The sequence below is a fragment of the Thiomonas sp. X19 genome, from assembly GCF_900089495.1.
GTDB lineage: Bacteria > Pseudomonadota > Gammaproteobacteria > Burkholderiales > Burkholderiaceae_C > Thiomonas_A.
This window is the reverse complement of the sequence record NZ_LT605203.1, coordinates 4,433,944-4,488,939: the sequence shown is the minus strand read 5'-3', so window position 1 is coordinate 4,488,939 and position 54,996 is coordinate 4,433,944. Positions and strand designations below refer to the sequence as shown.

The following is a 54,996-nucleotide window of genomic DNA, read 5'->3' as shown; positions in this document are numbered from 1 at the left end:
CTGGCGCTCTACTGGTTCGACCGCGACAAGCGCCGCATCGCCCGCGCCCTGCGCACCACCCATGCCGGCGGCGTGACGGTGAACGATGTGCTCATGCACGTGGCGCAGGACGATCTACCCTTCGGCGGCGTCGGCCATTCCGGCATGGGCCATTACCACGGCCGCTGGGGCTTCGACACCCTCAGCAAACTCAAGCCAGTGCTGCGCCAGCCGCGCCTGGCCGGCACCGCGCTGATCCGCCCGCCGTATGGCAAAACCTTCACGCGCCTGATGGCGCTGATGAAGCGCTGATCCGTGGCCGATGAAATGGCCGATGCAGCACGCTTGAATTCCGGCGCAGACTCAACACAACCCCGCATGAACCTCCATCCATGACCGCCCGCTGGCTGCGTGATCTCCTGCTTGCGCAGCTCGCCGCGCTGCTGGTTCTGGTGGGGTGTTGGCTTGGTTCGGACACCCCGGGCTTGCGCTGCTGCTGGTCCCGCTCGGCCTGCCCGCCGCCGCCGGCTACCTGCCGCACACCGCGGCCTGCAATGTCCTGCCGCAGGCCGGTATGCCCGCCACGAGGCGCCAGCTTGCCCCGCCACGGCCCTCTGGCGTGTCTGGCTGGTGGAGACGGGCTTGCAAATGCGCGCCTTCATCTGGCTGCAGCCCTGGCGTGAACAGGCTTGGCCCGACTGGCTGGGAGCGGCCCTTCGTTTCCTTGAGAGCGCCCCCATCAGTCCGCAAGCGGACTCCCCCCGAGGGGGTCAAGAAAACTCGGGAGCGGCCCTTCGCTTCCTTGAGAGGCGCCAGCATCCGGCGCGATGTCGTGCTCGCCCGGCAGCACCGTGCCGGGGGCAATGTCGGGCTGGGACGCGGCCCGCAAGTACAGCGGCGTGAAATCCGGCGCGGTGGCGTCGAACAACTGCGCGAAGCTGTCGATGACGAAATACGTGGCCTGGTAGTCGTCGATGCGATAGCGGCTGCGCAACAGCCGCGGCACATCGAACGGCAGGCGCCGTGGCTTCGGGCTGTGCAGGCTGTACTCCACCTCGCCGCCCGACGACAAAATGCCCGCGCCGTAAATGCGCAGACCCTGCGCCGAGCGCATCAGGCCGAACTCCACCGTGTACCAATACAGCCGCGCGAGGTATTGCAAGGCGTGCAAGCCCTCGGCCTTGAGACCGCCGGCGCCGAAGGCCTGCATGTAGTCGGCGAAGGCCGGCTCGAACAGCAGCGGCACATGGCCGAACAGGTCGTGAAACAAGTCGGGCTCGACGATGTAGTCGAACTCCTCGGGCTTGCGCAGCCACACCGTCACCGGGAAACGCCGGCTGCTGAGCAGACGGAAAAACGCATGCTCGGGAATCAGCCCGGGAACCGCCACGATCTCCCAGCCCGTGGCTGCGCGCAGTCGCAGGGTGATGTCGGCAAACCGCGGAATGCCGTCGGCCGCGGCCAGATGCCCGAGGGCGTGCAAAAACTCCTCGCAAGCTCGTCCAGGCACCAGCGCCATCTGCCGCGCGTAAAGCCGCGCGAACAGCGCATGCTCGGCCGGCGTGTAGCGCTCCCAGTGCTGATCGCAGGTGTAGTCCGCATGGGCCTGGGCATAGTCGCCCCGCGGCGTGATGCTGGCCTCGCCATAGATCACGGGCGTGGCTGCGGCTGCGACTTGGTCACGCGCTGACGAGGTTTTCATGCTGATTCACACCTTCAGCCGAGCCATTTGTCGACCACGGTTTTGAATTCGCCGGAGCGAATTTCGAGGTTCAACCATTGGTCGACGAAGTCCTGAAAGGGAAGATCGTTGCCTGCAATCAGGTAGGCCTTCTCGCCATAGGTGAGCGGATGGTTGGGGTTGACAGGGCACAACTGCGGATGCAGTTTGTGTTGCAACAGGGTCTCGGTTCCATCCGTCACCATCACATCGGCCTTGCCATCGACGAGTTGCTGAAAGATGGTGGTGTTGTCCGGATAGACGATGACCTCGGCGTGCTGCAAATGGTCTTTGGCGAACTGAAAGTTGGTTCCACCCGGATTCACGATCACGCGCACATCGGGTTGGTCGATCTGCTGCAGGGTCTGGTACTTGTCCGCGTCGGCGCAGCGCGCAATCGGCGTCTTGCCGTCCACCATGTAGTGCGTGCTGAAGGCCGCCACTTTCTGCCGCGCCAGGGTGACCGAGATGCCACCCATCGCGATGTCGCATTTGCCGGCGGTGAAATCCTGCATCAGTGTTGGCCAGGTGGTCTTGACGAAATCAACCTTGACCCCCAAAGCCTTGGCCAGCAGATGCGCCTGATCGATGTCGATGCCGACGTAGCTTCCATCCGGCTGCAGGTCGGTAAAAGGGCGATAGTCGCCGGTGGTGCACACGCGCAGCACCCCGCTTTTCTCGACGCGGCTCAGAGTGGAACTGGTGGAGCTGGGTTCGGCAGCGGCGGCTGTCAACGCGGTGAACGCGAGTCCAGCAGCCAAGGCGGCCGCCACCCTGGCGGCAAGGCGCCGCCAGGTTTCGATCTTCGCCATGCATGTCTCCTTGTTGTTTGCCGTTGATGTTTTGGCGAATTGATTATGCGGCACTTGGCAGCACGCCACGCCGCATCTGGTCGAGTTCGATGCTCTCGAACAGGGCCTTGAAGTTGCCTTCGCCGAAGCCCTGATCGCCCTTGCGCTGGATGATCTCGAAAAAGATCGGGCCGATCACGGTCTGGGTGAAGATTTGCAGCAGCAGGCGCTTGTCGGGCTGCGTGGTGCCGTCGAGCAGGATGCGGTCGGCGCGCAGGCGGTCGACGCGCTCGCCGTGGCCGGGCAGGCGCTTGTCGAGCAGTTCGTAATAGGTGTCGGGGGTGTCGAGGAACTGCACGCCGGCGGCACGCAGGCCTTCCACCGTGGCGTAGATGTCGTCGCTGGCCAGGGCGATGTGCTGGATGCCCTCGCCGTGATAGAGGTCCAGATACTCCTGGATCTGGCCGGCCTTCTCCTGGCCTTCCTCGTTGATGGGGATGCGGATCTTGCCGCAGGGGCTGGTCATGGCCTTGCTTTTCACGCCGGTGACCCGGCCCTCGATGTCGAAGTAGCGAATCTCGCGGAAGTTGAACAGGCGCGTGTAGAAGTCGGCCCATTCGCCCATGCGGCCGCGGTGCACGTTGTGGGTCAGGTGATCGATCTCGATCAGCCCCGCGCCAGCGTGTTCGGCCGAGGCGCCATCCAGTGGCACGAAGTCCACGTCGTAGATGGAAATATCGCCAATGCCGCCCTGGCGTCCGTCCTTGCCGCGCCAGCGGTCGACGAAGTAAATGACGCTGTCGCCGATGCCTTTGATGGCCGGGATGTTCAACTCCATCGGCCCGCTGTGGGCGTCGAAGCCCCAGGCGCCAAGGTCCAGTGCGCGCTTGTAGGCGGCGGCTGCGTCGTCCACGCGAAAGGCGATGGCGCAGATGCTCGGCCCGTGCAAGCGGGCGAAGCGCTGGGCGAAGGAATCAGGCTCGGCGTTGACGATGAAGTTGATGCCGCCCTGGCGCCACAACGTGACGTTTTTGTGCCGGTGGCGGGCGATGGCCTTGAAGCCGAGTTGGGCGAACAGCGCGCCTAGCTTTTCGGGCTCGGGCGCGGTGTATTCGACGAACTCGAAGCCGTCGGTACCCATCGGGTTGCTTGCAGTCGCAGCGGTCATGCGAATCTCCGTGAATCCGTTTGTTTTGTGCTATGCACTGTAAGCTGGCCCAGGCGCATTTTTCTGGCGTTCTTTGGCTTATTCTGGCGAATATGCGCGAATAATCTGCGCGTTAACCACAAAGCACACATGCATCATGCAAGCCACCAGCCTGGATACCCTCGACCGTATCGATCGCAACCTGCTCAATCTGCTGCAGCGGGACGCGCGTTTGACGCAGGAGCAGTTGGCCGAACAGGTCGGGCTGTCTGCGTCGGCGGTGCAGCGCCGCGTCAGGCGCATGGAGCAAACGGGCATCATCCAGGGCTACCACGCCGCGGTGGATGCGCGCAGGCTGGGCCTGGATCTGAGCGCCATGCTCAGCGTGCGCCTGGAAAAGCACCGCGCCGAAAGCCAGCGCGCGCCGCTGGAAAGCTTCCGTGCCGCGGTGGAAACCTGGCCCGAGGTGGTGGAATGCCTGGCGCTGACCGGGGAGATGGACTACCTGCTGCGGGTGCATGTGCAGGACATGGAGCATTACGCCCATTTCGTGCTGCAGACCCTGCTCAAGCACGAGAGCGTGGAAGACGTGAAGTCCAGCTTCGTGCTGGCCCAGATCAAGCCCTATGCAGGCATTGCCCTTTAGAACAACCCTGAAAGAGGCTCTGGCTTCAAGCCGGCTGCGGGCGATGCAGGCCGAGCTTGATGGCGAAGTCGATCTGGCCCGTGGCGTTTTCCACCCATTCGTCCAGATGACTGAACACGCTGTGGTGCGGCACCTTGAGGCAGGCCTCGGTTTCGCTGCCGGCCACATGCACCTCCATGCCGGCGCGGCGGGCGATGCGCATCATCGCCGCGTTCTGCGTCAGGCATTGCATGGTGAGGGTTTCGATGCCGCGGTTGCGTGCGAACATCGCCGCGCGTTGAAACAAGCGCGTGCCGATGCCCTTGCCACGTCCGCTTTGCAGCACCGACACGCCGATCTCGGCCTGGGAGGGCCGCGCCGGGTCGCAGGAAATGGCAATGTGCGCCACCGCGATCAGTTCCAGCTTGCGGCTGGAGACGCCGAAGATTTCATCGCGAACGAAATCGATGCGGTCGATGTAGGCGCAAATTTGCGTGTCGCTCGCGGCGTAGCCGAAGCGCAGATAGCGATCGTCCTCTCCCAGCGCCAGGAAATGCGCCCGCAGTTCAGCCAAGTGCTCCATGCCAATTGCACGGATGGGAACCGTCGCTTGGCCTTGCTGGTTGAAATACGGCAGAACCTGCACATCGGCATCAGGCGGCAAGTCGGGTTGCGCCAAAGGGACCTGCTCATGGATGGGCATCATGCGTTCGCTTCGGTGATGCGAAGCCTCGATATGTTGCAATGCACCAAATATAGGCTTGTTACGGCGGAATGCAAGTCCGAGGGCTATGCACGAGCGGGCGTCCTCGGATGGTCGCCGTTCCGCCAATCGACGCTTCTCAGGGGCTTGCCGCTGCTCCGCCCCGTCTGCTTCGGCCATTTCCCCTCTGCCATGCTCCTTTCCACCGCACCGACCGCAGTTCCCGCCCGGGTGATGTTGCGCGCCAAAAAATTCACCGCGCCACACTCACCGGGGCCGATCTGCGCGACAAGGGCTCTTGCGGCATCGACCAGGCGCTGCTGGACGCCTGCGACATCATCCCCGGCGAGCAGATCGAGATTTACAACGTGACCAACGGCGCACGCCTGAGCGCCTACGCCATCGCCGAGGCCGCCGGCAGCGGGCGCATCATTGAGTGGCTCGGCGGCGCGCCACGCCGCCATTGGCGACCTGCTCATCATCATTTGCACCTACGGCCCGCTGGACGACGCCACGGCGCGTATCTTCCGCCCGCGCATCGCCCTGCTGGATGCGCGCAACGGCATTGCCTCCATGAAGACCTGAATACCGCTGCGGCAGCGACCAGCCGCCGGCGCAGGCAACGCCAGCGTCAGTTCCCCCCTGGGCAGCGGTTTCCAGCTTAGAATACGCAGTTCCGGTTTTTTCGGCCGCCGGAGCCATGGCCCCAGGGCCATGCCGCACGACCCGCAGAATTCACGCAGAATCCGCCCTCTCCGGAATCCGCCAGTGCAGCATGGATCAGTTCCCAAGAAACCCGAAGACCCTGTGAGAGAGCCTGCCGCAGCATCCGAGCAGGACAAAAGCGCCACAACCCAGTGAATGAACCCACATCCATGAAAACCTTCAGCGCCAAACCGGCCGAAGTGACGCATGAGTGGTTTGTGATTGACGCGACGGACAAAGTCCTCGGCCGTGTCGCCAGCGAAGTGGCACGTCGTCTTCGCGGCAAGCACAAACCCATTTATACGCCTCACGTCGACACCGGCGACTTCATCATCGTCGTCAACACCGCCAAGTTGCGCGTCACCGGCAACAAAGCGGAAGACAAGATTTATTACCGCCACACCGGTTACCCCGGCGGCATCTACGCCACTCGCTTCAAGGACATGCAGGCCAAGCACCCCGGCCGCGCCCTGCAGTTGGCGGTCAAGGGCATGCTGCCCAAGGGCCCGCTGGGCTATGCCATGATCAAGAAACTCAAGGTCTATGCCGAGGCGGAACATCCGCACACCGCGCAGCAGCCCAAGAGCCTGGACCTTTAAGGAGCGGCCATGATTGGAGATTGGAATTACGGCACCGGCCGCCGCAAGAGTTCTGTGGCCCGCGTGTTCATGAAAAAAGGCAACGGCAACATCACCGTGAACGGCCTGGCGCTGCAAGAGTATTTCGGTCGCCAGACCTCCATCATGGTGGTCAAGCAGCCGCTGGTGCTGACGCAAAACGAAGCGCTGTTCGACATCAAGGTGAATGTGCGCGGTGGCGGCGAGTCCGGCCAGGCCGGCGCGGTGCGCCACGGCATCACCCGCGCGCTGATCGACTACGACGCGGCGCTCAAGTCGGCCCTGTCGAACGCCGGTTTCGTCACCCGCGACGCCCGCGAGGTGGAGCGCAAGAAAGTTGGCCTGCACGGCGCGCGTCGTCGCAAGCAGTTCTCCAAGCGCTAAGCAGCAAGCCCGGAACGATCGAGGCGCCAAGTTTCATCGCCTCGATCCAGAAAAGCCCGTCCATGAGACGGGCTTTTTCATGCTTGCCATGTTTTCGTTCCGGCCGCGAGCGAACCCAAGAACTTGAATCGTCCGGCGCCGAGTGAATTCCACAAACCTGGCAGCACACAGATTTGAGCCCGGTGCGGCGTCCGCCGCCGCCCATTACCATGACAGCCCTCGACATGTGGAGGTGATGGGATGGGCGCGGTGCGGATCGGAATCGTTGGCGGCACGGGCTACACGGGTGTGGAATTGCTGCGCCTGCTGCTGCGCCACCCGCAAGCCGAGCTGCTCGCCATCACCTCGCGCAAGGAAGCCGGCCAGCCCGTGGCCGACATGTTCCCCAGCCTGCGCGGCCATACCGATCTGCGCTTTTCAACTCCCGACGAGGCACCGCTGGCGCAGTGCGACCTGGTGTTCTTCGCCACCCCGCACGGCGTGGCCATGAACCAGGCGCACAGCCTGCTGGGCGCCGGGGTGCGCATCATCGATCTGGCAGCCGACTTCCGCCTGCGTGACACCGCCGCGTTCGAACATTGGTACGGCATGCCGCACGCTTGCCCGGATTTGCTGGCCGAAGCCGTTTACGGCCTGCCCGAACTCAACCGCGATGCCATCCGCAAGGCGCGCATCGTCGCCAACCCGGGTTGCTACCCCACCACGGCGCAGATCGGCTTCGCCCCGCTGTTGCGCACGGCGGGGCTGGTGGACGGCGCGCACCTCATCGCCAATTGCGCGTCAGGCGTCTCGGGCGCTGGGCGCAAGGCGGAACTGGGCAACTTGTTCGCCGAGGCCGCCGACAATTTCAGGGCCTATGGGGTGAAGGGCCATCGCCACGGGCCGGAAATCAATCAGGAACTGCGCCGCATCGCCGGCCTGGCCGACGCCGACGCCAGCCTGAACTGCCTGTTCGTGCCGCACCTGGTGCCGATGATTCGCGGCATGCACAGCACCCTGTATGCGCGCCTCACGCCCGAAGGGCAAAAGCTCGATTTGCAGGATTTGTACACGCGCTTTTACGCGAACGAGCCCTTCGTCGACGTGCTCCCCGCAGGAAGCGCGCCAGATACCCGCAGCGTGCGTGGTGCCAATGTGTTGCGCCTGGCGGTGCACAAACCCACGCCCGACACCGCCATGCTGCTGGTGACGCAAGACAATCTCACCAAGGGCGCCTCGGGCCAGGCGGTGCAAAACATGAACCTGATGTTCGGCCTGGCCGAGACCACGGGGCTGGATGGACTCGCGCTTCTGCCCTGAAGCGCCCCGAGGCCTGCGGCGGGTTTTCACACCACCCACGCTGGCTCGGGCAGTCGCGGCCTAAAATAAGAACGTATCCAGGAGAAAACCATGAGCGCAGTCATGCAAGACAGCATTGCCCCTTCAACCGCTGCGGCCGAGATGCCCAGCCCGCTGCTGTTCACCGACAGCGCCGCGGCCAAGGTCAAGGAACTGATCGACGAGGAAGGCAACGCAGACCTCAAGCTGCGCGTGTTCGTGCAGGGCGGCGGCTGCTCCGGCTTCCAGTACGGCTTCACCTTCGACGAAGCGGTGAACGACGACGATCTGCAATTGGCCAAAAACGGCGTCACCCTGCTGATCGATGCGGTGAGCCTGCAATACCTCACCGGCGCCGAGATCGACTACAAGGAAGGTTTGGAAGGCGCGCAGTTCGTCATCAAGAACCCCAACGCGACCACCACCTGCGGTTGCGGCTCGTCGTTCTCGACCTGAGTCCAGAGTTTTTTCCTTGTGCGCTTTGTGCGCTGAAAAGCCGCCTTCGGGCGGCTTTTTCGTCGGCGCCGTGTTTGCGCTGCTGCGAAAGCTTGGCGCTCAGGCCGGGTAGATGGCGCCGAGAACCCGCAACCCGCGCGCGCCGGTGACCTCGGGCACATTACCCGGCAGCCCGGCCAAGGTTTGCGCAGCGAGCCAGGCGAAGGCCGCCGCTTCGACCTGCTGCGGCGGCAGGCCGCGTGTGGAAGACGCCAGCACGTCGACCCCAGGAAGCCGGGCGCGCAGCCGGCGCATGAGGTCGGCGTTGAAGGCGCCGCCGCCACACACCAGCAGGGTCTTGGCCGCAGGCAGATGACGGTGCAGGGCTTGCGCTGCGCTTTGCGCCGTGAGTTCGGCCAGCGTGGCCTGCACGTCGCGTGGCGCGGCGGCGTGCTCGGCCATGGGCGCGGCGTGCATGGCCTGCTCCAGCCATTGCAACTGGAAATGGTCGCGCCCGGTGCTTTTCGGTGGCGCGGCCTGGAAATGCGCGTCGGCCAGCAAGGCCTGCAGCAGGCCCGGCAACACCGCTCCGCCGGCTGCCCAGGTGCCGTTGGCGTCGTAGTCCAGGCCCAGGTGGCGCAGCGCCCAGGCGTCGAGCAGGGCGTTGGCGGGGCCGCTGTCGAAGCCGGTCGTGTGACCCTCGGTGTCGATCAAGGTGAGGTTGGCGATGCCGCCGAGATTGAGCACGGCCAGGGCTTCCTCCGGCTGCCAGAACACGGCACGGTGGAAGGCCGGCACCAAGGGCGCGCCCTGGCCACCTGCGGCCATGTCGCGGCTGCGAAAGTCGGCCACCACGGCGATGCCGCAGCGCTCGGCCAGCAGCGCCGGGGCGTTGATCTGCACGGTGTAGCCGCAGTCGGGCCGGTGGCGCACGGTCTGGCCGTGGGCGCCGATGGCGGCAATCTGCGCCGCCTGCAGGCCGGTGGCCTGCAGCAAGTCGGCCACCACCTCGGCATACAGCGTGCTGAGCTGGACGGCGGCAAGATGGGTGCGGTGGATTTCGTCCACGCCCGCTTGATTCAGCGCGGCAAGCTCGGTGCGCAAGGCCGCTGGGAAAGGGCGGTGAGCATGGCCGAGCACGCGCAGCGGCGACGCGGCGACCTGCGCGGCGTGTTGCGGAACGGGCACCGCCTGGGCGGCCGGGGCAGCCTCAACCTTGGGCAGTTGCAGCACCACGCCATCGACCCCGTCGAGCGAGGTACCCGACATCAGGCCAATGGTGAACTGCATGAGTTGCGTGAGCTGCGAGCCGCGGGCTGGGCCATGCAAGCGGCGTCCCTGGGGTGGTTGCGGGCGCTGCGGCCGAATGTGCTCAGTCGGCCTGCGTCGAGGGCACGAGTTTCGTGGCACTGGCCAGACGCGAGCCCGAGCCCGCCGCCTGCGCGAGCTGGGTGCTGAGCAAGGCGGTGGCGGCCATGAAGCTGGCGCGCTCGCCACTCGGCAAAGCCTGGCTGGGTGGCACGTATTGCGCCATTTTCAGGGGGTCGACCACCTGGCCCTTGACTTGGAATTCGAAGTGCAGATGCGCTCCGGTGGACCAGCCGGTGTTGCCCGATTTGGCGATGATCTGGCCGGCCGTGACCTGCTGGCCGGCGTGCACATCGAGCTTGCTGAGGTGGGCGTACACCGTCTCGAAACCACCGGGATGGTCGATTTTCACGATATTGCCGTAGCCCGTTTCCTGCCCCGCCTTGACCACGCGGCCGTCGGCCACCGTGCGCACCGGGGTGCCGACGGCGGCTTGAAAATCGACCCCTTCATGCAGCTGCATGCGCTTGACCACGGGGTCGAAACGCATGCCGAAGCGGGAGGTGATTTTCGCCCCTGGCATGGGCGAGGGGAGGAACACGCGGTTGAGGCTGTGGCCCTGCGGGGTGTAATAGGACGCCAGCCCGGGCGCGCCGCGCGGTGCGAACCACAGCGCCTGCACGCTCTTGCCGCGGCTGGTGATTTCGGCGGCGAGCACTCGACCGGTACGCACCGGACGGCCATCCACCGTGAGCATTTCGTAGACCACGGCGAAGCGGTCGCCGCGACGCAGATCGCGCTTGAGGTTGAGGCGGTCGGCAAAGATGCGTCCGAGCTGCGCCATCACGGTGGAAGGCAGGTCGGCGCTTTGCGCAGCGCTGGCCAGCGTGCCGCGTATTTCGCCTGCGGCCACGCGGGTCTGGGTCCGCAGGGCCAACGGCGTGAGGGTCTTGGACCAGCCGTCGGCTGAAGGCAACAGGGTCAGCCGCTGCCAAACGGCGTCGGCCGGGGCGGCCGAATCAGCCTGCACCCCTTTGGGGGACGCCTTGGTAGACGGCGCGTCTGCCGCTGTTCGTTGCGGCGGCGCCAAGGCTAGATTGCCCTGCAGTTGGCGAAGCTGCCCGGCGCTGTCGACCTGGGCTGAAATTTCGGCGCCGGTATTGCTCAGCACCAGGCTGCGCATCTGGCTGTCGGCGCTGAGTTGGCGCAAGGTGGCCGGGTCGGTCACGCCCAGGCGTTTGAGCAGGGTCTGCACCGTATCGCTGCGGTTGGCTTGGGTCGTGCGGTAGAGCACGACCGGCTGATCGTCCAGCGCCTGCGCCTGAGACGCGGCATCGGTCTGCAGGGCGATGGTCAGGGTGGTTTGCGGGCTGAGCGCCGGGTCGGGTGTGCCGGGAGCGATGGCGTAGGCAGCGATGCCGCTGCCCATCAGCGCCAGGCCCACGGCCAGCGCCACGCGCCGGGGATGGGCCTGCAAGACATCGCGCGCAGCGCGGCTGGATTGGGCGAGTTCCGCGCGCATGGCGTGCAAGCGAGCACGGAACGTCTGCGGGGACGGCAGGCGAGTCATCGGCTTCACCCCTGTTGCTGGCTGGTGCCGCGCGCGCCTGGCGTGCCCGAGGCATTCACGCTGGCCACCTCAGGCCCGGGAACCAGGGCCAGCATCTGCCGCGGTGTGGCGGTCTGGGCGAAGAATTCGGTGCGCAAGGCGGCGGGAACCGGCGTGCCCTTGGGCGAGTAATGCGCAATGGTCAGCGGATTGACCGGGGTGCCGTTGACGAAAAACTGGAAATAGAGGTGCGGCCCGGTGGACCAGCCGGTGTTGCCCGACAGCGCCACCACTTCGCCCTGCTTCACCTGCTCGCCCACATGCACCTCGAACTTGCTCAGATGCGAGTAGATGGTGGCGAACCCGTCGGGATGCACCACCTTCACATACTTGCCGTAGCCCGTACCCCAGCCGGCGTAGACCACGCGGCCGTCGGCAATGGTTTTCACCGGCGTGCCCACCGGAATGGCCAGGTCGATGCCCTTGTGGAATTCCGGCTTGTGGAAGATGGGGCTGATGCGCCAGCCGTAAGGCGAGGTCAGGCGGTCATACGGCAGTGGCGACAGCAGAAAAGCGCGCGCCAGACTGCCCCCCTTGGGGTTGTAGTAACCGGCGGCCTGCGGGCGACCGGGCGGGTTGAACCACACGGCGGAATGCACATGCCCCTGGTTGATGATTTCGGCCGAGACGATGCGCCCCACGCGCAGCACCTGCCCCTGGGCTTCATACACGCGGTAGGCCACGGTGAAGCGGTCGCCCGGGCGCAGGTCGCGCCGGAAGTTCACCTCTCCGGCGAACAGGTTCACCATTTGCGTGGCGACGGAATCGGGCATGTCGGCGGCGTCGGCCGCGGCGAAGAGGGTGCTCTGGACCATGCCGGTGGCCATGCGCAACTGCGCCTGCGCGGTGTGTTGCGTGACCTCGCTCTGGAAAACGCCGTCCGGCTGCGACACCAGCGTCAGCAGGCGCCAGGGCTGCTCCGCTGGCTGAGCCGGCGCCAAGTTTGCGCTGTGGGCAGCAGGGGATTGGCCCTTCGCCGTCAGCGCCTTGGCCACCTGCGGCAGACGCGCCTGCAAGCGCACCAGTTCGCCCAGGCTGTTCACCTGGGCCGTGACCACATGTCCCGGCTCTCCGAGCAGGGCGTGCAGTTCGGCATTGGCGGCAAGCTGGCGCAGCTGGGCCGGGTCCGTGACCTGCAGGCGGCGCAGCAGCGATTCCACGGTGTCGCCAGCCTGGACATAGGCCGTGGCGTAAACCGATTGGGGCTGGTCTTCGAGCGCCTGCGCCTGCGGCGTGAGGTCGAGCGACAGCGGCACGGTCAACGTGGTGGCGGGCGGCAACTGGGGCTGGGGGCCGTATTCGGCCAGGCCGAACGCGGTGGCGCTGGTCAGGAGCAGGACTGATCCCACGGCGGCGGTGACGCGTCCAGGGTGACCTTCGACCGCTTCACGCAGCTGAAGCACGCCAGCGCGTAGCTGGGCCGATGTTTTCGCGATAAAACTCATGCGCACTCCTTGAATGTCGAGTGGCGGAACAACCGGTCGGCATCAGCCAACCAGGGCGAAGGGGGTGGAGCGCACCGCGCCATGAAACGGCGGACGATGCCGGACGACTGCCGGTTCAAGCCGTTCTCCGCCGCAGCGGGTGGAGCAGGCCGCCAGATGCGGCTCCAATACACTGCAAGGCCTGCGCGATGTTGCGTGTGCTCACGAGAGCCAAGCTGCAGGGCGGCGCCGAGTTTAACAGCCGTTTCACGCGAAAATCCACATAAGTCCATGGCTGATTCCTTTGCTCACAAACCTGACGCCCCACAGGGCGCCTCCCCGTCCCGCCCCACCACTCGCGCATCTCTGGCGCCGCCTTTGAACCCGGCACAGGCCCAGGCGGTGCGACAAGCCCTGGCCGTGACCAAACGCGGCTGCGCCGAACTGCTGGTGGAAGCCGACTGGGTCGCCAAGCTCAATCGCAGCGCCGCCACCGGTCAGCCGCTGCGCATCAAGCTCGGTCTCGACCCCACGGCGCCGGACATCCACATCGGCCACACCGTCGTTCTCAACAAGCTTCGGCAGTTGCAAGATCTGGGCCATACGGTCATTTTTCTGATCGGCGATTTCACCTCGCGCATCGGCGACCCGTCCGGGCGCAACGCCACGCGCCCGCCGCTGACCATCGAGCAGATCAAGATCAACGCCGAAACCTATTACGCCCAGGCCAGCCTGGTGCTCGACCCCCAGAAAACCGAGGTTCGCTACAACTCCGAGTGGAGCGAACCGCTGGGAGCCGACGGCATGATTCGCCTCGCCGCCAAGTACACCCTGGCGCGGATGCTGGAACGCGACGACTTCACCCAGCGCCACAAGGCGGGCATACCCATCGCCATGCACGAACTGCTCTACCCATTGATGCAGGGTTACGACTCGGTCGCGCTCAAAAGTGATCTGGAACTCGGCGGCACCGACCAGAAGTTCAACCTGCTGGTCGGACGCGAGTTGCAAAAGGAATACGGCCAGGAGCCGCAATGCATCCTGACCATGCCGCTGCTGGAGGGGCTGGACGGCGTGGAGAAGATGTCCAAGTCAAAAGGGAATTACATCGGCATTCAGGAGCCGCCCGCGACCATGTTCGCCAAGCTGCTGTCCATCAGCGACGTGCTGATGTGGCGCTATTTCGAGCTGCTGTCGTTCCGGCCGTTGGAGGAGATCGCCGCGCTCGAGGCCGAGGTGGACGCCGGTCGTAACCCGAAAGACGCCAAGGTGATGCTCGCACGCGAGATCGTCGCCCGCTTCCACAGCGTCGCGGCTGCCGACGCCGCGCAGGCCGACTTCGAGTTGCGCGCCCGCGGCGGCGTGCCGGACGACATTCCCGAATTGCAGCTCAGCCTGCCCGCAGACGGCCTGAGCCTGCCAGCCGCGCTGAAACAGGCCGGGCTGGTGCCCTCCACCGCCGAGGCCCTGCGCATGATCGAGCAGCGCGGCGTGCGCGTGGACGGTGCCGTAGCCGAAGACCGCGCGCTGAAACTTGGTGCCGGCACCGTGGTGCTGCAGGTGGGCAAACGCAAATTTGCGCGGGTGACGCTGGGCTGAACAACACCGGGTAGCGAGCTGAGCAGCCTGCCAGCCTGCGGCAAGGTGAGACGTTTTTGGTCTGCGGGTGACGCGAACCGTCACCCGCAAGGGTGTTCAGGCGCGCTTGACCAGCCGGATCAGGAACAGCAGCACGATGGCACCCAAGGTGGCGACGATGAGGCTGGGGAGGATGCCGCCGCCGGGGAACAAGCCCAGCAGGCGGAAGAGAAAGCCGCCGAGGAAGGCGCCAACGACGCCGACCACCAAGTCGCCCAGGAGGCCAAAGCCGCTGCCTTTGGTGATTTTTCCTGCCAACCAGCCGGCGATGATGCCGATGATGAGAAAACCGATCAAGCTCATGGTGTTTCCTTTGGGTCAGGTGCAGCTTGCCGCAGGGAAATTCCCCGGACTGATTCGGCGCAGCCTAGAGGCTGTGGCAGTGAACCGCAAGCATGATCACAGCATCGTCCCCGCCACCTGGCTCAAGGCCCGTTCCGCCAGGCGGGCATAGAGCGCGGCGCCGAGCGGCAGCACCGCGTCGTTGAAATCGTAGCGCGGGGTGTGCAGGAAGCCGCCGGCCTCGCAGCCCTGGCCCAGCCGCAGGTAGGCGCCAGGCCGGGCCTGCAGCATGAAGGCGAAGTCTTCGGCGCCCATGCTGGGTGGCAGGTCGCGCACCACGGCGGCGTCGCCCACCAACTCGGCGGCCACTTCGGCGGCGTAATGCGCGACTTGCGGCGTGTTGATGGTGGCGGGGTAGATGCGTTCGTAGTGCAACTCGGCACTGGCGCCGAAGGCCTGCGCGACTGATTGCACGATGCGGCCGAGGCGCTTTTCCACCAGCGCCTGCACCTCGGCGCGAAAGGTGCGTACCGTGCCCACCAGAGTGACCTGGCGCGGAATCACGCTCATGGCGGACAGGTCGCCGCCCTGCATGGCGCAGATGCTGACCACGGCTTCGTCGAGCGGGTTGACGTTGCGGGCGACGATGCTCTGCACCGCGGTGATGATGTGGGCCGACACCAGCACCGGGTCGATGGTCATATAGGGGTGCGCGCCGTGCCCGCCTTCGGCGGTGACCTTGATGGTGATGCGGTCGGCCGCCGCCATCATCGGGCCGGGTGTGAGGCCAATGCGCCCGGGTGGCAAGGCCGGCCAGTTGTGCATGCTGAACACCCAGTCGGTCGGGAAGCGCTCGAACAGGCCGTCGTCCATCATCGCCTTGGCCCCACCCAGGCCCTCCTCGCCGGGCTGGAAGATGCAGTGCACGGTGCCGGCGAAGTTGCGCGTGGCGGCCAGGTAGCGGGCCGCGCCCAGCAGCATGGCGGTGTGGCCGTCGTGGCCGCAGGCGTGCATCACCCCACCCTTGCTGGAGCGCCAGGGAAAGTCGTTGTCTTCCTTGATGGGCAGGGCGTCCATGTCGGCCCGCAGGCCGACGGCGCGCACGCAGGACTCGGCGGCTGCGCCCTCGGGTACATCCGGGCAGGGTTTCGCGTCCAGGCGCCCCCGGATCACGCCGACCACTCCAGTGCGGCCGATGCCGGCGTGGACCTCGTCCGCGCCATAGCGGCTCAGTTCAGTCGCGACGAATTGCGCCGTGCGATGCTCCGCGAAACCGAGTTCAGGATGGGCATGCAGGTCACGTCGGACGCGCGTGAGCTCAGCGTGGTAGTTGCTGATGTGCTGGATGGGGCCGGTGAGATTCCACATGGCGAGTAAAAAAAAGGGCCGGTCCTCGACCGGCTCTTTTCATTGAAGCACTGTGCCCGCCTCACCGCAAACCCCGCTCGCCCATAGCTGCATTGGCGCAACAGGTTTGCTGCGTGAGCGGCGCGAAGCGGATCACTTCTTCCCGTACTGCGCCACCAGATAGGCGATGATGGCTTTCTGGTCCTCCTCCTTGATCGGGGCGCCCATGACTTTGACCATCTTGTTCATCGTGGCGGTCCAGCCCTTTTCATCGAGGAAGGGCGAATTCATCCGGATGTAGTCCAAGCTGTGGCACATCACGCAATTGGCGGCCACCAGGTCCTTGCCGGCGCCGGGGGCGAGTTGCACGCGCGATTCGTCGGCCGCGGCCGCGCCGAGGCAGGCCAGCAGCAGGCCGGGAACGGCAATCATGTGTCGGAGTTTCATCGCTTCATTCCTCAGGCAATGTGCAGGTCGACCTTCTGCACCACGTTGTGGTTGTAGCCGGCAGGGTTCCAGATCAGGCTGAAGGTCTGGGTGCTGCCGGCCGCGTTGGTGGCGCGCGCCATCACGCTGGCCGCCCCTTTTTTGCGCGGGGTGTAGGGATAGCTGAACTGGCGCCAGGAGTATTTGCCCAGGTCCTGCCCGAGCCGGGCGTCGCGCCAGCTGCGGCCGCCGTCTTCCGACACCTCCACCAGCACGATGCCGCGGCCGTCGTCCCACGCGATGCCCTTGAGCTCGTGCGTGCGTCCGGCGGCCAGCTTCGCCCCGGGCTGGATGTTGGTGAACAGGGAATTGACCACGATGCTGGTGATCGGGGTGTTGCTGCCGCCCGGGCTTTCCTGCGAGACGAAACGATCGATGGCCGGGAATTTGCCCAGCGGCACGCGGTAGGCCGGGTTCATCCAGAACCCGCTCCACGGTTTGGAGACGACCTGGATTTCATCGATCATCTTGACCCAGTAAGTTGCCGTCCAGCCCGGCACCACCAGGCGCAGCGGATAGCCGTTGTACACCGGCAGGGGCTGGCCGTTCATCTCCCAGGCCAGGATGGTGTTGTCGTCCAGCGCCTTCCATACCGGCAGGCTCTTGATGAAGTCCGGCGTCTTGTCCAGCGAGCCCTTGTCGGCGCCGTTCAAGGACACTTCGATGGCCTCCTTCTTCACTCCAGCCTTGGCCAGCACGTCCTTCAGGCGCACCCCCTTCCAGCGCGCATTGCCCATGGCGCCGTAACTCCATTCCACACCTGGCACATGGGGCTCGAAAAAGCCGCGCCGGTTGCCCGAACACAGGCACAGCGCGGCCAGTTCGACCTGTTCGAACTGGGTTTTCAAATCCTGCATGGAAAACTCCACCGGGGTATTCGCGGCATCCCCGCCAATCTTGAGTTTCCAGCTGTTCTCGTCCGGAGCCTGGGGTATGTCGGCCAGATGCCAGCGCACGAAAAAGGCATCATTCGGCGTCAGGGCCTCGTTGAAATACTCCACCGGCGTTTCATAATTGGCGGGCCGATAGGTGCGCTTGATCAGCGGCCTCTTGCCGGGCAAGGCGTGCAGAACGGATTCCGCCACGTCACCGCTCGGGAGCTGGGGGGTTGGGATATCGAACAGACCGGCCGCCTGGGCCCAGGCTGGTAGCGTCAGGCCGGCACCCGCCGCACCGGCCGCCTTGAGAAAATCTCGGCGTTGTTTCATCGCTTTCCTCGGGGTTTATTGATCACAGTGATTTAAGCCATCAGCAGAAAATACAAACCAGAGTATGCGGAAGCCCTTCCGGTGTATTTGGTTACCGATTGTCGAATACTGAAACAGTTGATCGGATTCCTGAATCCGTGAGCTCGGGCATGCGGAATTTTCATAAGTTGTTGATGCATAATGGTTTATTCGATAAAATGACCCCTTTGTCTTCTCACCCAGCGGGTGAACGTTCCGGGGTATGGCATGGGGTTTGGATTTCGCGTCAAGCAACTCGACTATGACCTGACGCCGGTGGCCGGTCTGGCCCTTGTCGGTCATCACCTCAAGCGCCTCGATCCTCTGTTCAAACGCCTGGATGCCCAGTGGCCTTGCCGCGGCGGACTGCCGCCCAGCACACTGATGCGCAGCTATGTTGGCTTGCTCGCGCAGAGCAAGAGCGACTTCGATGCCATCGAAGGCTTTCGAGGCGATCGTTTCTTCCAGGAGGCGCTGGGTCTGGTGGGTGTGCCGTCCTCGCCCACCCTGCGCCAGCGCCTGGATGCGCAGGCCGCCCTGTGGTTTGACTTCACCTCCCAGGCGATTGAAGCGCTGCTGCGCAAGAGCCAACCGGACTATGGTCTTTTGCCTTGCGGTCATGTGCCGCTGGACATCGACACCTTCGCGATGGACAACTCGGGCACAGCCAAGGATGGGGTGAGCCGCACCTACGCGGGGGTCGATGGCTACTGCCCGCTGGCGGCCTACCTGGGCACGCATGGGTTTTGCCTGGAGTTCGCCCTACGTCCGGGCGCGCAGCACTCGGCTTCGGAGACGACCTACAACCTCGAGACGGCCGTGCCCATGGCGCAGCGCCTGTCGACCGCAGGCCCCAAGGCGCCGATTCTCGTGCGCATGGATGCGGGGTTTTGCTCGGCCGCCTTGATGGCCGACATGCAGCGCTGCAACAGGCCAGGACTGCCCCGGGTCGATGTTCTGATCAAGTGGAATCCCCGCAAGACCGATCCTCTGGAGGTCTTGCGACGGCAGGAACTGGAAGGGGGTTTGTTGTGGCAGCATCCGCGCGCAGGCAAGCGCGTGGCGGTTTGGGAGGTGGCCGTGCAGGTCGAAGGCATCGCCCATCGCCTGCGCCGCATTGTGCGCATCACGGAGCGCACCGTCGATGCCCGTGGCCAGCAGTTTTTGGTCCCCGAGATCATCTTGGAGGGCTGGACGACAAGCTTGCCCAAGGCCATCAGCGCCGAGGCGATCATCGACCTGTACGCCGGGCACGCTACGCACGAGCAGTTCCATGCGGAATTCAAAACCGACATGGATCTGGAGCGACTGCCCTCGGGGAAGTTCGACACGAACGATCTTGTCTGCCAGCTTGCGGCCCTGACGATGAACGTGCTGCGCCTCATGGGGCAGCAAGGGCTGCTGGGGCCGCATGCACCGGTGCGCCATGCGGCCAGGCGACGGCGTCTGAAGACTGTGATCCAGGAACTTGTCATCCGCGCAGTGCGTATTTCAGCCCATCGTGGACGGCATTTCAGGCTGATCGTGGACGCGATTTCAGCGTGATCGTGGACGGCGTTTCAGACTGATCGTGGACGCTGTTTCAGCGTGATCGTGGACGATCGGGGGCGTGCAAGTGATCCCTTGACCGGGCCTAGGCTGGTCGCTTTTTTCGAGCGACGCCGATGCCCACAACAAGAATCACGATGCGCCAGATCCGAGAGGCATTACGCCTGCACCTGCAGGCTGGGTTGACCTACAGCGAGGTGGCCCGCGCGCTCAAGATGTCCAAGAGCGTGGTGGGCAAGTACGTGTCGCTGGCCCGCGTGGCCGGGGTGGACTGGGCAGTGGCCCAGACGCTGACCGACGCCGAACTGGAGGGGCGCCTGTTTCGCCCGCCGGTGCCGCGCGCCAGCTATCAGCTCACCCCCGATTTCGCCGCCATCCACCAAGAGATCAAGCGCCCTGGCGTGACGCTTCTGCTGCTGTGGGAGGAGTACGCCCAGGGCAATGCGCTGGCCTACAAGTACACGAGCTTTTGCATCAAGTACCGCGAGTGGGCCCAGAGCCTCAAGCGCTCGATGCGCCAGGTACATGTGGCCGGCGAGAAGCTGTTCGTCGACTACGCCGGGCAGACGGTGCCGATCATCGACGCGACCACCGGCGAGATCAGCGCCGCACAGATCTTCGTGGCCACGCTGGGGGCGTCGAGCTACACCTACGCCTGCGCCACGCCGCGCCAGACCACCGCCGACTGGATCGGCGCTCAGGTTCAGGCGCTGGAGTTCTTCGGCGGCGTGCCGCGGCTGATCGTGCCCGACCAGGCGCGCGCCCTGATCAAGCACCCCGACAACTACGACCCGCTGCCCAACCGCACCTACGAGGAGTTCGCCAACCATTACGGCTGCGCGCTGCTGGCCGCGCGCCCGGCACATCCGAGGGATAAGCCCAAGGTCGAGGGTGCGGTGTTGCTGGTGGAGCGCTGGATTCTGGCGCGGCTGCGCAACCGCCGCTTCTTCAGCCTGGTCGAACTCAATGCGGCGATCGCCGAACTCATTGCCGATCTGAACCTGCGCCCGTTCCAGAAGCTTCCCGGCTGCCGGCGCGAGGCCTTCCTGGCGCTCGACGCCCCCGCGCTCTCGCCGCTGCCGGCCACGCGCTATGCGATTGGCAGTTGGAAGCAGGCCAAGGTCAACGTCGACTATCACGTTGAGTTCGAGGGCCATTACTACAGCGTGCCGCACCGACTGGTCGGCGGCGCGGTCGAGATGCGCATGGGCGCCGGGCTGCTGGAGATCTTCCACGCCAACCAGCGCGTGGCCTGCCATGCCCTGGACACCCGCCGCGGCCACCACACCACCATCCCTGAGCACATGCCAGCGTCGCACCGCGCGCACCTGGAATGGACCCCGGCCAAGCTCATCGCCTGGGGGCGGCGCATCGGCGTGGCCGCCGCCGGCGTCGTGACCTGGCAGCTCGAGCACCGCCCGCATCCCGAGCAGGGCTACCGCGCCTGCCTGGGGCTGCAGCGCCTGGCGCGCGAGTACACGCCGGCGCGCCTGGAAGCCGCCTGCACCAGGGCGCTGGCGATCCGCTCGCCGACCTACCGCAGCGTGGCCTCGATCCTCAAGAGCGGGCTCGATCGCCAGCACGCCTCGCCCCCCACCGCGGCGTCCACCGCCTTGCCCGAGCACGAGAACGTGCGCGGCGCCGATTACTACCACCACTGACGGAGAGGAACGATGTTGAATGAACACACCCTGAACCAACTGCGCGAGCTGCGCCTGGACGGCATGGTCCACGCCTTGACGGACCAGGCCAGCAGCACGGCGGCGGCCGCGCTGGGCTTCGACGAGAGGCTCACGCTGCTCGTGCAGAGCGAGATCGCCTGGCGTGACGACCGCCGCATGCAGCGCCTGCTCAAGGCCGCCAAGCTCAAGGTCGGCGCCGCCTGCGTGGAGGACATCAACTGGCGTGCCAGCCGCGGCCTGGATCGCCATCTCATCGCCAACCTGGCCGGCGGCGACTGGTTGCGCCACGCGCAGAACCTGCTCATCACCGGCGCCACCGGTTGCGGCAAGACTTGGCTGGGCTGCGCCCTGGCGCATCAGGCCGCGCGCTCGGGCTTCGCGGTGCTGTACACGCGCGCCGCGCGCCTGTTCGACGAACTGCAGGTCGCCCACGGCGACGGCAGCTACGCGCGCCGCATGACGCAACTGGCCAAGCTCGACCTGCTGCTGATCGACTCATGTTGAGTCGTTGGTTATGTGAAGCTACGGGACGCGACGCATGTCCCGCCTCACCGACGGTGACGATGAACTCAACATAACCGTGGTGTAGGCCTACCTTGACCGTCCCTTTGACGGCCATGGAGGTCACCATGCTTGAGCAGATCTTCCCGAAGTACCACCGGCGCTATGTTGCGTCGCCGTTTGGCGATGAGTTGGAGTTGTTCGCGGGATGGTTGGCCGACACTGGCTACCGTCACGATGTGGTCCAGTGCCATGTCCGCAGGCTGCGACAGATTCTGGAACTGGGGGACGAACCTCTGGCTTCAATGTTGGCCCGCGCCGATTTGGATCGGGTCTTCGCTACCGCACCGGGCGGAGTATTGTTCGCCGCCACACGGCGTGCGTTCGCGCGATGTCTGGCAGATCAAGGCAGGTGGCGGCCGGAGACCGACGCCCGGCCGCATGCCCAGGTTCTCGATGCCTATCGTGACCACCTCAATGCCGTTCGCGGGTTGAGTCCACCGACGGTGGCGCAACACGTCTCGACGGTTGCGGCCTTCCTCGAAGAGACTCTGTCAGCCGGTTTGGATGTCAGCGATCTGACGCGAGAGCAGATCGAGCGCCACGTGGTCGCAACCGGCAAGCGCATCAGCCGCCAGAGCCTGCAGCAATGGGTCGCTCGCCTGCGCTCGTTTTTTCGGTTCTGTCACATGCGGGGCCTGTTGACCGTACGCCTGGATGCCATCGACTCGCCGCGCGTGTATCGCGGCGAATTACCGCCAAGAGCGATCCCGTGGGCGACCATGCAGGCACTGCTGCATTCAATCGACCGCAAGCAGTCAACGGGCTGGCGCGACTACACGATCCTATATTTGATGGCGCACTACGGCTTGCGTCCATGCGAAGTCGCCTCGCTTCGCATGGACGCCATCGACTGGCAAGCGAAGACTCTGCGTGTCGAGCAGCGCAAGACTCGATCGGTCTTGCTGCTGCCGCTGGCCGATAGGACCCTGGGCGTCATCAAGCGCTATCTGAAGGCCGGCAGAACCGGCAGCGCCCGGCCGGAGCTGTTTCTGCGGGCTCGCGGCCCCTCAGGCGCGATCAAGCACACCGCCGTGTGCAATCTCTACCAGACCCGTGCTGCGCGCAGTGGGCTGGCGTTGCAGGGAACCTCGGCGTACTGCTTGCGCCACAGCTTCGCGATGCGTCTGCTGCAACGAGGTGTTGGCATCAAGGCCATTGGCGACGTCCTCGGTCATCGCGGCCTGGAGAGCACATGCGTCTACCTTCGCCTGCAGTTGGACGCGCTGCGTGATGTGGCATTGCCTGTTCCACAGGCCCAAGCGGTGTAGGGGGCGGCCATGTCATCAACAACATCAAGCAATGCGTTTGGTCGGAGCATCGCCGACTATCTGGAACGCCAGAGGGCGTTGGGGCGGGCCTACGTCGCCGAAGAAAACATCCTGCATTCGCTGCGCGACTTTATCTGCGCAACCGGCGAACGCGATGTGACTCTCCACTTGTTCGAGCGATGGTGTGCATTGCATGAAGGCCTGACCGGCAATGTGCGCCGCAACCGGCAGCGCATCGCTCGCAACTGGTGCCTGTATCGCCAGCGCAGCGAGCCATCATGCTTTGTTCCCGATCCGAACCGGTTCCCGAGGCCGCATCCTCACAAGGCGCCCGTCATCATCGCCCCGGCGGCGGTCGGCCGCATGCTGGCCGCAGCGCAGGCGGTCAGGCCGACCCCGGACTCGGCGTTGCGACCGGACGTTCTGCGGCTGGCCACAGTGCTCTTGTACACAGCCGGACTGCGTCGCGGTGAGCTGCTTCGCCTTCAACTCGGCGACGTCAACGCATTGGACGCGGTGCTGCGTGTTCGGGAGTCCAAGTTCCACAAGTCCCGGTGGGTGCCGCTATCCAAGGATGCAGGGGCAGAGCTGCGCGTGTACCTCCTACGTCGCCAACATCAATGGGGCGAGTCAGCGCCGACGCAGCCCTTGCTGTGCCACGGCACACGGCATTGCCATGGCTACACGGGCACCGGCCTGAGCACCGGGTTGCAGGAATTGGTCGAGTCGGCGAACGTCCGAGGGTGGGATGGGCGGCGACCTCGCGTGCACGACTTCCGCCACAGCTTTGCTGTCCAGTGTCTGTTGCGCTGGTACCGCCAGGGTGCTGACGTGCAGTCGAACCTGCCCAAGCTCGCGATGTACATGGGCCACGTCTCGATCGTGTCTACGGCGTACTACCTGCGCTGGATACCCGAGCTCGCGCAGGCGGCCAGCGATCGCTTCGAGGCCGCCTTCGGCAGCTTGGTATCGGGCGGGGTGGCGTGATGGAAGCCTTCCACCAGAACAACCTCGGGCGAGCGCTCGTGCGCTTCTTCCAGGACTATCTGCCCAACCAGCGAGGGATAAGCACCCATACGATCCGAAGCTATCGCGACGCCATCGTGCTCTTCCTGAGGTTCGCCTCGCAGGACGCCGGACGCGGAGTCGAACGTCTGGAGATCAACGATCTCCGGTCCGAACGCGTCACTCAGTTCTTGTCCAGCCTGGAGGACCGCCGTGGTAACGGCATCGCCACGCGCAATGCCCGGCTCGCCGCCCTGCATACCCTGGCACGGTTCCTCGCCACCGAGCATCCGCAGCACATGGGCACACTGCAGGAGTTGCTGGCTGTGCCCTTCAAGCGCGGCGCCAAGACCGCGCCGATTGAGTATCTGGAGCATGATGAGGTTCGCGAATTGCTCAACGCGATTGATCGGTCGGATGATCGTGGACGGCGCGACTATGCACTGTTCGCGCTGATGTTCAACACCGGTGCACGCGTTCAGGAGATCCTTGACCTTAGGGCGCGTGACGTTCGTCTGGATGCCCCGGCGCAGGTACGATTGACTGGCAAGGGAAACAAGATCCGGGTGTGCCCAATCTGGGCGACCACCGCCAGCCTTTTACGTCCGCTGTGTACGGCACGCGAGGGGGACGCGAACGATCTTCCGCTGTTTATCAACCAACGCGGCCAACCGCTCACGCGATTCGGCGTTCGTTACCTCCTACAGCGCTACCTGACCGATGCAGCGTCCAAGTCCGCAACTCTGGCGGGCAAGTCGATTCATCCGCACTCGATCCGCCATACCACTGCGATTCATTTGCTCAAGGCTGGCGTCGACTTCGCCAGCATCAGCCAGTGGCTCGGGCACGCAAGCCTGAACACCACGATGGTGTATGCGCGCGCTGACTTGGACCTCAAGCGACAGGCGCTGCTTCAGGTGTTCCCAGACGCGCTGGCCCCGCCGAAGGCCGGCAACCTGGCGCTCGGCGGCGTCAACTTGGTGGATTGGCTTCGCCGGCTCTGACTGTTATGTGGAGTTCGCGGCGGTGCATGACCCTCCGAGGTTGGTCGCGGACTCCACATAACCAACGACTCAACATGAGTCGAGGATGACGAGGTCCATGCGCAGCAGGCTGGTGGCGATGCGCCCGGCCCTGCCTTGGGCCTTCTCCTGCTCCAGTGCGTTGACCAGATCGACCGTGGAGTAGAACCGCACCCGCTTGCCGTGCCGGGTGATGCCCGAGACGCCCATGGCCGTGGCCAGATGGGTCTTTCCAGTGCCAGGCGAAGCAGTCACATACTGCCCGCGAACAGCTCGTCGAGCTGGCTCGCATCAACTATCCGTTCCATCCCCGGACGGGTCATGAAGTTGAGGTGCTCGGCCGAGTCAGGCATGGAACCGAAGACTTCCTGATTGTCCGTCAGCCCGACGGCACGAGGGCGCATCTACCGCAGTGGATGACACTACCTGCGGCCGGCGATGTGCCCACGCACTGGCCTCCGCGGATGTTGCTGCGCTGCCTGCTTGCGCTGCGAGGCGAACTCGACGCAGTCCTATGTTCATCGACCATTTCCCAGGCACACGGAGGCGTCGATGAAGCCAACCCCGCCGCGAGCGATCCCGCTCGTGCAAGCCGACCTGTTCGACGCCGCAACGGCGCCAGCACCACTGACGCGATTGCAGCAGCGTCACGACGACCTCGTCGAACTGCTGAGCCAACTCCTGTGGCAGGTGGCAAGTCAGTCCGACGTCGTTGAACACATGGAGGATGACGATGAACAAGATCAACCCTGAGCACTTGGCGCGTGGCGCCTACGTGTACGTGCGCCAGTCCACAGCCGATCAGTTGCGCCACAACCATGAGAGTCGCCGGCGCCAATACGCCCTGGCCGATCGGGCACGCGCGCTCGGTTGGACCGAGGTCGTGGTCATCGACGACGACCTCGGTGTGTCCGCCGGCGGCGTCGCACGGCCAGGCTTTGAGCGACTGCTGGCGGCGATCTGCAGCGGCCAGGTCGGCGCCGTGGTGTCCATTGAGGCATCGCGCCTGGCACGCAACGGTCGCGACTGGCACACGCTGCTGGAATTCTGCGCACTGGTGGGCAGCCTCATCGTCGACGAAGACGGCATTTATGATCCACGCAGCGTCAACGACCGGTTGCTGCTGGGCATGAAGGGCACGATGTCGGAGATGGAGTTGTCCCTCCTTCGCCAACGATCCGTCGAAGCCCTCAAGCTCAAGGCGGCGCGGGGTGATCTGCACACGACGGTGGCGATCGGCTATGTGCGCAGCGAGGGCGACCGGATTGAACGCGACGCCGATCTGCGCATCCGCGAAGCGATCGCGGCCGTGTTCCGTCGATTCGCACAGGCCGGCAGCGTGCGCCAGGCGCTGCTGTGGTTCCGACAAGAGCGCATTGATCTGCCCTCGGCGGTCTACGAGAACGGCCGGCGCTGCGTGATCTGGCGTCTGCCGGTCTATAACGCGGTGCTCAAGATTCTCACCAATCCCGTCTATGCCGGCGCCTATGCGTTTGGCCGCACCGAGACACGCGTCCGGATCGAAGCCGGCCGCAAGCGCGTCGTGCACGGCCATCGTCGTGCCCAGGAGCACTGGCAGGTCTTGATCCAGGAGCACCACGAGGGGTACATTGATTGGCCGACCTATGAGCACAACCAGCGCGTGATCGCCGACAACACCAACATGCGCGGCAGCATGGCGCGCGGCGCACCCCGGCGCGGAGAGGCATTGCTGGCCGGGTTGCTGCGATGCGCGCACTGTGGTCGCAAGCTGCACGTCGCCTACAGCGGCAGCGACGGCACCATCGCCCGCTATCACTGCAAGGGGGCCGCGATCAATCATGGCGCGGTGCCTGGATGCATTTCTTTCGGCTCGCTGCGCGTGGACGAGGCCGTCTCCGGCGAAGTGCTGAGCGTGCTGCTGCCGCTTGGGGTGCAGGCCGCACTGCGTGCCATCGAGCACCATGCCAACGATGAGCACGCGACGCGGCGCCAGCTCGAACTCGCGTTGGAGCAGGCGCGCTTTGAGGCGGCGCGTGCGCAGCGGCAGTTCGACGCCGTTGACCCCGGCAATCGACTGGTGGCCGCCGAACTTGAGCGGCGCTGGAACGAGCGCCTCTCCGAGGTTACCCGGCGCGAGGCGGAGATCAAGACGCTGCAGACCGTGACCGAATGGAGCCTGACGCCACAGCAGCGCGACGACCTCATGGCCCTGGGCACCGACTTGCCGCGGGTGTGGTCCCATCCTTCGGCCAGCAACGCCGTGCGCAAGCGCATCCTGCGCTGCGTGATCAGGGAGATCGTGGCGCGCGTGGACGAGGCGCGCATCGAACTCGTCATGCATTGGCAGGGAGGCGACCACACCGAATTGAGCGTGGTGAAGAACCGCACGGGACAGCACCGCTGGACCACCGATGTTGGGGTCCAGGTTCTGATCGTGCAGCTCGCACGCCAGTTGGGTGACGCTGGCATCGCCTCGTTGCTGAATCGTCTCGGCCACCGGACTGGCAAAGGGCATACCTGGACGGAAATGCGGGTGCGTTCGTTCCGCGGCGACCACCACATTGCGGTCTACCAAAATGGAGAGCGCGAAGCGCGTGGTGAGTTGACTCTGGAGCAAGCCGCTGAAGCGCTCGGGACGAGCAAGATGACGGTGCTGCGCATGATCAGCGTCGCTACACTTCCCGCCACGCAGGCCTGCAAGGGCGCGCCTTGGGCCATCAAGGCCGCCGATTTACAGCGTCCCGAGGTCCGCGCATCGGTCTCATCGCCTGGCGTGCGTCCGCTCCCAGACGATCCTCGACAGATTTCTCTTGAACTTCAATAACGTGGTGAGGTGAGCATCATGTCGCGTGATCGGGCCCGCCCACCAGCACCACGTTGTGCGCCTCCTCAGTGAAGGCCGTGGTGGCCAGAGTCTCCACTAGCTTGCGGTCCACCGGCGAGACCTCGAAGTCAAAGCCCGCCATGTCGCGGTGCACCGGGAACTTCGCCGCGTGCATCTGGTGACTGACCGAGCGCATCGCACGATCGGTGCCTTCGGCCTGCAACAGATGCTCGATCAGCCAGCGTGAGGACTCGATGCCCACACCGCCTGCCTCGCCGCCGCCTTGCTCGACCAGATCGGCCCAGGCGCCGGCCATGCCGTGCAGGCGCAGCTGTTTGAGCTCGACCGTCACGTCACGCTGCGTCATGGCCGGCCCCCTCGGTGGTGTCGATGGCGACGTCCGCAGTGGCGGGCTCGGCGCCGCCCGTACGCAGGCTGTCATAGCGCGCTGTGTTGGCCCGCGGCGGTGTCGACGCCTGCAACGGCGTGGCCGCCGTCGGCGGCACCGGCACCGCGTTCAACCGCCCGAGCACATTGACCACATGCTCCACGCTGACTTTGCCCGGCGGCCCGGTCTCCAGTGCCAACTCCACCGCCACCAGCACCGCGTCCAGCCCGGCACTGAGCACGATGGCCAGCACCTGCGCCATCACACGGTCGCCGCCCGGGTTGCGCAGCCGCTGCAGAGGCTCGGGCATGTCGGCAAACGGCGCGCCGTTCCTCAGTGCGCCGGGCTTCCTCTGCAGCAGCGGGATGTAGTGCTGCCAGTCATACCGGGTCTCGCCAGCATTGCTCAGCCGGTCGTGGCGCGCCACGATCCTGTCGTCGGCCACGACCACCACGCTGGCCGGGTACAGCCGCGTGCTGACCAGCTTGCCGAACAGCTCGCACGGCACCGAGTAGCGGTTGCGCGCCACCGACACCAGACAGGTGCTGGAGACCCGCGCGGGTTTCTCGACGTAGCCATCGAACGGCACCGGCATGGGCATGAGGTGCGCGCGCTCGTGTTCGAGCATCTCGGCCACGCTGAACTGGGTGTGCTCGGGGTGGCGCACCTCGTCCCACAACGCGCGGCAGCGCTGGCCCAGCCAGGCGTTGAGTTCGCTGAAGCTGCCGAACTTGATCTTGGCCGCGCAGGTCCAGATGCGCCGACGGCTGTCCTGCACGTTCTTCTCCACCACCCCTTTCTCCCAGCCACTGGCCACGTTGCAGAAGTCCGGGTCGTACAGGTAGTGCGCGCACATGGTGGCAAAGCGCTCGTTGACGATGCGTCCCTTGCCTTTCTTGACCTTGTCAACGGCCGTCTTCATGTTGTCATAGATGCCCCGGCGCGCCACGCCGCCGAGCGCCGCGAACGACCGGGTGTGGGCATCGAACAGCATCTCGTGGCCCTGGCTGGGGTAGGCCACCAGCCAGAAGGCCCGACTGGCGCACAGCTTCATGTGGGAGACCTGCACCCGGTAGTAGATGCCGCCAATCACCATGCCTTCCTCGCTCCAGTCGAACTGGAAGGCTTCGCCCAGCTCGAAGGCCAGCGGCACAAAAGCGTTGACCGCAGACCCCTGGCCTTCGCCCTGGCGCCACGCCCGGATGAAGTCGGTCACCCGCGTGTAGCCACCCTCATAGCCCGCGCGCCTGATCTCGGCGTACAGCGCTTTGGCCGTGCGCCGCTCGTGTTTGGGCCGCCGCGCGTCGGCCTTCAACGCTTGCCTGAGCGCGTCGTGGAACGCCGTGAGCTTGTTGGGCTGCTCTCCGCGCCGGTACTTCGGTGGGCCGTCCACCTCGCCGTGCAACCACTTCGCAACCGTGTTGCGCGAGAGCCCTGTCATGCGCGCAATCTCGCGCTCCGATTTGTTCTTCCGGGCATGCAAATGCCGGATCCTGCCAATCATGTCCATGGTGATCACTCCTGGTCCTCTGCTGCTCAAAAAAGCAGCAGAGTAGGTCGTTCACCTGGCTCAGTTTTGGGTCGGCACTACCCTCATAAGTGGCTCAGTTTTCGGTCGGCGCCAACAGGCGACGCCCTTCGCGTGCGGCATCGTCGCGCTCGAATATGCACCGGCACGAGAGTAACGACAAGGACAGCAAGATGCCCGCATGGAGACTGGAAGAGTGCCCCGTGGAAGATCGCCTCTCCGACGACATTCTCGGCCAAGCACGCACTCACTGGATCAGCGAAGCCGGTGGGTTGACGCAGTTTGGGGCGTGCATTGAGATCTTGATGCCTGGCTCCCGTTCTTCGCTCAAGCACTGGCACAGTGCCGAGGACGAACTCGTCTTCGTGCTTGAAGGTGAGGTATCGCTGATCGAGGGAGAGACTGAGACCGTGCTTCACGCGGGGGACGCGGCGACATTTCGCGCTGGCGAATCTGTAGGGCACTGTCTGGTCAATCGCAGCGATACACCGACGCGTTGCTTGGTGGTTGGGACTCGCGCAAAGGTAGATCGCATGACGTATCCAGATCACGGCCGGATTTGTCTTCGCGATCGTTCGGAGCCTGACGACCTCTGGTTCGATCTTCGTGGTCAACCCGCCAGCAACCCCTATGACGAGCCCCACCGCTAGCTAGAGGCAATACATGAACTACATCGACTGCTACCTGACCCCGGTACCATGCGCCCATCGGGCGCGGTACGAGGCACTCGCACAGATCTCAGCAGAGGTGGTACGCGAGCACGGCGCGCTGCGCGTGGTCGAGAGCTGGTTGGACGAAGCAGGGCCGGAGGCCGCGACGTATCACGGGGCGACGGTTCGACTGTCGTCGGAGTGTTATCCCAGCTTTCGTGCTGCTGCTGGCGCGAAACCGGATGAAGCCGTAGCGCTGTCCTGGGTCGAGTGGCCGGACAAGCGTAGCCGCGATGAAGGCATGGCCAAGGTGACCGCCGACCCACGCATGCAGTTCGACGATCAGCCCCCGGTCTTTGATGGCACGCGCCTGATCGCCGGGGGGTTCCTGCCGATGCTGGACTGCTCGTATGGGGCTTGATCTGCACGCTTCGCACCGCGTCGGGCGGCTGCCGTATGCTCATCGATATCTGGGGATGCCAGCATGAACGCCACCGGCATGGCGCATGCGGCCACGCCCTCATTCTGGGCCGATCTGCGCGCCGCGCTGCGCGGCAGCAACGCCGATTACACGCGCATTCCGTTGAAGCGCGCAGTGTTCCTGCTCGCCATCCCGATGATGCTGGAGCTGGTGTTCGAATCGACCTTCGCGGTCGTCGACATCTTCTTCGTCGCCAAGCTCGGTGCGTCGGTGGTGGCCACGGTCGGGCTGACTGAGACTTACCTCTTCCTTCTGTACTCGATCGCGATGGGGCTGGCGATGGCGGTCACCGCCATCGTCGCGCGGCGCGTGGGCGAACAGCGCGGCGAGGAGGCAGCGCTGTCGGCAGTGCAGGCCGTCGTTGTTGCGGTGGCGGTGTCACTGCCCTTTGCGGTGATCGGCATCGTCTGGGCGCAGGATCTGCTGCGCCTGATGGGCGCGGATGCCTGGGCCATAGAACACGGCTACCGCTACACGCAATGGATGCTCGGCGGCAACGCGGTCATCCTGCTGCTGTTCGTCATCAACGCGATCTTCCGTGGCGCGGGCGACGCGGCAGCGGCGATGCGGGTGCTGTGGGTGGCGAACGCGCTCAACATCGTGCTCGACCCCCTGCTCATCTTCGGCTGGGGGCCGATTCCCGCCATGAGCATCGAGGGGGCGGCGATCGCAACAAATCTCGGGCGCGGCGCGGGCGTGCTGATGCAGCTCTGGATTCTCGCGCGCGGCAGTGAGCACCTGCGCGTGCTGCGCCGCCACCTGCGGCTAGACCTGGGTACGCTGGCGCAGATCGTGCACACCTCGCTCGGCGGCATCGGCCAGATGATCGTCGCGATGACCGCGTGGGTCTTCCTCATGCGCATCCTCGCCAGCGTTTCGACCGAGGCCGTGGCGGGCGCGACCATCGCCATGCGGGTGATGATGTTCACCCTGATGCCGGCCTGGGGCATGTCCAACGCCGCCGCAACGCTCGTCGGCCAGAACCTCGGCGCGGGCGAACCGGGCCGCGCTGAGGCGGCGGTGTGGCGCATCGGCTGGATGAACATGGCGTTCACGCTCGTGGTCTCGGTCGCCTTCTTCGTCTGGCACGACGCGATCATCGGCCTCTTCACCGATGACGCCACCGTCATCGCCATCGGCGGCGAATGGCTCTCGATCCTCGCGTATTCCTACTTCGTCTACGGCTGGTGGATGGTCGCGGTGCAGGCCTTCAACGGCGCGGGCGACACGATGACGCCGACCTGGATCAACCTCGTATTCTTCTGGCTGATCCAGATTCCGCTCGCCTGGGCGCTCGCGCTGCCGCTGGGGATGGCGCATTCGGGCGTGTTCTGGGGCGTGTTCGTCTCCGAGACCGCAGTCGGCGTGTTCACGCTGTGGCTGTTCTCGCGCGGGCGGTGGAAGGCGGCGAAGGTGTGAGCCACATATTGACGATGAACTGGAGCGACGCCCAGTATCGGGCAGGTTGGGACGAATGGCAGCCTGATGTCGAGGGGACGATGCTGTTCGAGCTTGAAGACCTCGTCATCCATGCCAGCGTAGAGTCTGGGTTTGCGTATGACCTCCTGCAGTGTGGTGGCACCCTATCGAATGGAAAGCCATTTCGTGACATGGTTCGCGCCGCGTTCTGCCTGATCAAATCCGGCTCGGACTGGAAGATCGTGCATCAGCACATGTCTAAACCGATGGGCGGTTGAATGCAGACCCGGCATCCAAGGGGCTGAACCGATGTCTGCAAACATGCTGTCCCCGCGCCTGCAGGCCATACTCGACACGCTGCCACTCGCGCCCGGCATGCGTGTGCTCGAAATCGGCTGCGGCCCGGGGGCGCTCGCACGGGCCATGGCCGAGCGTGTGGTGCTGGGGCAGGTGCTGGGCATCGACCGTTCGGCATGTGCGATAGCTCAAGCGGTGGCGGCCTCGGACGCAGCGATCGCCGCCGGACACCTCGCCTTCCGGCAGGTAGCGGCGGAAGACTTCGTGCTGGCACCCGGCGAAGCGCCGTTCGATCTCATCGTCGCGGTGCGCGTAGGCGCATTCGACGGCCGTCATCCCGAGGCTGGCGCGCGTGGGTGGCCGCGCGTTGCGGCCGCACTGGCACCGGGCGGTCGCTTCGTCGTCGATGGCATGACGTACAAGCGCGACGCTGATACGCCATCGGGATGGGAGCAGGAATGATCGGCGCGCAACGCGATGAGAATCCGCAAGTAGCGGCCACGTCCATTCGGCGGCAGCCGCTGGCCGCGTTGCGCCCGTTCGTCGCCTACCTGTGGGCAAGCGCGACAACGAATGCCTCGTGCACAAGCGCGATCCGTCGAGAGCACTTGCTGCCAAGCGGCGCGACGCATCTGGTGTTCCGTCTTGGCACCGAGCCGCTCTGGATCTCGGATTCGTCCGCCCAGCCACCGCAGCGCTTGACCGGCGCGCTGATCGGCGGTGTGCGCACACGGTTCTACGTCCGTGAATCGGCCGTGCTTTCCGCGTCGGTGGGCGCGGTTCTGCGGTCGGGCGCAGCGCGCAGTCTCTTCGGCGTGGCCGCGCACGAACTCGCCGGGCGGCATACCTGCCTGAACGAACTCTGGGGTAGTGACGCCGACAACTTGCACGAACGTCTCGTGCTCGCACCGACCGCACAGGCGCGCTTGCACATTCTCGAAGTCGCGCTGCTTGCGCGCCTGCCGCCTGTGCACGCGCTGCATCCCGGCATTGCCGCTGCGCTGGCGATTTTGCCGACGTTCGCCAGCGTCCACGCGGCGGTTGCGGCAAGCGGGATGAGCCATCGCCAGTTCATCGAGCGTTTCCGCGAGTCGGTGGGCATCGCGCCGAAAGCCTGTCTGCGCGTACTGCGCCTTCACGCAGCGGCGCGGGCGCTGCGTGAAGGCGGAACGCCCCTGGCAGCCGTGGCGGCCGACGCGGGGTTCAGCGACCAGTCGCACCTGACGCGCGAGTTCGTCGAACTGACGGGTCTCACGCCGCTGGCCTACTGGCACCAGGCGGGCGGCGATGGTCTGCACGTGTCGGTGCCCGTGGACGAACCGCGTGCGCGCTACCGCAAAAATCTTCAAGACGCGCGCCGATTCGATGGGTACGCTGAGAGTCGGTTCATGCAACAGGAGTCCGGTCGTGACGATTGAAGAAGTGTTCCCCTATCTGTGCGTCTCGGATGCCGACGCCGCCGCCACGTTCTACCAGCGCGCATTCGGCGCGACCGAGTTGTTCCGCCTGGTCGAACCCGAAGGTCGCATCGGACACCTCGAACTCGATTTCGGCGGAACGGTGATCATGTTCAGCGAGGCTTTTCCGGAGTTCGGCATCGAATGTCCACCGCCCACCGGCGCGGTTTCGCACCGGCTGCATCTGCACGTCGACGACGCCGACGCGGTGATTGTACAGGCGGTGAGCGCCGGCGCCACGCTGGAGCGGGCGGCGCAGGATCAGTTCTACGGCGAGCGATCCGGCGTGGTGCGCGACCCCTTCGGCCACCGCTGGCTGATCGGCCATGCCATCGAGAAGGTGGAGCCGCAGGAAATGCAGCGGCGCTACACGGCGCTGCTGTCGAAGGACTGAGATTGGGAGCAAGCATCGACTTGGGCAATGATCGGCTCTGCCACGCGACCGATCTGGCCGCGTTCATCCAGGCACGCCGTGGCGAACAGGAGCGTCCGTATGTCGTGGCGCTGGACGGCTGCAGCGGCGTCGGCAAATCTACGCTGGCGCGCCGACTGGCCAGCCTGCTCGACGCCGTGGTGATCGAAGGTGACGACTTTTACGCCGGTGGTGTGCATCTGCGTGACGACACGCCCGCCGAACGCGTCGGCGCGTGCCTCGATTGGCGGCGGCAGCGTGAGGTGCTCATCAATCTGCACGAGGGTCAGGTCGCCCGCCACCATGCTTTCGACTGGGATGCCTTCGACGGCTCGCTGTGCGCCGCCGAAGCGCTGATCGCGCCCGCGCCCGTCGTCATCCTCGAAGGCGTCTACAGCGCGCGCCCGGAACTGTCTGATCTGGTCGATCTACGCGTATTCGTCAATCTTAACGACGTCGTGCGTCTGCGACGGTTGCAAGCCCGGGATGGCGGTATCGGCGCTTGGGAGCAGCAATGGATCGACGCCGAGGCGCACTATTTCGAGCACGTCCTGGCGGGCCTACCATTCGATCTGATCATCACAGGTGATGAGTCAGGTGATGCAGCCAGCGAGAGAAGCGCATCCACCCGGTGATGGCGCTCATGGAGGGCATGCAGCGCCGATCAAGGCCTGCGTGCAAGCAATTGTCTGTATCACTGCCGCAGTATCTTCTCCATTGCCTTGCCCTTGGCCAATTCGTCGATCAGCTTGTCGAGCTGACGAATCTTCTTCATCAGCGGGTCTTCGACGGTTTCCACGCGCACGCCACACACCACGCCCTGGATGAGCGCCGCATTTGGATGCATGGCCGGGGCTTCGGCAAAGAAGGTCTCGACGTCGCATTCGCGTTCGATTTGCCTGTGCAGCGACTCGGGCGTGTAGCCGGTCAGCCAGCAGATGATCCGGTCGGCTTCGGCCTGGGTGCGCGCTTTGCGCTCGGCTTTCTGGACAAGGGCCGGATAGAGCCTGGCGAAAGACATCCTGAAGATTCGGTGCTCACTCATTTTCGATCCTCTTCCTTCTGATAGTGCGGCATCTTGCCAGTCCTTGTCCACGTTGCCGGAAACGAAGCGCACTGTTGCCCCGGAACTCTGTTTCCGGCCAATGAATCCAATCGTGCCCTCAAACCCGCGGAGTCATGCATGCCACATCCGATCTTCACGCAACAAATCGACACGCTGATCCGCCTGCGCTACCCGGCGATGCTCGGTATGACGGACAGGCAGTTTGACGAAACGCTGGCACCGCTCGGGCAATTGATCCCGCCGGACAGGCCTGAACCCGATGCTGCGCAGGGGCGTGTGCCGTTCGTGCTTGTGATCAACACGCCCGCGACTTCGTCGGCGCAAATGCTCGATCTGGTGAAACGTCAGGGCAAGCAGGCCATCGAGAAGCTGTACCCGAAGACCCTGAACGACTTTTCCACTATTGCCGGAGCAGGCGTGCCGGAGGGGGATGCCTACCTTCTCCGGGACATCGACCGTGGCGACGCGACCCGAAACGTTACCCCCGACGCGGCCTACGCGTTGATCGCCGATGCTGGGCGAAGTCCAGTGACGATTCACGAAGGCATCGCGCTGCTGACCCACTATCCCTGACTTCCTGCAACCGAACCACTGCTTCTCGATGCTTGCCTCGCGATGCGGCGACAAGCGGGTGCCTGCGCTCTGGCTGAGCGAGTCCAGACCCAAGCTCGGCTGGTGCTGGGCAGGCAATCCGCACACCTGGCTGGGCTCGGCGTCCTGCGCGAATCGTGTCGGCGTGGTCCGACTGGGTAAAGAAGATGAGCAGCAGGTTGCGTGAGACGGCCTCCGTGTGTAGTGGCGTGTGATCGACGTCGGTCGCCTCCGCTACAGAAGTTGCCAGGGACAACCGCCGCCATCTAACCCATTGATTTTCCTAGATGCGACATCGCGCACGCTCGCGAAACCACCAGAGAAAAGTAAGCGTAGAGAGGCGTTGGCAGGGGTGGAAACGCCGGGTTCGAAGTGGTGACGCTCGCGAGGCAACGCCCGAAATCCTCGCCAACACTGATATGGTCGCTCTTGTCAATAGGCGCAGGGCTTCGATGTGGATCCAGTGGCACGGGGTGATGCGGCACAAGTCTGCTGCTGCGACGATGGATCAGACTGATATTCGTGGGTTGATTACCACCGTGCATCGATCCGTCATGGAAGCTGCCTCGCTCTAGGAGGCTGTCGGACTTGAACCCGAGCGAATCCGATTGATCAGTGCGACGCGTTTTTTTTGACAGCGGCGCGCTGATCGAACGCTCTCGATGGTTGGCGAGACACTGTGAGGGCACATGGGGCGGCCTGGGGACTCGGTTTTGGCGTGGTCGGGGCGCACTATTGCCCTCACGCGGCTCGCAGGACGTGCATGCGCTTGATGTTCCAAGCCATGGTCACCAAGCTCCATTCGCCTTGTGCCTTGGCCAGCCCGCGCATGCTCATCTGGCGCCAACCCATCACTTGCTTGATGATGCCGAACACCGGCTCCACTGTCTGCTTGCGCAGGCCGTACAGGGCTCGGCCTGCTTGCGTGCCCAGGCGGTGTGCCATCTGCACGAGCGGATCCGTCGTCTGGGGCTCGGGCACATCGGGTGCAAAGCGCCCCATCACCGGCGTGTGATGCGACTCCCGCTTGAGCGCCAGCAGCGGCTCGATACCCGCGTCGTTGCACGCGATCACGTTGGCTTGGCTGAAGAAGCCGTTGTCCGTGATGAGCGTGTGCACCTCGCCCAGCACCGCGGGTAACGCTTGGATCTGCTGCAGCGTAGGCACAACTTCGCGCTTGTCGTTGGATGCCTGGCTCACATGCTGGGTGATCACCATCATCGTCGCGATGTCCACGCCGGCTTGTGCGTTGTAGCTTTGCTCGAAGCCCCCACCCGACACGGGCATGATGCGCGACTCTTCATCCGTGAGGTTGACCTGATCGCTGCTCCGGGGGCCGGCCTCTGGCGGCTCAGGGTCCTTGCCGCGCGGCTTCTTGCCCGCCTCGCGCTGGGCTTGGCGCTTGGCGGTCTTGGCCTCGTACTCCTGCTGCTCGACCTGATGGCGTTCGCTGGCGCGCTGCTCGATCTTGGCCTTGGCCTGCGCGATTGCGCTCAAGCGATCTGCACGCAGGGCGATCTCCGCCGGCACATCCATGCCGTCGGGTACCGTCGCGCGGTCGCTGTTCTCTGCCAGCGCCAGCAGCGTTTGTACTTCCTGGCGCAGCTGCGCCTCGATCTTGTTGGCATGAGCCCACGACAAGGCCTTGTGCTTGCTGGCGTTGGCGTCGATCTTGGTGCCATCCAGCGCGATGTGTCCGAGCTTGAGCAGCTTCATCTCGCGCGCCAGAACCAGCACCTGCACGAACAGTGCCTCCACCTCCTTCAAGAAGCGGCGGCGGAACGTCGCCAGCGTGTCGTGATCGGGGTGGGTATTGGCCGCAACAAAGCGGAACGCCACCGAGTCGTAGGTCGCCCGCTCGATCTTGCGGCTGGAGTGCACGCCGTTGGCGTAGCCGTAGATCAGCAGGCCCAGCAGCACCGCCGGATGGTGCGCCGCCGAGCCCCGGCCTGCGTACTGTCGGGCCAGATCGCCCAGATCAAGCTGCTCGATGACTTCGACCACGAAGCGCGCCAAGTGATCAGTGGGCAGCCATTCGTCCACCGACGGTGGCAACAGATATGCGGTGTCTCGGTCAACAGGGACGAAGCGGCTCATCGGCTCGGGCTCTCGGTTGTGCAGCAGCAATTGTCTCGGATAGCGTCTTCATCCGGAAGACCGCAAAGTCCGACAGTCTCCTAGTGGCGCAGGTTGCCCCGAAGGGTTCTGTGGATAGTGTTGGTGAGGGTTTTTCCTATCGTGATCGTGCCGCATCACCTCGTGCCACTGGGCTGGATCTATCGTGCCTCAGGGGTTGGCGCCGCCTGCTGTGCAATGGCCCAGACGAATCCGGCCAACTCCCGCGCCACCGCCACGCAGACCTTGTTGGCCTGCACGCCCCGACTCGACAGTTGCGCAAATCGCGAGCACAGGCGGACCTGGGCCTTCCAGGCGTGGGTGCGGATGCCCGGCGAGAGCGCCTTGCTACGGTCACGCAACTCGTTGCTTATGCGTGCCGGGAATCGATAGTTCCATGCTGCCTCGGTCAGCAAGCGCCGCGCGTGAGCATTGCCGGTCTTGGTGATCGAGCCGCGCCGCACACTGTTGCCGCTGGAATGCTCCGAAGGCACGAGTCCAAGGTAGCCCATGAGCTGGCGCGCCGTGCCGAAGCGGCTGATGTCTCCGACCTCGCACACCAGGCCGATGGCGCTGACGGTGTCGATGCCGCGCAGCGCCCGCAGCGCCGCCACGACCGGCTCGAAGCGCCAGCCTTGGACTATCTGCTGCAGCGCAGCCGTCAACCGCTGCACTCGCTCCTCGGTCGCTTGCACGGCCAGTTGGTATTCCGTCAGCGCGATCTGATCTGCAGGGTGAGCAAAGTGCTGATCGGCGATCCAGCGCTGATGCATCTTGGTCCAGGACGTCTTGCCGGCATAGCGGCGGTCCTGGCGCAGCAGGAACGCTTTGAGCTGTTGACGCACCTTCAGGCGCAGGTTGACCGCGTCCTCGCGTGCCCGCCAGAGATTGCGCATCGCTTCGTGGGCCTCGTCGGGCACCCAGATGGCCTTGAGCTCGCCGGCGCGCGACAGCTCGGCCAGCCGGGCGCAATCGCGCCGATCAGTCTTGATTCGTTCGCCTGCTCGCCGCGGTATCAACGAGGGTGCAATGATCTCGCAGCGATAGCCGCGCCGAGTCAGCTCTCGATGCAGCCCGTAGCCGGTGGGCCCGGCCTCGTAGACCACGCTCACCTGCCGCGCCGGACCGTACTTGCGCAGCGTCTTGAGAACCCCCTGCACGTCGGGCCCGAGGGTGCCCACGAAACGGCTCGGCTCTCGCCCGGCTTCGCACACAGCAACCGCGATGCTGTCCTTGTGCGCATCCAGACCAACGAAGAACTTGATACTCTCGTCCATGGCTCGTCTCCATACGGTTTGCGGCTGGGGAAACCCGCCGCATGTGGCTCGGCACACTCTCAGAGTGCGCAATCCACGATACCGGAGACGGGCCTTCCTTCGCCTATAGAGCGACCATCATGTCTCGTGCCTGTGTCTGCAGTTCATCTGGGGGTGCGCGCTTTGTGGGTTCGCGCGCACTCAGACCGCTGCGGCGAGTTGTTTTTCCATCGCCAGTTCCTCGCGCAGACCATCCAGATCACGGCCGACGCTGGCCACCGCGAGCACACGGCCCCCAGCGATGAAGCGGCACAGATAGTCGCCCCGCTGCGGGTCGCCGGATTCGTCGAGTGTGTCCCAGCTCTCGGCGTGGCCGACGTAGGACACAGTCATGTCGCCATGCTGACTCCAGAAAAACGGCACTTGCTGGTAAGCCTCGTCGAAGCCGAGCATATTGCGCGCCACGAGCCGCCCTTGGGCCTGCGCCACGGCCCAGTGCTCGATGCGCACGGCGCCCGCCACCCCGAACGGGTCGGGGAAGCGTGCGACGTCGCCGGCGGCCCACACCCCAGGCGCGCTGGTTCGCAGTCGCGCATCGACGACGATGCCGCGATCGACCACCAACGCCGCTTCGCGCGCCAGTTCGTCGGCTGGCTGCACGCCCACGCCCATCACCACCAGGTCGGCTGGTACTCGGGTGCCGTCGTCGAGTTCCACAGTGTCGGCGTGGATGGCCACCGGTTTGCACCCCAGGTGCAGGTGGGTTCCCATGTCGCGGTGCTTGGCGGCGACGGCGGCAGCCAGTCGCGGCCCGAACACCCGCGCCAGCGGCGCGGATTCGGGCGCGATGACCTGCACCTGCGCCCCGCGCTCGCGCAAGGCGGCGGCCACCTCCAGGCCGATGAAACTCGCGCCGATCACCGCCACTTTTTTTGCGCCGGCTTGCACTGCTTCAATGATCGCCTGGCAATGGTGCAGGCTGCGCAGCAAGTACACATGCGGCAACCGGGCGCCGGGGATGTCTAGCCGCCGCGGGACGGCCCCGGTGGCCAGCAGCAGAGCGTCGAATGCGAAGCTCTCACCATTTGCGCAGCCCACGCGGCGCCGCGACAGGTCAAGCTCGGTGGCGCGGCTGTGCAGGCGCAGGTCGATGCGCTGTTGCGCCCAGTAATCGTTTGCGCGCAGCCAAAGCCAGTCCTCGGGAGCCTTGCCGGCGAGATAGTCCTTGGACAGATTGGGCCGATCCACCGGCGCTGCGGAATCGGCCGCCAGCAGAGTGATGCTGCCGTCGAAGCCGAATTCGCGCAGCGCACTGGCTGCCGCTTCACCCGCCGCGCCGCCGCCGGCGATGACCACGCTGCCGGGGCTGCGCGGCGGCCTTGGCGGGGCCCGCGGTACGCGCTTGGCTCCAACGCGCACGATGCCGTTTTCGCGGTTCACATCCCAGCAATCGAGCGGCGCCAGCGCCGGCGGCGCGCGCACTGCTCCGCCGGCCAGGTCGAAACAGGCGTGATGCCAGGGACAGCGCACGGTGCCGTCGGCCACGAGCCCTTCGGCCAGCGGCCCACCGTAGTGTGTGCACGTGGCGGCCAGCGCATGCACCGCATCGCCTTGGCGCACCAGCATCACCGCCTGGCCGCCGATATGACCAAGCAGCGGTCGGCCGTCGGTGAGTTCGCTTGCGGCTACGCCTTGGGTCAGATCCGGGCCCGGGGGAAGATCGTCCTTGTTCACGCCTGCTACCTCCACTGTCTCGCTTGGCGCAGGCCTTGCGGTCAGCATGGCTCCTACGCCGTTTCAGCGTAGCGTGTGATGACGTGTTTTCGCGTTTTCACTACTTTCGGCATGGGTATTTCTGGAGCGTGGCCGCTGCGGACTTGAAGTGGTAAATTTAGACCCACATTAAGTTCAGCCCGGCCCGGCTTTGCGCGCCTTGCCGACCCAAGGCCCGGCAACGACCACACCATGACGACCGCCCATCTCCTCGAAGCCCAATTCGCCCAGCGCAACGATCTGCTGGTCGCGCAAGCCTGCGAAACCATGCACGCCGCCTACGCCAAGAGCTGGATCACGCACCGCGACGGCAACGTCTCGGTGCGTGACGCGCGTGGCGACGGCTTCTGGATTTCGCAAAGCGGCGTGGTCAAGGCACGGCTGCAGCCGGCGCAGATGCTGCATGTCGGCGCGGCCCAAATCGCGCAAGGGCTGACGCCCGCGGGAGCGTCAGGCGAATACGGCTTGCACCTGCGCTTGCAGGCGATGCAGCGCGCCGGGGACGGCGCCGTGTTGCACCTGCATCCCACCTACATCGTCGCGGCGATGGTCGCAGGTTTCGATTTGCACGAACTCTCCGAGGCTTTCCCGGAAGTCACGCGCTACACCCGGGTCGGCCGCAACGTGGCGGCGCTGCCGGCCACCAGCGAGGAACTCGCCGTGGCATGCGCCGAAGCTTTCGATCCGCAGTTCGGCTTGACGCCGCATATCGTCGGCCTCGACCGGCACGGCGTGGTGGCCATCGGCCGCTCGCCTTGGGATGCGTTCGAGCATGTCGAGCGACTGGAGCATGTGTGCCAGATGGTGCTGGCGTCCGGCGTGACGACAGGCGTGTCCGTTCTCGCACGCGCCGCGGCGGCGCAAGCGGCCTGACGCGAACCCAGCCCCAAGCCCGAGGAGACGTTTCGATGAGTAAAAGCAACCAGGCGCTCGACGCTTTTCTCGAACGCGATTACGCGGCCGGTTTCAGCTCGCCGATCGAGTCCGACCTCGCCCCGAAGGGTTTGAATGAAGACATCATCCGGCTCATCTCCAAGAAAAAGAGCGAGCCCGATTTCCTGCTGCAGTGGCGGCTGAAGGCGTACCGGCATTGGCTCACCATGACCGAGCCGACCTGGGCCAAGATCCACCATCCGCCGATCGACTACCAGGACATCCACTATTACGCCGCGCCGAAACGCACCAATGTGCCCAAGAGCATCGACGAGGTCGATCCCGAACTGCTGCGGGTGTACGAAAAACTCGGCATCCCGCTGCACGAACGGGCGGCGCTGGCCGGTGTGGCGGTGGACGCGGTGTTCGACTCGGTGTCGGTGGCCACGACCTTCAAGGACAAACTGGCCAAGCACGGCGTCGTCTTCTGCTCGTTTTCCGACGCGGTGCAAAACCACCCCGAGCTGGTGCGGGCCTATCTCGGATCGGTGGTTCCGCCGGGCGACAATTTTTTCGCCGCGCTCAACGCCGCGGTGTTCACCGACGGCAGCTTCGTCTACATCCCCAAGGGCGTGCGTTGCCCGATGGAGCTTTCCACCTACTTCCGCATCAACGCCAAGGACAGCGGCCAGTTCGAGCGCACGCTGATCATCGCCGACGAGGGCGCGCAGGTCTCGTACCTGGAGGGCTGCACCGCGCCGCGACGCGACGAAAACCAGTTGCACGCGGCGGTGGTGGAAATCATCGCCCTCGACGACGCGCGGGTGAAATATTCGACGGTACAGAACTGGTACCCCGGCGACAAGGACGGCAAGGGCGGCATCTACAACTTCGTCACCAAGCGCGGCGAGTGCCGCGGCGCTGGCTCGCGTATTTCCTGGACCCAAGTGGAAACGGGATCTGCGATCACCTGGAAATATCCGAGTGTGCTGCTGCGCGGGGATGATTCGGTCGGCGAGTTCTATTCGGTGGCGCTGACCAACCATTTTCAGCAGGCCGACACCGGCACGAAGATGATCCACATCGGCCGCAACACCCGCAGCACCATCGTCTCCAAAGGCATTTCCGCCGGCCGCGGCAGCAACACCTACCGCGGCTTGGTGAAGGTGCTTCCCAAGGCGGAAGGTGCGCGCAACTACACGCAGTGCGACTCGCTGCTGATCGGCAGCCGCTGCGGCGCGCACACGTTTCCGTACATCGAAGTGCGCAACCCCAGCGCCCAGGTCGAACACGAGGCGACGACTTCGCGCGTCGGCGAAGATCAGCTCTTCTACTGCATGCAGCGCGGCATCTCCGCCGAGGACGCGGTGGCGATGATCGTCAACGGCTTCGCCCGCGAAGTGGTCAGGCAGTTGCCGATGGAATTCGCCGTCGAGGCGCAAAAGCTGCTCGGCGTCAGCCTCGAAGGCAGCGTGGGCTGAACGACGCGACAACGGAGGACGAACATGCCGACCCCAATGCAAATCCAGGCGCGAACAATACTTGAAACGCAAGCCGCACAGCCGCTGTTGCAGGTGCGCGGCCTGCAGGCGGAAATCGACGGCAAACTTGTGCTTGCCGGTGTCGATCTGGACATCGCCGCCGGCGAGGTCGTCGCCATCATGGGCCCCAACGGCTCGGGCAAGAGCACGCTGGCGCAGGTGCTCGCCGGACGCGACCTGTATCACGTCAGCGGCGGATCAGCGCGCTTCGACGGCATGGATCTGCTCACCATGCCGCCCGAGGAACGCGCGCGCGCCGGGCTGTTCCTCGCCTTTCAGTACCCGGTGGAGATTCCCGGCGTGTCCAACGTTTACCTGCTGAAGGCCGCGCTCAACGCCCAGCGCAAACATCAGGGCCTGCCCGAACTCGACGCGATGGAGTTTCTGCAAAAAGTCAAAGCGCTGATGCGCGAACTCGGCATGGATGAGAAATTCCTCCAGCGCGGCGTCAACGAAGGTTTTTCCGGCGGCGAGAAAAAGCGCAACGAAATGCTGCAGATGGCCTTGCTGCAGCCGCGTCTGGCCATTCTCGACGAAACCGATTCGGGTCTGGATGTGGACGCGCTCAAGGCCGTGGCGCAGGGCGTCAACACCATGCGCGCCGCCGAGCGCGCCTTCGTGCTGATCACCCACTACGAACGCCTGCTCGATCACATCGTCCCCGACCGCGTGCACGTGCTTTGGCAAGGGCGCATCGTCACCTCGGGCGGGCCGGAGCTGGCGCGGCGCATCGAGCGCGAGGGCTATGCCTGGTTGCAACAAGGCGTGGCCGCGCCCAGTGCGCAGGAGGTCTGAGCATGGGAGCGCTCGAAGCTTTCATCCAGGCGTTCGACGCGGTCGACGCCGACGCTCCGGCCGAGCCCGCCGGCGTCGCGCAATCGCGTCGCGACGCCCTTGAGGCATTGCTGCGCAGCGGCCTGCCGACGCGTCACTGCGAGGACTGGAAGTACACCAGCCTGCGCCTGCTCGACGCCCTCGATGTCTCCACCACAATGTCTTCCGCGCCGCTCGCCGTCGATGCGCTGCGGGAAGCTGGTGCCTTGCTCGTCGGCGGCTGTCTGCGTCTGGCCTTCGTCGATGGCCACTTCGACGTGGCCCTTTCGCACCTGGACGGCGTTCCACCGGGGGTGAGACTCGCGCCGTGGGGCGCACCCGGAGCGCAGCCACCCACGCGTGCCAGTGAAGCGCTTTCACCCGCCGCGCACGGCGACGCCTTCGACGCGATCAACCGCATGTTCGCGCGCGACGGCATGGTGCTCGAACTCGCCGATGGCGTATGCCTTGCCGCGCCCGTCATCGTCATCGTGATGCAAACGCGTGGCGGCGCCAGCCATGTGCGCCATCTGCTGCGCTTGGGGCAGGGTTCTTCGGCGCGCGTGATCGAGCAGCATATCGGCGTCGCGCAGGCGGGGCCTTATCTGGCGACCAGCGTGACCCGGGCGGAGTTGGCGCGCGGGGCGAATCTGGAGCACGTGCGCTTGCAGGACGAGTCCGACGCCGCCGCGCACGTTTCGCAACTGCATGTGGCCCAGGGCGAGGGCAGCGTCCTCGATGCGCAGGCGTTGGTCCTGGGGGCGAGACTGTCGCGCCAGGAACTTCACGTCGAGCACGAGGCGCCGGGCTGCCGTACCGAACTGCGCGGGGCCAGCGTGCTCGGTGCCGAGCAACATGGCGACGTGCACATGGGCATCGAGCACCGCCACCCGCGCGGCACCAGCCGCACCCATGTGCGCGGCGTGTTCGACGCCGCCGCGCACGGCGTGTTCACCGGCCGCGTGAACGTGCACCCGGACGCGCAGAAAACCGACGCCGGCATGATCAACCGCAACCTGCTGCTGTCGCCGCGCGCCGAGGCCGACACCCGTCCGCAACTGCAGATCGACGCCGACGACGTGCTGTGCAGCCACGGCGCCACGGTCGGCCAGCTTGACGCCGAGGCTCGTTTTTATCTGCTGTCGCGCGGCATCGCACCGCAAGACGCGCGTGCCATGCTGGTGCAGGCGTTCATTGCCGCGGCGCTGCCCGACATCGGCTGGGAGCCCTTGCGCGCGCATGTCCGCGCACGGCTTGCGGCGCGGCAAGGCCTAGTGATCGAAGCCTCGGAGGTTTCGGCATGAACGCGTGCGAATCGCTATCGACCCTTGGCCCGCAACTCGCGGCGGTGCGCGAGCAATTCCCCATCCTCGCCCAGACCCTGCGCGGCAAGCCGCTGGTGTATCTGGACAACGCGGCGACGACGCAAAAGCCGCTGGCCGTGCTCGACGCGATGCGCGCGTTCGAGTTGCGCGATTACGCCAACGTGCATCGCGGCGTGCATCTGCTGTCGCAACGCGCCACCGACGCCTTCGAGTCCGCACGGGCCAAGGCCGCAGCGTTTTTGCATGCGGCAAGCAGCAAAGAAATCGTGTTCGTGCGCGGCGCCACCGAGGCGATCAACCTGGTGGCGCAAAGCTTCGCGCGCCCACGCCTGCAGCCCGGTGACGAAGTGCTGGTGACGGCGATGGAGCACCATGCCAACATCGTGCCTTGGCAGATGGTCTGCGAAGCCGCTGGTGCCAAGCTGCGCGTGCTGCCGATCAGCGACGGCGGCGTGCTCGACCTGCAAGCCCTGCCCGCACTGCTCACGACCCGCACACGCATGTTGGCTGTCACGCACGTGTCCAACGTGCTTGGCACCGTCAACGACGTGGCGCGCATCGTGCAGCTTGCCCATGCACACGGCGTGCCGGTTCTGGTCGACGGTGCGCAGGCGGTGGCTCACTTGCCGGTGGACGTGCAGGCGCTGGGTTGCGACTTCTATGTCTTCTCCGGCCACAAGCTCTACGGGCCGACCGGCATCGGCGTGCTCTGGGGCCGCGCCGAGCACCTCGCCGCGATGCCTCCGTACCAAGGCGGCGGCGACATGATCCGCACCGTGAGCTTCGAGTTCACCACCTACGCCGATCCGCCGGCACGCTTCGAGGCCGGCACCCCGCACATTACCGGCGCCGTGGGCTTGGCCGCGGCGATCGACTGCGTGCAAAGCCTGGGTTGGGACGCGATCCGCGCGCACGAGCGCGCGTTGCTGGAGCTGGCGCAAAACGAACTCTTGCGCATTCCCGGGTTGCGCATTCACGGCACGGTTGCGGACAAAATCGGCGTGGTGTCGTTCAACGTCGAGGGCATCCACGCGCACGATCTTGGAACGATTGTCGACGCCGAAGGCGTGGCGATTCGCGCCGGCCACCATTGCGCGATGCCGCTGATGCAGCGCTATGGAGTCGCGGCAATGGCACGGGCTTCACTAGGCGTCTACAACACCGAAGGCGACATGCATGCGCTGGTGCGCGCCGTGCGCAAGGCGCACGCGATGTTCGCCGCCTGAACCGAGGCCGAGCCATGCCCGCAACCCGCCCCGACGACGCCACGCCCGATCTGCGTGGCCTGTATCAGGACGTGATCTTCGACCACTACCGCAGGCCACGCCATTTCGGCCATTTGCCGCACCCCAACCGCAGCGCCCAAGGCGACAACCCGCTGTGCGGCGACCGCATTGAGCTCGAATTGCAGGTGGACGACGATGGCCGCATCGAAGACGTGGCCTTCACCGGCGAAGGCTGTGCCATTTCCACCGCGTCGGCCTCGCTGCTGACCGAGGCGGTCAAGGGCAAGCGCGTGGAGGAAGCCTTGGCGCTGTTCGACTCCATGCACGGCGTGCTGGTCGAAGACCAAACCGCGCAGCCCGAGGCTTTAGGCAAGCTGCAAGTGCTCGAAGGTGTCAAGCAGTTTCCCGCACGGGTGAAATGCGCCATGCTGGCCTGGCACACCCTGCGCAATGCCTTGGCCCAGGCCGCAGCGGTGGCCAACACCGAGGCGCCGACCGATGCGAGTGTGCATCCATGAGCGATGAGCCAGTCGGCAAGACCCTGACGCTTACGCGCGACACGCCCGCCACCTTGGTGCCGCTGGGCACTACCGGGGTGCTGCTCAAAGACACTGAAGTGCGTATCACCCAACGCCTGGGCAGTCATATCACCGTGGTGTCCGATGGCCGCATGTACCGCATCGACGGCGTGCACGCCGACGCCCTCGGCCTGATCGATGCGCAGTCGGAACGGCTTCCGGCGCCGACGACCCGCGAGGAAGCGGAAAACGCCGTGATCGAGCAACTCGCCACCTGCTACGACCCCGAGATTCCGATCAACATCGTCGAACTCGGCCTGGTCTACCGTTGCGAGGTGCAAGCGGCCGACGAAAGCGGCATCGGCTGGAAGGTCGACATCGACATGACCCTCACCGCCCCCGGCTGCGGCATGGGTTCCATCCTGACCCAGGAAGTGCATGACAAGCTCAGCCGCATTCCGGGTATCGAGCAGATCAACGTCGAACTCGTGTGGGATCCGCCCTGGAGCCTGGAGCGCATGAGCGAGGGCGCGCGGCTGCAAGCGGGGTTGTGGTGAGCGCGTGACCCGACGCGGCGAAGCGGGATGCCGCGCCAGCGCGGGCGGTGGCGCTGGCGGGATCGGCCCCGCGGCTCAGGCTCCGTCTTGCACGTGGAAGTCGATGCGCACGCCTTCGGGCGAGCGGCTGACATATTCGATGCGCACCTTGTTGCCGAAATGCTGCTCGATTTGCGCAAGCAGGGGCAGCGGATCGTGGTCGTTGAAAAACGCCATGGTTTCGCCGGGCTCCAGCGCGTCGAGCGCGCCGAAAATCGCCGCGTGGCGGAAGCGCTTGGCGATGCCGCTGGCGTCGAAGGGATAGGTGCGGTCGGCGCGGTGGTGGGAATGCGGCTGGTTGACGACATTCAGGGGTTCCATGGTCGGTTCCTTGGGTTGGGGTGGTTTGCGGTGGAAAAGATGGTCCGGGGGGCGCGAAGGCTTCAGCCCCGGCCTTCGAATTGCGGGAAAAGAATGTTGTTTTCGGTGTGGACGTGCTGCATGAAGTCGGCGATGAATTTGTCCAGGCCCGCATACAGCGCGCGCCAGGTGTTGCACGCCTCGGCGGGAAGTCGCAGTTCGTGGGTGAGTTCCTGCACGCGCTGCAGCATGCGGCCGTGGTCGTCGTGTTCTTCGCGCATGCGTGCGATCGGCGGCGCGAGGAAGCCGCCGGGGTTGCGGCGCATCATCGGAAACAGAATCTGCTCTTCCTTTTGCATATGCGCCTGCAACTCGTCGAGCATGTTTTGCAGCAGCGTGGCCAGGCCGGCGGGAACGTCGGGATGGCTCGCATGCACGCGCTCGACCTTGGTGGCCAGGGCGATCAATTCGGGGAGTTCGCGCCGGTGCACGTCGTGGAAGCGGCTGACGATGAGGTCGATCAAGGCGTCGGGATCGCGCGGCGCGTCGGTCGGTGCTTGCACATCCAGGGCGAGAAGCTCGCGCTCGATGGCGGCGATGTCGAGTTGCTGCGCCCGCGCTGCCGCTTCGAGGGTCGTCTCGCCGCCGCAACAGAAGTCCAGACGATGGCGCCGAAACACGGCGGTGGCGCCGGGCAGATCACGCGCCAGGTGACCCAAGGGGCGCGTGGCAAGTAGCGAGGTCGAGGTTGCGGGGGTGTCGGGGCTGGACATGGCGGGTTCTCCGATCCGGGGTGATCTGGGTTGATGTGTGAACAGGTACAATGGATTCCACTATAAAATTCTTTAGTGGCATTTGCAATACCTTATTTGTAGGCACCGCTATGCGACTGACATCCTTCTCCGATTTCGGATTGCGCGCCCTGCTCGTGCTGGCCGGCAGTGAGCGCGAGACCTGGTCGAGCGCGGAGCTCGCAACCAAGCTCGACATTTCGCGCGATCACCTCATCAAGGTGCTGCAACGCCTCGCTGCCGGAGGCTATGTGCAGACCACGCGCGGCGCGGGTGGCGGCGTGAAGCTGGCCAAATGCGCGACTGCAATCCGGCTTGGCGACGCGCTTGAATGGCTGGAAGACGATTCCGCGCTGACCGAGTGTTTTCGCGACGATGGCGGCCACTGCCTGCTCACCGGTTTTTGCGCCTTGCGCCCGAAACTCGAACGCGCGCGCCGAGCGTTCTATGCCGAACTCAACGCCACGACCCTGGCGGACTGCCTGAATCCCGCGCTGCGCCAGTTCGTCGCTGTGCCGCTTCCGGCGGCTTGAGCGTGCCTCAGCGCCGCGTTTCGATCAACGAGTCTTTTTCTTCGTGCTCGAAATGATGTTCGAGCAGGTGCTGTCAGGGCAGAGAAGCATCGAGCGGCGCCAGACGCTGTTTGGGCGGGTCGAGTCGGTCGGGCTGCCGGGCCAACACGTCGTGCCACTCACCGAGCATCGTCGCCAGCTTGGCATGCTCGGCCAGATAGACCTTGGCCTGCCAACGCGCCTGGCGGGAAGCTTCGGAATCAGCTCAGTTTCCTCGATGGCGATGTGGGCCGCGTGCAGGCCTTGCAGCACGTCGCGTGCGGCGCGCGCCTCGGCTACGTCGCCGGCGAGCAGGCCCGAGCGCATGCGCTGCATCGCCTCCAGCATCGCGACATGCTGGTTGGGCAAATCGTCATCCCGATTCCGGGCCATGTTCAGATTCCTCCTGTGCATGCGTGTTGCGAATCGAGCTGGCCGGCGTCTTCGAGCCGCTTGAGCAGGATGTGGAAATACACCATCCCGGCATAGGGCTGCCAGCGCGTCACCAGCGCTTGGGTGGACTGCGCATCCAGCCGTTCGGGCAAGCCCAGCCACAAGGCTAGATGTTTGTGCGCGCCGACATCGTCCACCGGAAACACAGCCAAGCGCCCGAGCCCGCGCAAGGCCACGTATTGCGCGCTCCAGCGCTTGATGCCGCGCAGCCGCGACAGCAGCCGCAGCGCTTGCGTGTCGTCGGCCTGCGCCAGTTGCGCGTCACGCAACGCGCCATTCTCGATCGCAGCGGCGGCTGCAAGCAGATAATCGGTCTTTTGTCGGCTCCAGCCCAGGTCGCGCAGGAATTCGGGGCCGGCAGCCAGCACCGCCCCCGGTTGCGGGAACGCGAGCACGCCATCGTTGAGGTTGGTGTTCGGGGCGACAGCCAGCGCCAGCTTGCCGAGCATGGCAATCCCACTGGCCAGACTCACTTGTTGGCAGGCGATGGCGTTGGCCAGCGCCTCGAACAAGGTGGGAAAACGTGGTGGCTTCACGCCACGGAAACGCGTCGCCAGTGGCGCGAGCGCGGCGTCGCCGGCGGCGAAACGGTAAAAACCATCGAGATCGACGTCCAGCCCCAGCACGCGGCGCAGCATGTCGGCCACCACATCCCGCGCCGCTTCGTGCCGGCCTTCCGAACCCTGGACGGCGACGAAGAGTCTCGGCGTTTCAGGCTCTCCGCGGTGCTCGACTTCGATACGCAACACCGAAGCGTCCAACGCCACGCCGCGCACGTAGCGCTTGCCGTCCCAGGTGTCGATGCGGTTGCCGGGCTGCCTGCGCAAAGCCCAGACGGTCAGGTCCAGCCGGAACGGCGCACGGGGCGTGAGCTCGAACTCGAACTTCATGCCGCGCGCTTGCGCTGCTGGCGTATTTGCAGCGCAAGCGCGTTGTTGTGCTGCTCGTCATGCGCCGCGTACAGCAGGGTGACGCGCGGATGCCTCACCAGTTCGGCCTCGAAGGCGCGCCGCGCGTTTTCATGCGTCTGCAGTTCCGCGACGTAGCGTTGCTCGAATTCGACCCACTTCGCCGGCTCGTGGCCGAACCAATGGCGCAGCGCGTCGCTCGGCGCCAGGTTTTTGGCCCAGGCATCAATGTGAGCCTTGTCCTTGCTCAGCCCACGCGGCCAGAGCCTGTCGACGAGCACACGAAAGCCGTCGCTTGCGTCGACGGGTTCATCAACGCGTTTGACGGCGAGATGTGCAGTCATGATGTTTTTCATGATGAAGCGATCCGCTTCATGGGTCGTTGTGGAACGCGGGCGCGGCTACGCCGAATCGGCTTTTGCATCTTCCCGCCGCATCGTATCGAGCGCGAGAAGCGAATGTGCATAAACGGCGCCCGCACGCATTTCGGCGGCAACCCAGATCGCTTCCATGATCTGCTGCGGGCTGGCACCCGCCTTGCGCGCGGCACTGGCGTGGCCGCGGATGCAATAGGGGCACTGCGTCACGTGGGCAACAGCCACAGCGATCAACTGTTTGGTTCGCGCATCCAGCGCGCCCTCGGCGAATGCCTGTTTGCTGAACTGCCGGAAGGCGTCGAATTGATCGGGAGCAAGGTCTCGGCGCATTTGCGTCAATTCGTGATCGGGCTGCGGGTAGACCGTGGACGTCGGCATGGTGTTTCTCCATCATTTCACACAGGCCATCATCATGTCCGTTTTGCAAAACCCTGGCAGTCAAACATGCATTGTGTTTACTTCTTTAATGGCTTAGGCTGCCATGGCTTGCACGCATGTACGCGTGCAGTGCACCAACACCTGCGCTGGTAACAGCGGAAAAGTCATGGCCATGGATGAGTGCCCGCGCCGGCGAGCGCCGTTTTTTCAACGAGGTTCGACATGGAAATCAGCCTTCTTCCCGGATCATCCGCTGCAGCGGGATTCGACGCACCACTGGACATGCTTTCGGCCTGCCACGGACGCATCGAAAAACAATGCTCGACCCTGCGACGCCTGCCGGCTCATCTGGCCGAACATGGAGCCGATGTGGACGCCAGACAAGCCGCCGCGAACGTGGTGCGCTATTTCGACACTGCAGGGCGCGATCACCACGCGGATGAAGAACGAGATCTGTTCCCCGCGCTGCTGGAATCGATGGCGGGCTCCGACCCCGTGTGCCTGCGCGACATCACCATGGCACTGACCCATGACCATCGTGAACTCGATGCCGTTTGGCAGGTGTTGCGCCCGCAACTGGAGAGCGTGACGCGGGGCGATGCGAGCGCGCTCGACGCTGCCGCGGTGGACGAATTCATCGTTCGTCATACGCGCCACATCGCGCGTGAAGAAAACGAACTCCTCCCCATGGCCAAACGGCTCTTGAGCGAGGGGCAACTCCAAGGCATCGGGAAGGCCATGCGAGCGCGGCGCGGGGTGTGAAACATCCTTCACGGGCAAGAGGCAGCGCTCATACAGGCATTCTTCCTTTTGATCGGGGTCAAAAAACCGTTGCGCGATACGGTGTCTCATGCAAGCTGCTGCCCGCAACAGCGGGGAGCAGGTTCACCATGGGCAAAAAATTTCCGATCCATTCCATGCATCCCGAGCGTATCTGCTGGGTCTGCAGCAAGTATTGCCCGACAGACTCCATGCGTTGCGGCAACGGCTCCGAGCAAAGCCAGCATCCGGTGGAACTGCTCGGTGACGACTGGATGGCATTCGGTCTGGATGCCGCCGAGACTATTGCTCCGGCCCATTGAAGTATCAAGCCGCATAGCGAACCCTGCGATCCTGGAAGTAGCCCGTGACGCGCTGCGGCGTGCGCTCCAGCTTGTCGTACAAGGCATCTTCCGCCCCTTCATCGCTGAGCCCGAACCACAGTTGGATGAAACCGCAGCATGCGCTCCGCGCCGATGGGGGGACGACCACGACGCCCGCTCTTGGGATAGACGGCCTCCACCAGTCGCGCCCACGGCACGATGCGCTGCATGTCGGCCAGAAGCTTCTGGCGCTGGGTCACACGCCCATGCAACGCGGTCTCGGCATCGGTGAAGGTCATTTGGGTCATCGCGGCGGCGCTCTCAGATCGCATCCTTGTTCAACGCATCAGGGGCAAGGCGTGGACTGCGGACGAATAAATCAGCGCGTCCTAAAGTAATGAGACGCAACATGTGTGCCGATATGAAAATAGCGCGCTCGCTATTTGCCGCAAATCAACTTCCGCGTCTTTTTATTGCCTGAATCCGTGACTTCCGATAATCCATCGACTTGAAAGCTGATTGTGACGGCCCGATTTTCCCGATTTCCCGCAGGTTCACGGTTCGAGCGCCGTGTCGAAGGGGGCTGTGGGGCTGTGCGCGAACGATCGGCCCCCTTGATCGGTCATTTCGGGTGGGTTGCGCGCAGCCGTTCCCCCGCTGAGCCCTTGTGGCCAGCGTCTTGGGGTGCTGGGAAAGCTTGGACTGCGTCTTCAGCCGCTGGCGGCGAACTGCGCATGCAGATCGCAAAAGGCACGGGCTGCCTTGTCGTTGGCGCCCAGTCCCAACCACAGCCGCCCGCCATGGTTGATCACGCGTGCTGCGCGGATGACAAGTTCCTGGATCACAGTCTTCAGACGCCGTCGCCTGGCCGCATGGCGCACCGGTGCATGCGGCCCCAGCAGCCCTTGCTGCCCCATGAGGCGCAGCACGTTCATCGTCAGGGCCGCAAGCTGGCAGACAAGATCGTTCGTGTCGAACTTCCCCGAGGGCAGTCGCTCCAGATCCATGTCGGTTTTGAATTCCGCATGGAACTGCTCGTGCGTAGCGTGCCCGGCGTACAGGTCGATGATCGCCTCGGCGCTGATGGCCTTGGGCAAGCTTGTCGTCCAGCCCTCCAAGATGATCTCGGGGACCAAAAACTGCTGGCCACGGGCATCGACGGTGCGCTCCGTGATGCGCACAATGCGGCGCAGGCGATGGGCGATGCCTTCGACCTGCACGGCCACCTCCCAAACCGCCACGCGCTTGCCTGCGCGCGGATGCTGCCACAACAAACCCCCTTCCAGTTCCTGCCGTCGCAAGACCTCCAGAGGATCGGTCTTGCGGGGATTCCACTTGATCAGAACATCGACCCGGGGCAGTCCTGGCCTGTTGCAGCGCTGCATGTCGGCCATCAAGGCGGCCGAGCAAAACCCCGCATCCATGCGCACGAGAATCGGCGCCTTGGGGCCTGCGGTCGACAGGCGCTGCGCCATGGGCACGGCCGTCTCGAGGTTGTAGGTCGTCTCCGAAGCCGAGTGCTGCGCGCCCGGACGTAGGGCGAACTCCAGGCAAAACCCATGCGTGCCCAGGTAGGCCGCCAGCGGGCAGTAGCCATCGACCCCCGCGTAGGTGCGGCTCACCCCATCCTTGGCTGTGCCCGAGTTGTCCATCGCGAAGGTGTCGATGTCCAGCGGCACATGACCGCAAGGCAAAAGACCATAGTCCGGTTGGCTCTTGCGCAGCAGCGCTTCAATCGCCTGGGAGGTGAAGTCAAACCACAGGGCGGCCTGCGCATCCAGGCGCTGGCGCAGGGTGGGCGAGGACGGCACACCCACCAGACCCAGCGCCTCCTGGAAGAAACGATCGCCTCGAAAGCCTTCGATGGCATCGAAGTCGCTCTTGCTCTGCGCGAGCAAGCCAACATAGCTGCGCATCAGTGTGCTGGGCGGCAGTCCGCCGCGGCAAGGCCACTGGGCATCCAGGCGTTTGAACAGAGGATCGAGGCGCTTGAGGTGATGACCGACAAGGGCCAGACCGGCCACCGGCGTCAGGTCATAGTCGAGTTGCTTGACGCGAAATCCAAACCCCATGCCATACCCCGGAACGTTCACCCGCTGGGTGAGAAGACAAAGGGGTCATTTTATCGAATAAACCATTATGCATCAACAACTTATGAAAATTCCGCATGCCCGAGCTCACGGATTCAGGTAA

At 65.0% G+C, this 54,996-nt stretch carries 57 protein-coding genes and 5 pseudogenes (1 of these 62 only partly in view); 36 read left to right on the top strand and 26 right to left on the bottom strand.

What is annotated here, in order from left to right; all coding sequences use genetic code 11:
• On the top strand, positions 1–291 hold the 3' end of the coding sequence (locus THIX_RS22030) for a coniferyl aldehyde dehydrogenase (RefSeq protein WP_112487909.1). 1,128 nt of this gene lie to the left of the window's left edge; the window shows 291 of its 1,419 coding nt (coding positions 1,129–1,419); the start codon falls outside the window, past its left edge; it ends in the stop codon at positions 289–291.
• A gap of 427 nt (positions 292–718) precedes the next feature.
• Here THIX_RS22030 and phhA read toward each other — a convergent pair whose 3' ends face one another.
• The 3 genes from phhA to hppD are packed head-to-tail and all read right to left on the bottom strand — an operon-like array spanning position 719 to position 3,658.
• Positions 719–1,681 (bottom strand): phenylalanine 4-monooxygenase, encoded by a 963-nt coding sequence (gene phhA, locus THIX_RS22025; protein WP_112487908.1) that lies wholly within the window; start codon positions 1,679–1,681, stop codon positions 719–721.
• A 14-nt stretch (positions 1,682–1,695) separates the two neighbouring features.
• Positions 1,696–2,502, bottom strand: a complete 807-nt coding sequence (locus THIX_RS22020; protein WP_112488554.1) for a transporter substrate-binding domain-containing protein — start codon at positions 2,500–2,502, stop codon at positions 1,696–1,698.
• A 52-nt stretch (positions 2,503–2,554) separates the two neighbouring features.
• Positions 2,555–3,658 carry a 4-hydroxyphenylpyruvate dioxygenase gene (gene hppD / locus THIX_RS22015; protein WP_112487907.1) on the bottom strand — a complete coding sequence of 368 codons (1,104 nt, stop codon included), beginning with the start codon at positions 3,656–3,658 and terminating at the stop codon, positions 2,555–2,557.
• 136 nt (positions 3,659–3,794) lie between these two features.
• Here hppD and THIX_RS22010 point away from each other — a divergent pair, with 136 nt between their 5' ends.
• Entirely contained in the window at positions 3,795–4,283 is a 489-nt protein-coding gene (locus THIX_RS22010) for an Lrp/AsnC family transcriptional regulator (protein WP_112487906.1), read from the top strand.
• 25 nt (positions 4,284–4,308) lie between these two features.
• Here THIX_RS22010 and THIX_RS22005 read toward each other — a convergent pair whose 3' ends face one another.
• Positions 4,309–4,968, bottom strand: coding sequence for a GNAT family N-acetyltransferase (locus THIX_RS22005; RefSeq protein ID WP_233224683.1), 660 nt, complete (start codon positions 4,966–4,968; stop codon positions 4,309–4,311).
• Positions 4,969–5,036: 68 nt separating this feature from the next.
• On the opposite strand from THIX_RS22005, the pseudogene THIX_RS25040 reads away from it, so the two are divergent.
• The 5 genes and pseudogenes from THIX_RS25040 to erpA all read left to right on the top strand — a co-directional run bounded on the left by THIX_RS25040 (position 5,037) and on the right by erpA (position 8,444).
• Positions 5,037–5,550: pseudogene (locus tag THIX_RS25040) on the top strand (aspartate 1-decarboxylase).
• A gap of 290 nt (positions 5,551–5,840) precedes the next feature.
• A complete protein-coding gene (gene rplM / locus THIX_RS21995) occupies positions 5,841–6,269 on the top strand; it encodes a 50S ribosomal protein L13 (protein ID WP_112487905.1) in 429 nt (142 codons plus the stop codon).
• Between the two features lie 9 nt (positions 6,270–6,278).
• Entirely contained in the window at positions 6,279–6,671 is a 393-nt protein-coding gene (rpsI, locus tag THIX_RS21990; protein WP_112487904.1) for a 30S ribosomal protein S9, read from the top strand.
• 240 nt (positions 6,672–6,911) lie between these two features.
• Positions 6,912–7,970 carry an N-acetyl-gamma-glutamyl-phosphate reductase gene (gene argC / locus THIX_RS21985; protein ID WP_112487903.1) on the top strand — a complete coding sequence of 353 codons (1,059 nt, stop codon included), beginning with the start codon at positions 6,912–6,914 and terminating at the stop codon, positions 7,968–7,970.
• A gap of 90 nt (positions 7,971–8,060) precedes the next feature.
• Positions 8,061–8,444 (top strand): iron-sulfur cluster insertion protein ErpA, encoded by a 384-nt coding sequence (gene erpA / locus THIX_RS21980; RefSeq protein ID WP_112487902.1) that lies wholly within the window; start codon positions 8,061–8,063, stop codon positions 8,442–8,444.
• A gap of 99 nt (positions 8,445–8,543) precedes the next feature.
• On the opposite strand, the gene THIX_RS21975 is transcribed toward erpA, so the two are convergent.
• From THIX_RS21975 to THIX_RS21965, 3 genes are all read right to left on the bottom strand, one after another.
• Positions 8,544–9,713, bottom strand: a complete 1,170-nt coding sequence (locus THIX_RS21975) for an anhydro-N-acetylmuramic acid kinase (protein WP_112487901.1) — start codon at positions 9,711–9,713, stop codon at positions 8,544–8,546.
• Between the two features lie 82 nt (positions 9,714–9,795).
• Complete coding sequence (locus tag THIX_RS21970; protein ID WP_112487900.1) at positions 9,796–11,253, bottom strand: M23 family metallopeptidase; 1,458 nt, start codon at positions 11,251–11,253, stop codon at positions 9,796–9,798.
• 53 nt (positions 11,254–11,306) lie between these two features.
• Positions 11,307–12,785, bottom strand: a complete 1,479-nt coding sequence (locus THIX_RS21965) for a M23 family metallopeptidase (RefSeq protein ID WP_112487899.1) — start codon at positions 12,783–12,785, stop codon at positions 11,307–11,309.
• Between the two features lie 270 nt (positions 12,786–13,055).
• Between THIX_RS21965 and tyrS the strand changes: the two genes are divergently transcribed.
• The gene (gene tyrS, locus THIX_RS21960; RefSeq protein ID WP_112487898.1) at positions 13,056–14,363 is read left to right on the top strand and encodes a tyrosine--tRNA ligase; all 1,308 of its coding nucleotides are present in this window, start codon (positions 13,056–13,058) and stop codon (positions 14,361–14,363) included.
• A gap of 96 nt (positions 14,364–14,459) precedes the next feature.
• Here the strand turns inward: tyrS and THIX_RS21955 are convergent, their stop codons facing one another.
• From THIX_RS21955 to THIX_RS21940, 4 genes are all read right to left on the bottom strand, one after another.
• Positions 14,460–14,705, bottom strand: coding sequence for a GlsB/YeaQ/YmgE family stress response membrane protein (locus THIX_RS21955; RefSeq protein WP_112487897.1), 246 nt, complete (start codon positions 14,703–14,705; stop codon positions 14,460–14,462).
• A gap of 96 nt (positions 14,706–14,801) precedes the next feature.
• Positions 14,802–16,052 carry a M20 aminoacylase family protein gene (locus THIX_RS21950; protein WP_112487896.1) on the bottom strand — a complete coding sequence of 417 codons (1,251 nt, stop codon included), beginning with the start codon at positions 16,050–16,052 and terminating at the stop codon, positions 14,802–14,804.
• Positions 16,053–16,184: 132 nt separating this feature from the next.
• Complete coding sequence (locus tag THIX_RS21945; RefSeq protein ID WP_233224681.1) at positions 16,185–16,478, bottom strand: cytochrome c; 294 nt, start codon at positions 16,476–16,478, stop codon at positions 16,185–16,187.
• Positions 16,479–16,489: 11 nt separating this feature from the next.
• Complete coding sequence (locus tag THIX_RS21940) at positions 16,490–17,725, bottom strand: molybdopterin-dependent oxidoreductase (protein ID WP_112487894.1); 1,236 nt, start codon at positions 17,723–17,725, stop codon at positions 16,490–16,492.
• A 246-nt stretch (positions 17,726–17,971) separates the two neighbouring features.
• On the opposite strand from THIX_RS21940, the gene THIX_RS21935 reads away from it, so the two are divergent.
• The 6 genes and pseudogenes from THIX_RS21935 to THIX_RS21910 all read left to right on the top strand — a co-directional run bounded on the left by THIX_RS21935 (position 17,972) and on the right by THIX_RS21910 (position 24,814).
• The gene (locus THIX_RS21935; protein ID WP_112487893.1) at positions 17,972–19,288 is read left to right on the top strand and encodes an IS1380 family transposase; all 1,317 of its coding nucleotides are present in this window, start codon (positions 17,972–17,974) and stop codon (positions 19,286–19,288) included.
• Between the two features lie 119 nt (positions 19,289–19,407).
• On the top strand, positions 19,408–20,952 hold the full coding sequence (gene istA, locus THIX_RS21930; protein WP_112487892.1) for an IS21 family transposase: 1,545 nt from the start codon (positions 19,408–19,410) through the stop codon (positions 20,950–20,952).
• Positions 20,953–20,964: 12 nt separating this feature from the next.
• A pseudogene (locus THIX_RS21925) lies at positions 20,965–21,468 on the top strand (ATP-binding protein); the annotation flags it as partial.
• A 134-nt stretch (positions 21,469–21,602) separates the two neighbouring features.
• The gene (locus tag THIX_RS21920) at positions 21,603–22,805 is read left to right on the top strand and encodes a tyrosine-type recombinase/integrase (protein ID WP_112488552.1); all 1,203 of its coding nucleotides are present in this window, start codon (positions 21,603–21,605) and stop codon (positions 22,803–22,805) included.
• 78 nt (positions 22,806–22,883) lie between these two features.
• Entirely contained in the window at positions 22,884–23,792 is a 909-nt protein-coding gene (locus THIX_RS21915; RefSeq protein WP_233224680.1) for a tyrosine-type recombinase/integrase, read from the top strand.
• Positions 23,792–24,814 (top strand): tyrosine-type recombinase/integrase, encoded by a 1,023-nt coding sequence (locus tag THIX_RS21910; protein WP_112487890.1) that lies wholly within the window; start codon positions 23,792–23,794, stop codon positions 24,812–24,814. The genes THIX_RS21915 and THIX_RS21910 overlap by 1 nt, the downstream gene beginning before the upstream one ends.
• Positions 24,815–24,892: 78 nt before the next feature.
• Here the strand turns inward: THIX_RS21910 and THIX_RS21905 are convergent.
• Positions 24,893–25,078 (bottom strand): annotated as a pseudogene (locus tag THIX_RS21905) (ATP-binding protein); the annotation flags it as partial.
• A gap of 86 nt (positions 25,079–25,164) precedes the next feature.
• Between THIX_RS21905 and THIX_RS25035 the strand changes: the two are divergent.
• Positions 25,165–25,548, top strand: a complete 384-nt coding sequence (locus tag THIX_RS25035; protein WP_371412929.1) for a hypothetical protein — start codon at positions 25,165–25,167, stop codon at positions 25,546–25,548.
• Between the two features lie 17 nt (positions 25,549–25,565).
• On the top strand, positions 25,566–27,638 hold the full coding sequence (locus THIX_RS21895; protein WP_112486168.1) for a recombinase family protein: 2,073 nt from the start codon (positions 25,566–25,568) through the stop codon (positions 27,636–27,638).
• 31 nt (positions 27,639–27,669) lie between these two features.
• On the opposite strand, the pseudogene istB reads toward THIX_RS21895, so the two are convergent.
• Together istB and istA (THIX_RS21885) are read right to left on the bottom strand one after the other, a co-directional pair.
• A pseudogene (gene istB, locus THIX_RS21890) lies at positions 27,670–28,005 on the bottom strand (IS21-like element ISThsp19 family helper ATPase IstB); the annotation flags it as partial.
• Positions 27,992–29,536 (bottom strand): IS21 family transposase, encoded by a 1,545-nt coding sequence (istA, locus tag THIX_RS21885; protein WP_112488551.1) that lies wholly within the window; start codon positions 29,534–29,536, stop codon positions 27,992–27,994. The pseudogene istB and the gene istA (THIX_RS21885), both read right to left, overlap by 14 nt.
• 221 nt (positions 29,537–29,757) lie before the next feature.
• Between istA (THIX_RS21885) and THIX_RS21880 the strand changes: the two genes are divergently transcribed.
• The 8 genes from THIX_RS21880 (at position 29,758) to THIX_RS23650 (ending at position 34,905) form a co-directional block, all read left to right on the top strand.
• Positions 29,758–30,204: a cupin domain-containing protein gene (locus tag THIX_RS21880; RefSeq protein WP_199195346.1), complete on the top strand. Its 447-nt coding sequence runs from the start codon at positions 29,758–29,760 to the stop codon at positions 30,202–30,204.
• A gap of 13 nt (positions 30,205–30,217) precedes the next feature.
• A complete protein-coding gene (locus tag THIX_RS21875; protein ID WP_112487889.1) occupies positions 30,218–30,625 on the top strand; it encodes a DUF1428 domain-containing protein in 408 nt (135 codons plus the stop codon).
• 63 nt (positions 30,626–30,688) lie between these two features.
• Entirely contained in the window at positions 30,689–32,104 is a 1,416-nt protein-coding gene (locus tag THIX_RS21870; RefSeq protein ID WP_112487888.1) for an MATE family efflux transporter, read from the top strand.
• A 14-nt stretch (positions 32,105–32,118) separates the two neighbouring features.
• Positions 32,119–32,382: a nuclear transport factor 2 family protein gene (locus tag THIX_RS21865; protein WP_112487887.1), complete on the top strand. Its 264-nt coding sequence runs from the start codon at positions 32,119–32,121 to the stop codon at positions 32,380–32,382.
• Positions 32,383–32,413: 31 nt separating this feature from the next.
• Complete coding sequence (locus tag THIX_RS21860) at positions 32,414–32,863, top strand: cyclopropane-fatty-acyl-phospholipid synthase family protein (RefSeq protein ID WP_112487886.1); 450 nt, start codon at positions 32,414–32,416, stop codon at positions 32,861–32,863.
• Entirely contained in the window at positions 32,860–33,819 is a 960-nt protein-coding gene (locus tag THIX_RS21855) for a helix-turn-helix transcriptional regulator (RefSeq protein ID WP_158540980.1), read from the top strand. Before THIX_RS21860 ends, THIX_RS21855 begins: the two co-directional genes overlap by 4 nt.
• Positions 33,809–34,252, top strand: a complete 444-nt coding sequence (locus THIX_RS21850) for a VOC family protein (RefSeq protein WP_112487884.1) — start codon at positions 33,809–33,811, stop codon at positions 34,250–34,252. Before THIX_RS21855 ends, THIX_RS21850 begins: the two co-directional genes overlap by 11 nt.
• A gap of 104 nt (positions 34,253–34,356) precedes the next feature.
• The gene (locus THIX_RS23650; RefSeq protein ID WP_158540979.1) at positions 34,357–34,905 is read left to right on the top strand and encodes a uridine kinase; all 549 of its coding nucleotides are present in this window, start codon (positions 34,357–34,359) and stop codon (positions 34,903–34,905) included.
• 59 nt (positions 34,906–34,964) lie between these two features.
• On the opposite strand, the gene THIX_RS21840 is transcribed toward THIX_RS23650, so the two are convergent.
• Positions 34,965–35,366 carry a DUF2200 domain-containing protein gene (locus THIX_RS21840; protein ID WP_233224679.1) on the bottom strand — a complete coding sequence of 134 codons (402 nt, stop codon included), beginning with the start codon at positions 35,364–35,366 and terminating at the stop codon, positions 34,965–34,967.
• An 87-nt stretch (positions 35,367–35,453) separates the two neighbouring features.
• Here THIX_RS21840 and THIX_RS21835 point away from each other — a divergent pair, with 87 nt between their 5' ends.
• Positions 35,454–35,909 carry a DUF5701 family protein gene (locus tag THIX_RS21835; RefSeq protein ID WP_199195345.1) on the top strand — a complete coding sequence of 152 codons (456 nt, stop codon included), beginning with the start codon at positions 35,454–35,456 and terminating at the stop codon, positions 35,907–35,909.
• Entirely contained in the window at positions 35,902–36,114 is a 213-nt protein-coding gene (locus THIX_RS25030) for a DUF5701 family protein (protein ID WP_371413026.1), read from the top strand. Before THIX_RS21835 ends, THIX_RS25030 begins: the two co-directional genes overlap by 8 nt.
• 554 nt (positions 36,115–36,668) lie before the next feature.
• Here the strand turns inward: THIX_RS25030 and THIX_RS21830 are convergent.
• The 3 genes from THIX_RS21830 to THIX_RS21820 form a co-directional block, all read right to left on the bottom strand.
• Complete coding sequence (locus THIX_RS21830) at positions 36,669–38,024, bottom strand: IS1182-like element ISThsp16 family transposase (RefSeq protein WP_112484377.1); 1,356 nt, start codon at positions 38,022–38,024, stop codon at positions 36,669–36,671.
• A gap of 179 nt (positions 38,025–38,203) precedes the next feature.
• Positions 38,204–39,319 carry an IS110-like element ISCARN28 family transposase gene (locus tag THIX_RS21825; RefSeq protein ID WP_112487881.1) on the bottom strand — a complete coding sequence of 372 codons (1,116 nt, stop codon included), beginning with the start codon at positions 39,317–39,319 and terminating at the stop codon, positions 38,204–38,206.
• Positions 39,320–39,499: 180 nt separating this feature from the next.
• Positions 39,500–41,032 (bottom strand): FAD-dependent oxidoreductase, encoded by a 1,533-nt coding sequence (locus tag THIX_RS21820; RefSeq protein ID WP_233224678.1) that lies wholly within the window; start codon positions 41,030–41,032, stop codon positions 39,500–39,502.
• Between the two features lie 231 nt (positions 41,033–41,263).
• Between THIX_RS21820 and THIX_RS21815 the strand changes: the two genes are divergently transcribed.
• The 7 genes from THIX_RS21815 (at position 41,264) to sufT (ending at position 47,924) form a co-directional block, all read left to right on the top strand.
• Positions 41,264–41,944, top strand: coding sequence for a class II aldolase/adducin family protein (locus THIX_RS21815; protein ID WP_112487879.1), 681 nt, complete (start codon positions 41,264–41,266; stop codon positions 41,942–41,944).
• A 35-nt stretch (positions 41,945–41,979) separates the two neighbouring features.
• Positions 41,980–43,425, top strand: a complete 1,446-nt coding sequence (sufB, locus tag THIX_RS21810) for a Fe-S cluster assembly protein SufB (RefSeq protein ID WP_112487878.1) — start codon at positions 41,980–41,982, stop codon at positions 43,423–43,425.
• Positions 43,426–43,509: 84 nt separating this feature from the next.
• The gene (gene sufC, locus THIX_RS21805) at positions 43,510–44,280 is read left to right on the top strand and encodes a Fe-S cluster assembly ATPase SufC (protein ID WP_112488549.1); all 771 of its coding nucleotides are present in this window, start codon (positions 43,510–43,512) and stop codon (positions 44,278–44,280) included.
• 2 nt (positions 44,281–44,282) lie between these two features.
• Positions 44,283–45,602, top strand: coding sequence for a Fe-S cluster assembly protein SufD (sufD, locus tag THIX_RS21800; RefSeq protein WP_112487877.1), 1,320 nt, complete (start codon positions 44,283–44,285; stop codon positions 45,600–45,602).
• Entirely contained in the window at positions 45,599–46,849 is a 1,251-nt protein-coding gene (locus tag THIX_RS21795) for a cysteine desulfurase (RefSeq protein ID WP_112487876.1), read from the top strand. Before sufD ends, THIX_RS21795 begins: the two co-directional genes overlap by 4 nt.
• A gap of 14 nt (positions 46,850–46,863) precedes the next feature.
• Positions 46,864–47,367 (top strand): Fe-S cluster assembly sulfur transfer protein SufU, encoded by a 504-nt coding sequence (gene sufU / locus THIX_RS21790; protein WP_112487875.1) that lies wholly within the window; start codon positions 46,864–46,866, stop codon positions 47,365–47,367.
• Positions 47,364–47,924, top strand: coding sequence for a putative Fe-S cluster assembly protein SufT (gene sufT, locus THIX_RS21785; protein ID WP_112487874.1), 561 nt, complete (start codon positions 47,364–47,366; stop codon positions 47,922–47,924). Before sufU ends, sufT begins: the two co-directional genes overlap by 4 nt.
• Positions 47,925–47,999: 75 nt before the next feature.
• On the opposite strand, the gene THIX_RS21780 is transcribed toward sufT, so the two are convergent.
• Entirely contained in the window at positions 48,000–48,284 is a 285-nt protein-coding gene (locus THIX_RS21780) for a DUF2249 domain-containing protein (RefSeq protein WP_112487873.1), read from the bottom strand.
• 62 nt (positions 48,285–48,346) lie between these two features.
• Entirely contained in the window at positions 48,347–49,036 is a 690-nt protein-coding gene (ytfE, locus tag THIX_RS21775; RefSeq protein WP_112487872.1) for an iron-sulfur cluster repair protein YtfE, read from the bottom strand.
• A gap of 110 nt (positions 49,037–49,146) precedes the next feature.
• Between ytfE and THIX_RS21770 the strand changes: the two genes are divergently transcribed.
• A complete protein-coding gene (locus THIX_RS21770; RefSeq protein WP_112487871.1) occupies positions 49,147–49,587 on the top strand; it encodes an Rrf2 family transcriptional regulator in 441 nt (146 codons plus the stop codon).
• 24 nt (positions 49,588–49,611) lie between these two features.
• Here the strand turns inward: THIX_RS21770 and THIX_RS21765 are convergent, their stop codons facing one another.
• The 4 genes from THIX_RS21765 to THIX_RS21750 are packed head-to-tail and all read right to left on the bottom strand — an operon-like array spanning position 49,612 to position 51,721.
• Positions 49,612–49,998: a hemerythrin domain-containing protein gene (locus THIX_RS21765; RefSeq protein ID WP_233224677.1), complete on the bottom strand. Its 387-nt coding sequence runs from the start codon at positions 49,996–49,998 to the stop codon at positions 49,612–49,614.
• A 2-nt stretch (positions 49,999–50,000) separates the two neighbouring features.
• Positions 50,001–50,948 carry a DNA-3-methyladenine glycosylase gene (locus tag THIX_RS21760; protein WP_112487870.1) on the bottom strand — a complete coding sequence of 316 codons (948 nt, stop codon included), beginning with the start codon at positions 50,946–50,948 and terminating at the stop codon, positions 50,001–50,003.
• Complete coding sequence (locus tag THIX_RS21755) at positions 50,945–51,310, bottom strand: DUF488 domain-containing protein (protein ID WP_112488548.1); 366 nt, start codon at positions 51,308–51,310, stop codon at positions 50,945–50,947. Before THIX_RS21755 ends, THIX_RS21760 begins: the two co-directional genes overlap by 4 nt.
• 57 nt (positions 51,311–51,367) lie before the next feature.
• On the bottom strand, positions 51,368–51,721 hold the full coding sequence (locus tag THIX_RS21750; protein ID WP_112487869.1) for a carboxymuconolactone decarboxylase family protein: 354 nt from the start codon (positions 51,719–51,721) through the stop codon (positions 51,368–51,370).
• Positions 51,722–51,943: 222 nt separating this feature from the next.
• Here THIX_RS21750 and THIX_RS21745 point away from each other — a divergent pair, with 222 nt between their 5' ends.
• Both THIX_RS21745 and THIX_RS21740 read left to right on the top strand, forming a co-directional pair.
• On the top strand, positions 51,944–52,483 hold the full coding sequence (locus THIX_RS21745) for a hemerythrin domain-containing protein (protein ID WP_112487868.1): 540 nt from the start codon (positions 51,944–51,946) through the stop codon (positions 52,481–52,483).
• 128 nt (positions 52,484–52,611) lie between these two features.
• Positions 52,612–52,803, top strand: a complete 192-nt coding sequence (locus tag THIX_RS21740) for a DUF3079 domain-containing protein (RefSeq protein ID WP_112487867.1) — start codon at positions 52,612–52,614, stop codon at positions 52,801–52,803.
• A 67-nt stretch (positions 52,804–52,870) separates the two neighbouring features.
• On the opposite strand, the pseudogene THIX_RS21735 reads toward THIX_RS21740, so the two are convergent.
• Positions 52,871–53,111, bottom strand: a pseudogene (locus tag THIX_RS21735) (IS5/IS1182 family transposase); the annotation flags it as partial.
• Positions 53,112–53,513: 402 nt separating this feature from the next.
• Positions 53,514–54,875 carry an IS1380-like element ISCARN34 family transposase gene (locus THIX_RS21730; protein ID WP_086558171.1) on the bottom strand — a complete coding sequence of 454 codons (1,362 nt, stop codon included), beginning with the start codon at positions 54,873–54,875 and terminating at the stop codon, positions 53,514–53,516.
• Positions 54,876–54,996 lie beyond the last annotated feature (121 nt).

What these genes read in the sequence shown, in the direction of transcription:
- THIX_RS21940 (WP_112487894.1), bottom strand. Translation starts at nt 17,725, where the DNA reads ATGAAACAACGCCGAGATTTTCTCAAGGCGGCCGGTGCGGCGGGTGCC.
- THIX_RS21765 (WP_233224677.1), bottom strand. Translation starts at nt 49,998, where the DNA reads ATGGCCCGGAATCGGGATGACGATTTGCCCAACCAGCATGTCGCGATG.
- THIX_RS21860 (WP_112487886.1), top strand. Translation starts at nt 32,414, where the DNA reads ATGTCTGCAAACATGCTGTCCCCGCGCCTGCAGGCCATACTCGACACG.
- THIX_RS21830 (WP_112484377.1), bottom strand. Translation starts at nt 38,024, where the DNA reads ATGAGCCGCTTCGTCCCTGTTGACCGAGACACCGCATATCTGTTGCCA.
- THIX_RS21895 (WP_112486168.1), top strand. Translation starts at nt 25,566, where the DNA reads ATGAACAAGATCAACCCTGAGCACTTGGCGCGTGGCGCCTACGTGTAC.
- THIX_RS22005 (WP_233224683.1), bottom strand. Translation starts at nt 4,968, where the DNA reads ATGATGCCCATCCATGAGCAGGTCCCTTTGGCGCAACCCGACTTGCCG.
- THIX_RS21815 (WP_112487879.1), top strand. Translation starts at nt 41,264, where the DNA reads ATGACGACCGCCCATCTCCTCGAAGCCCAATTCGCCCAGCGCAACGAT.
- tyrS (WP_112487898.1), top strand. Translation starts at nt 13,056, where the DNA reads ATGGCTGATTCCTTTGCTCACAAACCTGACGCCCCACAGGGCGCCTCC.
- THIX_RS21745 (WP_112487868.1), top strand. Translation starts at nt 51,944, where the DNA reads ATGGAAATCAGCCTTCTTCCCGGATCATCCGCTGCAGCGGGATTCGAC.
- rpsI (WP_112487904.1), top strand. Translation starts at nt 6,279, where the DNA reads ATGATTGGAGATTGGAATTACGGCACCGGCCGCCGCAAGAGTTCTGTG.
- rplM (WP_112487905.1), top strand. Translation starts at nt 5,841, where the DNA reads ATGAAAACCTTCAGCGCCAAACCGGCCGAAGTGACGCATGAGTGGTTT.
- THIX_RS21875 (WP_112487889.1), top strand. Translation starts at nt 30,218, where the DNA reads ATGAACTACATCGACTGCTACCTGACCCCGGTACCATGCGCCCATCGG.
- THIX_RS21975 (WP_112487901.1), bottom strand. Translation starts at nt 9,713, where the DNA reads ATGCAGTTCACCATTGGCCTGATGTCGGGTACCTCGCTCGACGGGGTC.
- THIX_RS21935 (WP_112487893.1), top strand. Translation starts at nt 17,972, where the DNA reads ATGGGGTTTGGATTTCGCGTCAAGCAACTCGACTATGACCTGACGCCG.
- THIX_RS21825 (WP_112487881.1), bottom strand. Translation starts at nt 39,319, where the DNA reads ATGGACGAGAGTATCAAGTTCTTCGTTGGTCTGGATGCGCACAAGGAC.
- THIX_RS21755 (WP_112488548.1), bottom strand. Translation starts at nt 51,310, where the DNA reads ATGACTGCACATCTCGCCGTCAAACGCGTTGATGAACCCGTCGACGCA.
- THIX_RS21835 (WP_199195345.1), top strand. Translation starts at nt 35,454, where the DNA reads ATGCCACATCCGATCTTCACGCAACAAATCGACACGCTGATCCGCCTG.
- sufB (WP_112487878.1), top strand. Translation starts at nt 41,980, where the DNA reads ATGAGTAAAAGCAACCAGGCGCTCGACGCTTTTCTCGAACGCGATTAC.
- THIX_RS21855 (WP_158540980.1), top strand. Translation starts at nt 32,860, where the DNA reads ATGATCGGCGCGCAACGCGATGAGAATCCGCAAGTAGCGGCCACGTCC.
- THIX_RS21920 (WP_112488552.1), top strand. Translation starts at nt 21,603, where the DNA reads ATGCTTGAGCAGATCTTCCCGAAGTACCACCGGCGCTATGTTGCGTCG.
- istA (WP_112487892.1), top strand. Translation starts at nt 19,408, where the DNA reads ATGCCCACAACAAGAATCACGATGCGCCAGATCCGAGAGGCATTACGC.
- phhA (WP_112487908.1), bottom strand. Translation starts at nt 1,681, where the DNA reads ATGAAAACCTCGTCAGCGCGTGACCAAGTCGCAGCCGCAGCCACGCCC.
- istA (WP_112488551.1), bottom strand. Translation starts at nt 29,536, where the DNA reads ATGGACATGATTGGCAGGATCCGGCATTTGCATGCCCGGAAGAACAAA.
- THIX_RS21750 (WP_112487869.1), bottom strand. Translation starts at nt 51,721, where the DNA reads ATGCCGACGTCCACGGTCTACCCGCAGCCCGATCACGAATTGACGCAA.
- THIX_RS21760 (WP_112487870.1), bottom strand. Translation starts at nt 50,948, where the DNA reads ATGAAGTTCGAGTTCGAGCTCACGCCCCGTGCGCCGTTCCGGCTGGAC.
- THIX_RS21780 (WP_112487873.1), bottom strand. Translation starts at nt 48,284, where the DNA reads ATGGAACCCCTGAATGTCGTCAACCAGCCGCATTCCCACCACCGCGCC.
- argC (WP_112487903.1), top strand. Translation starts at nt 6,912, where the DNA reads ATGGGCGCGGTGCGGATCGGAATCGTTGGCGGCACGGGCTACACGGGT.
- THIX_RS21870 (WP_112487888.1), top strand. Translation starts at nt 30,689, where the DNA reads ATGAACGCCACCGGCATGGCGCATGCGGCCACGCCCTCATTCTGGGCC.
- ytfE (WP_112487872.1), bottom strand. Translation starts at nt 49,036, where the DNA reads ATGTCCAGCCCCGACACCCCCGCAACCTCGACCTCGCTACTTGCCACG.
- THIX_RS21970 (WP_112487900.1), bottom strand. Translation starts at nt 11,253, where the DNA reads ATGCGCGCGGAACTCGCCCAATCCAGCCGCGCTGCGCGCGATGTCTTG.
- THIX_RS21730 (WP_086558171.1), bottom strand. Translation starts at nt 54,875, where the DNA reads ATGGGGTTTGGATTTCGCGTCAAGCAACTCGACTATGACCTGACGCCG.
- hppD (WP_112487907.1), bottom strand. Translation starts at nt 3,658, where the DNA reads ATGACCGCTGCGACTGCAAGCAACCCGATGGGTACCGACGGCTTCGAG.
- THIX_RS21945 (WP_233224681.1), bottom strand. Translation starts at nt 16,478, where the DNA reads ATGAAACTCCGACACATGATTGCCGTTCCCGGCCTGCTGCTGGCCTGC.
- THIX_RS21865 (WP_112487887.1), top strand. Translation starts at nt 32,119, where the DNA reads ATGAACTGGAGCGACGCCCAGTATCGGGCAGGTTGGGACGAATGGCAG.
- THIX_RS21910 (WP_112487890.1), top strand. Translation starts at nt 23,792, where the DNA reads ATGGAAGCCTTCCACCAGAACAACCTCGGGCGAGCGCTCGTGCGCTTC.
- THIX_RS21955 (WP_112487897.1), bottom strand. Translation starts at nt 14,705, where the DNA reads ATGAGCTTGATCGGTTTTCTCATCATCGGCATCATCGCCGGCTGGTTG.
- THIX_RS21770 (WP_112487871.1), top strand. Translation starts at nt 49,147, where the DNA reads ATGCGACTGACATCCTTCTCCGATTTCGGATTGCGCGCCCTGCTCGTG.
- THIX_RS22010 (WP_112487906.1), top strand. Translation starts at nt 3,795, where the DNA reads ATGCAAGCCACCAGCCTGGATACCCTCGACCGTATCGATCGCAACCTG.
- THIX_RS21965 (WP_112487899.1), bottom strand. Translation starts at nt 12,785, where the DNA reads ATGAGTTTTATCGCGAAAACATCGGCCCAGCTACGCGCTGGCGTGCTT.
- sufU (WP_112487875.1), top strand. Translation starts at nt 46,864, where the DNA reads ATGCCCGCAACCCGCCCCGACGACGCCACGCCCGATCTGCGTGGCCTG.
- THIX_RS21795 (WP_112487876.1), top strand. Translation starts at nt 45,599, where the DNA reads ATGAACGCGTGCGAATCGCTATCGACCCTTGGCCCGCAACTCGCGGCG.
- sufT (WP_112487874.1), top strand. Translation starts at nt 47,364, where the DNA reads ATGAGCGATGAGCCAGTCGGCAAGACCCTGACGCTTACGCGCGACACG.
- THIX_RS21950 (WP_112487896.1), bottom strand. Translation starts at nt 16,052, where the DNA reads ATGTGGAATCTCACCGGCCCCATCCAGCACATCAGCAACTACCACGCT.
- THIX_RS21740 (WP_112487867.1), top strand. Translation starts at nt 52,612, where the DNA reads ATGGGCAAAAAATTTCCGATCCATTCCATGCATCCCGAGCGTATCTGC.
- sufD (WP_112487877.1), top strand. Translation starts at nt 44,283, where the DNA reads ATGGGAGCGCTCGAAGCTTTCATCCAGGCGTTCGACGCGGTCGACGCC.
- erpA (WP_112487902.1), top strand. Translation starts at nt 8,061, where the DNA reads ATGAGCGCAGTCATGCAAGACAGCATTGCCCCTTCAACCGCTGCGGCC.